Origin of the sequence: Arthrobacter sp. zg-Y916 (genome assembly GCF_020907385.1) — a bacterium.
Taxonomy (GTDB): Bacteria; Actinomycetota; Actinomycetes; order Actinomycetales; family Micrococcaceae; genus Arthrobacter_B; species Arthrobacter_B caoxuetaonis.
Genome location: NZ_JAJJOD010000009.1, coordinates 283663 through 335830, shown reverse-complemented (window position 1 = coordinate 335830; position 52168 = coordinate 283663). Strand labels below are relative to the sequence as shown.

At 66.0% G+C, this 52168-nt stretch carries 56 protein-coding genes and 4 tRNA genes (1 of these 60 cut by a window edge); 27 read left to right on the top strand and 33 right to left on the bottom strand.

Features of this window, described 5'->3' with window-relative positions; genetic code table 11:
- The first annotated feature begins 141 nt into the window (after positions 1–141).
- The 4 genes from LOC59_RS15030 to LOC59_RS15015 all read left to right on the top strand — a co-directional run bounded on the left by LOC59_RS15030 (position 142) and on the right by LOC59_RS15015 (position 2659).
- On the top strand, positions 142–621 hold the full coding sequence (locus tag LOC59_RS15030; RefSeq protein WP_229972836.1) for a hypothetical protein: 480 nt from the start codon (positions 142–144) through the stop codon (positions 619–621).
- Positions 622–632: 11 nt separating this feature from the next.
- A complete protein-coding gene (locus LOC59_RS15025) occupies positions 633–1628 on the top strand; it encodes a DUF2804 domain-containing protein (RefSeq protein ID WP_229972834.1) in 996 nt (331 codons plus the stop codon).
- Between the two features lie 103 nt (positions 1629–1731).
- On the top strand, positions 1732–2094 hold the full coding sequence (locus LOC59_RS15020) for a VOC family protein (RefSeq protein WP_227896585.1): 363 nt from the start codon (positions 1732–1734) through the stop codon (positions 2092–2094).
- A 19-nt stretch (positions 2095–2113) separates the two neighbouring features.
- On the top strand, positions 2114–2659 hold the full coding sequence (locus LOC59_RS15015; RefSeq protein WP_229972833.1) for a GNAT family N-acetyltransferase: 546 nt from the start codon (positions 2114–2116) through the stop codon (positions 2657–2659).
- Between the two features lie 17 nt (positions 2660–2676).
- Here LOC59_RS15015 and LOC59_RS15010 read toward each other — a convergent pair whose 3' ends face one another.
- A complete protein-coding gene (locus LOC59_RS15010) occupies positions 2677–3510 on the bottom strand; it encodes an alpha/beta fold hydrolase (RefSeq protein WP_331460473.1) in 834 nt (277 codons plus the stop codon).
- Positions 3511–3743: 233 nt separating this feature from the next.
- A complete protein-coding gene (locus tag LOC59_RS15005) occupies positions 3744–5033 on the bottom strand; it encodes an adenylosuccinate synthase (RefSeq protein ID WP_227896582.1) in 1290 nt (429 codons plus the stop codon).
- Positions 5034–5229: 196 nt separating this feature from the next.
- Between LOC59_RS15005 and LOC59_RS15000 the strand changes: the two genes are divergently transcribed.
- Entirely contained in the window at positions 5230–5958 is a 729-nt protein-coding gene (locus LOC59_RS15000; protein ID WP_331460469.1) for a hypothetical protein, read from the top strand.
- Entirely contained in the window at positions 5847–6332 is a 486-nt protein-coding gene (locus LOC59_RS14995) for a DUF427 domain-containing protein (RefSeq protein WP_229972825.1), read from the top strand. The genes LOC59_RS15000 and LOC59_RS14995 overlap by 112 nt, the downstream gene beginning before the upstream one ends.
- Positions 6333–6401: 69 nt before the next feature.
- Here the strand turns inward: LOC59_RS14995 and LOC59_RS14990 are convergent, their stop codons facing one another.
- The 3 genes from LOC59_RS14990 to LOC59_RS14980 form a co-directional block, all read right to left on the bottom strand.
- Positions 6402–6824 (bottom strand): DUF3151 domain-containing protein, encoded by a 423-nt coding sequence (locus LOC59_RS14990; protein ID WP_227896580.1) that lies wholly within the window; start codon positions 6822–6824, stop codon positions 6402–6404.
- Positions 6824–7843 (bottom strand): class II fructose-bisphosphate aldolase, encoded by a 1020-nt coding sequence (gene fbaA / locus LOC59_RS14985; RefSeq protein WP_227915787.1) that lies wholly within the window; start codon positions 7841–7843, stop codon positions 6824–6826. Before fbaA ends, LOC59_RS14990 begins: the two co-directional genes overlap by 1 nt.
- Positions 7844–8011: 168 nt before the next feature.
- On the bottom strand, positions 8012–8680 hold the full coding sequence (locus LOC59_RS14980; protein WP_442860595.1) for a TrmH family RNA methyltransferase: 669 nt from the start codon (positions 8678–8680) through the stop codon (positions 8012–8014).
- Between the two features lie 157 nt (positions 8681–8837).
- On the opposite strand from LOC59_RS14980, the gene LOC59_RS14975 reads away from it, so the two are divergent.
- The gene (locus LOC59_RS14975) at positions 8838–9590 is read left to right on the top strand and encodes an HAD-IIA family hydrolase (protein WP_227896594.1); all 753 of its coding nucleotides are present in this window, start codon (positions 8838–8840) and stop codon (positions 9588–9590) included.
- Between the two features lie 9 nt (positions 9591–9599).
- Here LOC59_RS14975 and LOC59_RS14970 read toward each other — a convergent pair whose 3' ends face one another.
- Both LOC59_RS14970 and pyrE read right to left on the bottom strand, forming a co-directional pair.
- Positions 9600–10607 (bottom strand): alpha/beta fold hydrolase, encoded by a 1008-nt coding sequence (locus LOC59_RS14970; RefSeq protein ID WP_229972823.1) that lies wholly within the window; start codon positions 10605–10607, stop codon positions 9600–9602.
- A gap of 25 nt (positions 10608–10632) precedes the next feature.
- Positions 10633–11202 (bottom strand): orotate phosphoribosyltransferase, encoded by a 570-nt coding sequence (gene pyrE, locus LOC59_RS14965; protein WP_227896576.1) that lies wholly within the window; start codon positions 11200–11202, stop codon positions 10633–10635.
- Positions 11203–11315: 113 nt separating this feature from the next.
- Between pyrE and nadE the strand changes: the two genes are divergently transcribed.
- The gene (gene nadE, locus LOC59_RS14960) at positions 11316–12137 is read left to right on the top strand and encodes an ammonia-dependent NAD(+) synthetase (RefSeq protein WP_229972821.1); all 822 of its coding nucleotides are present in this window, start codon (positions 11316–11318) and stop codon (positions 12135–12137) included.
- Positions 12138–12308: 171 nt separating this feature from the next.
- On the opposite strand, the gene LOC59_RS14955 is transcribed toward nadE, so the two are convergent.
- A complete protein-coding gene (locus LOC59_RS14955; RefSeq protein ID WP_331460472.1) occupies positions 12309–12962 on the bottom strand; it encodes a CoA transferase subunit B in 654 nt (217 codons plus the stop codon).
- Between the two features lie 3 nt (positions 12963–12965).
- Positions 12966–13673, bottom strand: coding sequence for a CoA transferase subunit A (locus LOC59_RS14950; protein WP_227896573.1), 708 nt, complete (start codon positions 13671–13673; stop codon positions 12966–12968).
- A gap of 143 nt (positions 13674–13816) precedes the next feature.
- Here LOC59_RS14950 and LOC59_RS14945 point away from each other — a divergent pair, with 143 nt between their 5' ends.
- The 3 genes from LOC59_RS14945 (at position 13817) to LOC59_RS14935 (ending at position 16853) form a co-directional block, all read left to right on the top strand.
- Positions 13817–14602, top strand: coding sequence for an IclR family transcriptional regulator (locus LOC59_RS14945; protein ID WP_229972803.1), 786 nt, complete (start codon positions 13817–13819; stop codon positions 14600–14602).
- 590 nt (positions 14603–15192) lie between these two features.
- Positions 15193–15996: an exodeoxyribonuclease III gene (locus tag LOC59_RS14940; protein WP_227896571.1), complete on the top strand. Its 804-nt coding sequence runs from the start codon at positions 15193–15195 to the stop codon at positions 15994–15996.
- 2 nt (positions 15997–15998) lie between these two features.
- Positions 15999–16853: a hypothetical protein gene (locus LOC59_RS14935; RefSeq protein ID WP_227896570.1), complete on the top strand. Its 855-nt coding sequence runs from the start codon at positions 15999–16001 to the stop codon at positions 16851–16853.
- 52 nt (positions 16854–16905) lie between these two features.
- On the opposite strand, the gene LOC59_RS14930 is transcribed toward LOC59_RS14935, so the two are convergent.
- The 10 genes from LOC59_RS14930 to LOC59_RS14885 all read right to left on the bottom strand — a co-directional run bounded on the left by LOC59_RS14930 (position 16906) and on the right by LOC59_RS14885 (position 22073).
- Positions 16906–17520: a hypothetical protein gene (locus LOC59_RS14930; protein ID WP_227896569.1), complete on the bottom strand. Its 615-nt coding sequence runs from the start codon at positions 17518–17520 to the stop codon at positions 16906–16908.
- A complete protein-coding gene (locus LOC59_RS14925) occupies positions 17517–18140 on the bottom strand; it encodes a DUF6286 domain-containing protein (RefSeq protein WP_229972800.1) in 624 nt (207 codons plus the stop codon). Before LOC59_RS14925 ends, LOC59_RS14930 begins: the two co-directional genes overlap by 4 nt.
- Positions 18137–18517, bottom strand: a complete 381-nt coding sequence (locus LOC59_RS14920; RefSeq protein ID WP_227896593.1) for a hypothetical protein — start codon at positions 18515–18517, stop codon at positions 18137–18139. Before LOC59_RS14920 ends, LOC59_RS14925 begins: the two co-directional genes overlap by 4 nt.
- A gap of 11 nt (positions 18518–18528) precedes the next feature.
- Positions 18529–18720, bottom strand: coding sequence for a DUF2273 domain-containing protein (locus tag LOC59_RS14915; RefSeq protein WP_152224870.1), 192 nt, complete (start codon positions 18718–18720; stop codon positions 18529–18531).
- Between the two features lie 25 nt (positions 18721–18745).
- Positions 18746–19288 carry an Asp23/Gls24 family envelope stress response protein gene (locus LOC59_RS14910; protein WP_423721990.1) on the bottom strand — a complete coding sequence of 181 codons (543 nt, stop codon included), beginning with the start codon at positions 19286–19288 and terminating at the stop codon, positions 18746–18748.
- A gap of 112 nt (positions 19289–19400) precedes the next feature.
- Positions 19401–19844, bottom strand: a complete 444-nt coding sequence (locus tag LOC59_RS14905; protein ID WP_227896567.1) for a pyridoxamine 5'-phosphate oxidase family protein — start codon at positions 19842–19844, stop codon at positions 19401–19403.
- 96 nt (positions 19845–19940) lie between these two features.
- Positions 19941–21530, bottom strand: coding sequence for an MFS transporter (locus LOC59_RS14900; protein ID WP_227896566.1), 1590 nt, complete (start codon positions 21528–21530; stop codon positions 19941–19943).
- Positions 21531–21732: 202 nt separating this feature from the next.
- Positions 21733–21808 (bottom strand) — tRNA-Phe (locus tag LOC59_RS14895).
- A gap of 57 nt (positions 21809–21865) precedes the next feature.
- A tRNA-Asp gene (locus LOC59_RS14890) sits at positions 21866–21939 on the bottom strand.
- A 61-nt stretch (positions 21940–22000) separates the two neighbouring features.
- Positions 22001–22073: transfer RNA gene (locus tag LOC59_RS14885), tRNA-Glu, on the bottom strand.
- Positions 22074–22203: 130 nt separating this feature from the next.
- On the opposite strand from LOC59_RS14885, the gene LOC59_RS14880 reads away from it, so the two are divergent.
- Entirely contained in the window at positions 22204–22623 is a 420-nt protein-coding gene (locus LOC59_RS14880) for a metallopeptidase family protein (protein ID WP_229972798.1), read from the top strand.
- 9 nt (positions 22624–22632) lie between these two features.
- Entirely contained in the window at positions 22633–23562 is a 930-nt protein-coding gene (locus LOC59_RS14875) for a cation diffusion facilitator family transporter (RefSeq protein ID WP_229972796.1), read from the top strand.
- A 9-nt stretch (positions 23563–23571) separates the two neighbouring features.
- On the opposite strand, the gene LOC59_RS14870 is transcribed toward LOC59_RS14875, so the two are convergent.
- Positions 23572–24567 carry a universal stress protein gene (locus tag LOC59_RS14870; protein ID WP_227896563.1) on the bottom strand — a complete coding sequence of 332 codons (996 nt, stop codon included), beginning with the start codon at positions 24565–24567 and terminating at the stop codon, positions 23572–23574.
- A gap of 197 nt (positions 24568–24764) precedes the next feature.
- Here LOC59_RS14870 and LOC59_RS14865 point away from each other — a divergent pair, with 197 nt between their 5' ends.
- Complete coding sequence (locus LOC59_RS14865; RefSeq protein WP_227896562.1) at positions 24765–26198, top strand: NCS2 family permease; 1434 nt, start codon at positions 24765–24767, stop codon at positions 26196–26198.
- A 90-nt stretch (positions 26199–26288) separates the two neighbouring features.
- Here the strand turns inward: LOC59_RS14865 and LOC59_RS14860 are convergent, their stop codons facing one another.
- From LOC59_RS14860 to LOC59_RS14850, 3 genes are all read right to left on the bottom strand, one after another.
- Positions 26289–27167 (bottom strand): spermidine synthase, encoded by an 879-nt coding sequence (locus LOC59_RS14860; protein ID WP_229972794.1) that lies wholly within the window; start codon positions 27165–27167, stop codon positions 26289–26291.
- 84 nt (positions 27168–27251) lie between these two features.
- Complete coding sequence (locus LOC59_RS14855) at positions 27252–27602, bottom strand: thiamine-binding protein (protein WP_227896560.1); 351 nt, start codon at positions 27600–27602, stop codon at positions 27252–27254.
- A 62-nt stretch (positions 27603–27664) separates the two neighbouring features.
- A complete protein-coding gene (locus LOC59_RS14850; protein WP_227915795.1) occupies positions 27665–29188 on the bottom strand; it encodes an amino acid permease in 1524 nt (507 codons plus the stop codon).
- Between the two features lie 183 nt (positions 29189–29371).
- Here LOC59_RS14850 and pta point away from each other — a divergent pair, with 183 nt between their 5' ends.
- From pta to LOC59_RS14830, 4 genes are all read left to right on the top strand, one after another.
- Positions 29372–31444 carry a phosphate acetyltransferase gene (gene pta / locus LOC59_RS14845; protein WP_227896558.1) on the top strand — a complete coding sequence of 691 codons (2073 nt, stop codon included), beginning with the start codon at positions 29372–29374 and terminating at the stop codon, positions 31442–31444.
- Positions 31445–32581 (top strand): acetate/propionate family kinase, encoded by a 1137-nt coding sequence (locus LOC59_RS14840; protein WP_229972792.1) that lies wholly within the window; start codon positions 31445–31447, stop codon positions 32579–32581.
- Positions 32582–32735: 154 nt separating this feature from the next.
- On the top strand, positions 32736–33128 hold the full coding sequence (locus LOC59_RS14835; RefSeq protein ID WP_227896556.1) for a hypothetical protein: 393 nt from the start codon (positions 32736–32738) through the stop codon (positions 33126–33128).
- Between the two features lie 123 nt (positions 33129–33251).
- The gene (locus LOC59_RS14830) at positions 33252–34436 is read left to right on the top strand and encodes a zinc-dependent alcohol dehydrogenase (protein WP_227896555.1); all 1185 of its coding nucleotides are present in this window, start codon (positions 33252–33254) and stop codon (positions 34434–34436) included.
- A gap of 49 nt (positions 34437–34485) precedes the next feature.
- Here the strand turns inward: LOC59_RS14830 and LOC59_RS14825 are convergent, their stop codons facing one another.
- The 3 genes from LOC59_RS14825 to LOC59_RS14815 are packed head-to-tail and all read right to left on the bottom strand — an operon-like array spanning position 34486 to position 37649.
- The gene (locus LOC59_RS14825; protein ID WP_227896554.1) at positions 34486–34884 is read right to left on the bottom strand and encodes a DoxX family protein; all 399 of its coding nucleotides are present in this window, start codon (positions 34882–34884) and stop codon (positions 34486–34488) included.
- Positions 34881–36734, bottom strand: coding sequence for a glycoside hydrolase family 15 protein (locus LOC59_RS14820; RefSeq protein WP_227915803.1), 1854 nt, complete (start codon positions 36732–36734; stop codon positions 34881–34883). Before LOC59_RS14820 ends, LOC59_RS14825 begins: the two co-directional genes overlap by 4 nt.
- Positions 36735–36770: 36 nt before the next feature.
- Positions 36771–37649: a glycerophosphodiester phosphodiesterase gene (locus tag LOC59_RS14815; RefSeq protein WP_227915805.1), complete on the bottom strand. Its 879-nt coding sequence runs from the start codon at positions 37647–37649 to the stop codon at positions 36771–36773.
- Between the two features lie 295 nt (positions 37650–37944).
- Between LOC59_RS14815 and LOC59_RS14810 the strand changes: the two genes are divergently transcribed.
- Positions 37945–39204 carry a DUF445 domain-containing protein gene (locus LOC59_RS14810; protein ID WP_229972788.1) on the top strand — a complete coding sequence of 420 codons (1260 nt, stop codon included), beginning with the start codon at positions 37945–37947 and terminating at the stop codon, positions 39202–39204.
- Here the strand turns inward: LOC59_RS14810 and LOC59_RS14805 are convergent.
- From LOC59_RS14805 to LOC59_RS14795, 3 genes are all read right to left on the bottom strand, one after another.
- Positions 39201–39947, bottom strand: a complete 747-nt coding sequence (locus LOC59_RS14805; protein WP_227896550.1) for a hypothetical protein — start codon at positions 39945–39947, stop codon at positions 39201–39203. The two genes, LOC59_RS14810 and LOC59_RS14805, sit on opposite strands and share 4 nt — an antisense overlap.
- Positions 39948–40076: 129 nt before the next feature.
- A complete protein-coding gene (locus LOC59_RS14800) occupies positions 40077–40343 on the bottom strand; it encodes a GlsB/YeaQ/YmgE family stress response membrane protein (protein WP_229972786.1) in 267 nt (88 codons plus the stop codon).
- A 149-nt stretch (positions 40344–40492) separates the two neighbouring features.
- The gene (locus LOC59_RS14795) at positions 40493–41140 is read right to left on the bottom strand and encodes an alpha/beta hydrolase (RefSeq protein ID WP_229972784.1); all 648 of its coding nucleotides are present in this window, start codon (positions 41138–41140) and stop codon (positions 40493–40495) included.
- A gap of 152 nt (positions 41141–41292) precedes the next feature.
- On the opposite strand from LOC59_RS14795, the gene LOC59_RS14790 reads away from it, so the two are divergent.
- Genes LOC59_RS14790 through LOC59_RS14775 form a run of 4 tightly spaced genes read left to right on the top strand, consistent with a single transcriptional unit; the run spans position 41293 to position 46572 of the window.
- Entirely contained in the window at positions 41293–42354 is a 1062-nt protein-coding gene (locus tag LOC59_RS14790) for a 1-phosphofructokinase family hexose kinase (RefSeq protein ID WP_229972782.1), read from the top strand.
- Entirely contained in the window at positions 42354–44534 is a 2181-nt protein-coding gene (locus LOC59_RS14785) for a PTS fructose transporter subunit IIABC (protein WP_227915813.1), read from the top strand. Before LOC59_RS14790 ends, LOC59_RS14785 begins: the two co-directional genes overlap by 1 nt.
- Before the next feature lie 30 nt (positions 44535–44564).
- The gene (gene ptsP / locus LOC59_RS14780) at positions 44565–46259 is read left to right on the top strand and encodes a phosphoenolpyruvate--protein phosphotransferase (RefSeq protein ID WP_229972780.1); all 1695 of its coding nucleotides are present in this window, start codon (positions 44565–44567) and stop codon (positions 46257–46259) included.
- Positions 46260–46293: 34 nt separating this feature from the next.
- The gene (locus LOC59_RS14775) at positions 46294–46572 is read left to right on the top strand and encodes an HPr family phosphocarrier protein (protein ID WP_227896544.1); all 279 of its coding nucleotides are present in this window, start codon (positions 46294–46296) and stop codon (positions 46570–46572) included.
- Between the two features lie 156 nt (positions 46573–46728).
- On the opposite strand, the gene LOC59_RS14770 is transcribed toward LOC59_RS14775, so the two are convergent.
- From LOC59_RS14770 to LOC59_RS14760, 3 genes are all read right to left on the bottom strand, one after another.
- Entirely contained in the window at positions 46729–47469 is a 741-nt protein-coding gene (locus LOC59_RS14770) for a hypothetical protein (RefSeq protein ID WP_227896543.1), read from the bottom strand.
- Positions 47466–48194 (bottom strand): helix-turn-helix domain-containing protein, encoded by a 729-nt coding sequence (locus LOC59_RS14765; RefSeq protein WP_227915819.1) that lies wholly within the window; start codon positions 48192–48194, stop codon positions 47466–47468. Before LOC59_RS14765 ends, LOC59_RS14770 begins: the two co-directional genes overlap by 4 nt.
- Positions 48195–48366: 172 nt before the next feature.
- Positions 48367–48957 carry a hypothetical protein gene (locus LOC59_RS14760; protein WP_227896541.1) on the bottom strand — a complete coding sequence of 197 codons (591 nt, stop codon included), beginning with the start codon at positions 48955–48957 and terminating at the stop codon, positions 48367–48369.
- A gap of 164 nt (positions 48958–49121) precedes the next feature.
- Here LOC59_RS14760 and LOC59_RS14755 point away from each other — a divergent pair, with 164 nt between their 5' ends.
- Both LOC59_RS14755 and LOC59_RS16800 read left to right on the top strand, forming a co-directional pair.
- Positions 49122–50210 (top strand): iron-containing redox enzyme family protein, encoded by a 1089-nt coding sequence (locus tag LOC59_RS14755; RefSeq protein WP_229972778.1) that lies wholly within the window; start codon positions 49122–49124, stop codon positions 50208–50210.
- Positions 50207–50506 (top strand): CDGSH iron-sulfur domain-containing protein, encoded by a 300-nt coding sequence (locus LOC59_RS16800; protein WP_331460467.1) that lies wholly within the window; start codon positions 50207–50209, stop codon positions 50504–50506. The genes LOC59_RS14755 and LOC59_RS16800 overlap by 4 nt, the downstream gene beginning before the upstream one ends.
- A gap of 77 nt (positions 50507–50583) precedes the next feature.
- Here LOC59_RS16800 and LOC59_RS14745 read toward each other — a convergent pair.
- Positions 50584–50656: transfer RNA gene (locus LOC59_RS14745), tRNA-Lys, on the bottom strand.
- 173 nt (positions 50657–50829) lie between these two features.
- Here LOC59_RS14745 and LOC59_RS14740 point away from each other — a divergent pair.
- The gene (locus LOC59_RS14740; protein ID WP_227896539.1) at positions 50830–51474 is read left to right on the top strand and encodes a hypothetical protein; all 645 of its coding nucleotides are present in this window, start codon (positions 50830–50832) and stop codon (positions 51472–51474) included.
- A 222-nt stretch (positions 51475–51696) separates the two neighbouring features.
- On the top strand, positions 51697–52168 hold the 5' portion of the coding sequence (locus LOC59_RS14735) for a DUF47 domain-containing protein (protein ID WP_227896538.1). Its footprint extends 146 nt past the window's final position; 472 of the gene's 618 nt are visible here — the first part of the coding sequence; the start codon lies at positions 51697–51699; the stop codon falls past the right edge of the window.

Below are 52168 nucleotides of genomic sequence, written 5' to 3'. Positions count from 1 at the left end.
TCGGACGGTTGGTGCAAGGGGGACTCGGGGGCCGCCCCCCCCCCCCCCCGCCCCCCCCCCCCCCCCCCCCCCCGGCTCCTGTCCCTCCCCAGCCGGGTTGCCGGCTCCCCTCCCTCCCCTGTCCTGGACGCGACCTGCTGGTTGAGCGTTCTCTGGGTAGCTGCCGCCCTGCTGGGCCTCGGCTTCTTCTCCGGCGGAACCACGTCTTTGGTCCTGGCAGCGGTGCTGCTTTACGGCACAGGGACCTGCCTGGCTGTCGTGGGCTGGCTGGCCTTTAGAGCGCTGCGGTTACGGGCCGCCCGCCGGGCTGCAGAGAAGCGGGACGCCGCAGCTGCCCGGGATTTCCTCGCCGCGGCGGAGTTCGCCCGGGCTGAGATTCGTGCGGCGCTCTTCCCCGAGGGGGCAACCGGCAGGCCCGCCCGCTCGGCCACAGCCCCGGCCCCGGCCCCGGCAGGTCCCCGGAGTGCCGCGCGGCCATCCACCAAGTCGCCGATCTGCAAAAAGGCCAGACGTAAGTCTGCGCCCAGTAAGTCCACCCCCGGGAACTCCGTCAGGAACACCGCCAGGAACACCCCCGCGAAGACCGCGGCGGTACAGGATGACTTCGCCCAAGCCGCCTAGACTGTGGCGCCATGGACGAAATCAAGGAACCCGTGCAGCTTGCCCTGCCCGGCGGGAAGCTCAACCCCGCGGCGACAGGCTACACACGCAGTCCGCTGCACGCCTTCGGGCACCTGCCGTCCGGCCTGCGGCACGGCTGGCGGAGCAAGCGGTGGGAGTACTGGGGCGTCGTGACCCCGGAGCTGGTCGTCGGCATGACGATCGCGCACCTGGACTACGCCGCAACGCTTCAGCTGTACGTCCTGGAACGCGCCACCGGCAAGGAAATCCGCTGCGACCCGCTGGCCCTGCCTGCCGGCTCGGCGGCCCTCCTGCCGGACACGCTGCCGCCCCTTACAGCCGTGGGCTCCATGGGCGGGCTGCACCTGCGGTTCCATGACGACGCCGGCGGCACGCACCTGCGCGCCGAAGCGGAGCGTGTCGCCGTCGAACTCTTTGCTCCGCTGGGCGGGGACGTGCTTGGCGTGGTGGTGCCGTGGTCGGATACGCGGTACCAGTACACGCTGAAGGACGTGGCTCGGGAGGTCAGCGGGACCGTGACGGTGGACGGGCAGGAGTATTCCGTCGGCGGGCCGGAGTCCTTTGCGGTACTGGACCGCGGCCGCGGCCGCTGGCCGTATTCCAAACGCTGGAACTGGGCTGCCGGGTTCGGGACCGTGGACGGCACGCGGCTGGGCCTGCAGGTCGGCGGCCTGTGGACCGCCGGAACTCCGGCTACCGAAAACGCGCTGATCGTGGACGGGGTGCTCCACCATTACGACGGCGAACTGGAGTTCAGCTACGACCTGGCGGATCCGCTGGCTCCCTGGCAGGTGCGCGGGGACTGGATCGACGCCACGCTGACGCCGTTCCACCGGCGCCTGGCGGCAACGAACGCCGTCCTCGTGGCCGCGAAGACCTGGCAGGCGTTTGGCTCCTGGTCAGGCTGGGCCGTGGCCCCGGACGGAACGCGCCACCGGCTCGACGGCCTCCAGGGCTGGATCGAAGAGGCCCGGAACCGCTGGTAGGTTGCCAGCAGATGCCCCGACCAGTCCCCGCGGCCAGGGGTGTTCCATTGCGTAATCCGCTGCTAGGTTCGTAGCGACCTCGCCCGAGCCGAAGGAGTCTTCCGTGAGCAGCAGATTTTCCTCCCTTGCCCTTGATGCCGTCGACGTGGAGAGCCAGGCCAAGTTCTGGACCCAGGCCCTCGGGTACCGGATTGCCGAAGAATTCGACGGCGGGCTCGGCCTGATGCCCGAAGACGGCGTGCTGGGACCGCCAATCGACATCATTCCCGTTCCGGACGCGAAGACCGCGAAGCTCCGCCTGCACATCGATCTGGTTCCCGAAGGCTGCACCCAGCAAGAGGAAGTGGACCGGATGCTTGCCCTCGGCGCTGTCCGCGCCGACGTCGGGCAGGGCCCGGATGTTCCCTGGGTTGTCCTGGCAGACCCCGAAGGCAACGAGTTCTGCATCCTCTCGGCCAGGGACTAGGACCGCGGATAGCCCTGGCATGGACACAACGGACATCACGATCCGCCAAGCGGTCGGCCAGGATTCCGAGTTCCTCGCCGAGCTCCACGTTGCTGCATGGCGTGCTGCCTACCGGGGAATCATGAGCGATGAATACCTTGACGGAATGGACGTGGCACGCGTGGCTGACGGATGGCGCCGCAACCTCGGAACACCGGATTCGGGCACCACGTACCTGGTCGCCGCTGTTGCCGGCCGCCCGGTAGGTTTCGCCGCTTTCGATCCCGCGCCCGAGGACGACGCCGGCACGGGAGAGCTCCGCGCCATCAACGTCCACCCCGGCTGGTGGAACCGGGGAGCAGGTTCTGCCCTCTTCGCGGAAGCGGAACGCGGCCTGGCCGAACTGGGCTGCTCGCGTGCCTTCCTCTGGGTGGCCAGGGAGAACAGCAGGGCCCGGCTGTTCTATGAGAGACACGGCTGGATGAACGACGGCGGTGTCCTCGAGGACACCCGGTTCACCCCTCCGGTGTTCGAAGTCCGGTACAGCCGGGACTTTCCTGCAGACTGGCCTCACTCCCGTCCGTGAACCTACCGGCGGGGAAATTACCGGCCGGGAGGCTGCAGGGTCTCCCAGAAATCCAGGACCGATTGGGTCAGCTCGTCTGCGGCTACGAATAACGGTGCCACATGTCCACCGCCGGGGAGGGCTTTGAACCCGCCACGGGACATGAGGGAGGCCAGCCGCGCCGCTTCCTGTGCATCGTTCATGGGGTCATCTCGTCCTGCCATCATGAGCGTAGGCACCTGTTGACTCTCCAGGACGGCGCGCAGGTCCGGGCGGCGCAGCATGAGCGAACGCATGGCCCAGTACTTTCCTTGCCTGTCCCCCCTGCGGAATGACTGATCCACGGATTCGGCCGCGGCGATTTCCTCCTCCGTGGCCTTCTCCGACCCCACCAGTGCATTCACCACGAGCGGGCTCAACCGGTCGGGCCCCAGCACCCGGTAAAGAGCCACCAGCAGTGCTGTCTTCCGGCGCTGAGCCGTTGACAGCGGGTAAGCCGGCGTCCCGATCATCGTCAATGTCCGGCACCGGCCGGGCCATCCCTGGGCAACGAGAATTCCCACATGCCCTCCCCAGGCGTTTCCGACCCAGTCCACCGGGGAATCGAGCTGCAACCCGTCCAGAATCTGGATGGCTGCCACCGCGCAATCCTGCAGACTGTAGATTCTTCGCGGCCCGGGACTGCTGCCGTGCCCCGGCCCGTCCACCAGGAACAGGTCACGGTGCCGGCCCAGCTCATCGACCAGGGGGCTGAACGTCTCCGAATCGACAAACATGCTGTGCCACAAAATGGCCGGCGGGCCGGACCCCATCCTCCGAACAGTCAAAGGCCCTACGGTTGTCTCGACCACTGAAGCTGCTGAGTGCTGCATACTCATGCCGGGCCTCCAAGACGCTTGAGTTGTTTCGCTGTCCGAAGCTGCGGGGCACAGAACCGTTTCGACACGGCGACGCTTACAAGACATCGTGAACGCGACCACGGATCCGGGCAAGGGTTGTACGGAACGTGTCCGGGCGGCAGCTGCAGGCACCCGGAACGGCCGTGCCTTCCGGGCAGACGAAAGCCCCGCAGCCAGGGGGCTGCGGGGCCTTCGGAAGAGCGGGACTACTCGTTGATCAGGTCGCGGATCACGATGGTCTGGTCGCGGTCCGGACCGACGCCGATCGCGGAGAACCGGGTGCCGGACATCTTTTCCAGGGCCAGCACGTAGTTCCGGGCGTTCTCCGGCAGGTCCTCCAGGGTCTTGGCCCCGGTGATGTCCTCGGTCCAGCCGTCGAAGTACTCGAAGATCGGCTTGGCGTGGTGGAAGTCGGTCTGCGTCATCGGCATCTCGTCAAAACGCACGCCGTCGACGTCGTAGGCCACGCAGACCGGGATCTTCTCGATGCCGGTGAGCACGTCCAGCTTGGTCACGAAGTAGTCCGTGAAGCCGTTGACGCGGGAAGCGTGGCGCGCCAGGACGGCGTCGTACCAGCCGCAGCGGCGCGGGCGCCCGGTGTTCACACCGAACTCGCCGCCGGTCTTCTGCAGGTACAGGCCCATGTCATCGAAGAGTTCGGTGGGGAACGGACCGGCACCAACACGAGTGGTGTAGGCCTTGATGATGCCCACCGAGCGGGTGATGCGGGTCGGGCCAATACCCGAACCCACAGAGGCGCCGCCGGCGGTGGGGTTGGAGGAGGTCACGAACGGGTAGGTGCCGTGATCGACGTCCAGGAACGTGGCCTGGCCGCCCTCCATCAGGATCACCTTGTCCTCATCGAGGGCGCGGTTCAGCTCATAGGTCGAGTCGATGACCATGGGCCGCAGCCGGTCCGCGTAGGAGAGGAAGTACTGGACCATCTCTTCAATGTCGACGTCGCGGCGGTTGTAAACCTTCAGCAGCAGCTGGTTCTTCTGCCGCAGCGAACCTTCAACCTTCTGGCGCAGGATCGATTCGTCGAAGATGTCCTGGACGCGGATACCCAGGCGGGCGACCTTGTCCATGTAGGCCGGGCCGATGCCGCGGCCGGTGGTGCCGATGGCACGCTTGCCCAGGAAACGTTCGGTAACCTTGTCCATCACCTGGTGGAACGGTGCCACGAGGTGGGCGTTGGCCGAGATGCGCAGTTTCGAGGTGTCCGCGCCGCGGGCTTCGAGTCCGTCGATTTCAGCGAAGAGTGCTTCCAGGTTCACCACGCAGCCGTTGCCGATCACGGGAATCGCGTTGGGGCTCAGGATGCCGGCGGGCAGGAGCTTCAGCTCGTACTTTTCACCGCCGACGACGACGGTGTGGCCGGCATTGTTTCCGCCGTTGGGCTTGACGACGTAGTCGACGCGGCCGCCGAGCAGGTCGGTGGCCTTACCTTTACCTTCGTCGCCCCACTGGGCGCCGACGATGACAATTGCTGGCATGGGATCCTCCCCCATTAGTTACGCTAGGGAGCCGCGCCAGGCGCTGAACCGCTACCGTGCATGAGAACGCCCCTGCACTCATGCGAGGTAGGCCACAAAGGCACCGGCGCAGAGCTGCGGGGCTCTTACCTGTCAAGTTTAGCCGATCTGCGCCGAACCCGGTTTGGAAGGCCTGATCCAGGCGTACGGTTGGACGATGGAGCGCTTCCGCGGCTATATCGCCGGGCTGGGCACTTCCTCGGGAACCCGCCTGGTTGTTGGACACTGGCCGGACTCCCCCTTTGGTCCGTTTACCGACGTCATGGTCGAAAACCGCTTCGGTTCCCGGCTTCTCCTGGCCCCCAGCGAGGCCATAGCCCGGTACGTCTCCTCCACCTACACCTTCGACGCAATCGACGTCGTCCCGGTGAGCGCGTACCTCGCCGACGGACGGCTGACGGTCGACGGCGGCCCCCTGCGGCTGAGTGCGGAACTGGGCGGTGTGACGCTGCTCGGCAGGATGCTGGGATCCGTTCCGGCGCCGCTGGCGGTGCACCCGCTGTGGCTGCAGGCCGTCAATCCGCTGGCCCGGGTGATCGTGCGCGGGGTGCGGACAGCGGGCACTACGGGGGACCGGCTGGAGTTCTACGGGGTCCGCTCCATCCGCCGGATCGCCGCGGCATCGTGCTTCTGGAACGGCCGGGACCTCGGCCCGCTGGCACCGGTCCGCCCGCCGGTGAGGTTCGGTTTCTCCTCAGTCCCGGCCCGCCCCCAAATTCTTGCCGTCACGACTACTATCGCGGCGAGGCCCGCCGCCGGTGAAAGAGGAACCGCATGGAAAACCGCTATCACCCGCAGGCCGAGTCCGTCTGGTCCTACCCCCGTCCGCCGCGCGTCGAACCAAGCAGCGAACTCGTCCAGGTCTGGCTTGGCGGATCCCGGATAGTCGAAACCCGGCAGGCCCTGCGGGTGCTGGAAACCAGCCATCCGCCGGTGTACTACCTGCCGTTGGAGGCATTCGCTCCGGATACCCTGCACCCGGTCTCCGGTGTCACCCACTGCGAGTACAAAGGCACTGCCTCCTATTACGACGTCGTCTCCGGATCATCGCGGGCCGCCCGCGGCGCGTGGACCTACCCGCACCCCGCGCCGGGGTACGAGGCCCTTGCAGCCACCGCCGCACTGTATCCAGGGCTGATGGACTCAGTCCTGGTGGACGGCGAAGAAGTCCAGCCCCAGGAGGGCGACTTCTACGGCGGCTGGATCACCAGCCGTGTGACCGGCCCCTTCAAGGGAGCACCCGGCACCTGGGGCTGGTAGGCCGCCGCCGGACAGCGAAAAGGCGCCGCCCCAGCGGGAGACGCCTTTTCGGATCAATCCGTGTGAGCCCTAGCCGGCTTCGATAGCAGCCTTGGCAGCCGGGTCGGAAGCGTCCAGGAACTTCTCGATGCGGTCGACCTCATCGGCCTCTCCAATAGCGGCGGCCGCACGTCCCAGGGCGTAGAGGGAACGCAGGAAACCGCGGTTCGGTTCGTGCTCCCACGGGATGGGTCCGGTACCGCGCCAGCCGGCCCGGCGCAGCGCGTCCAGGCCGCGGTGGTAACCCACCCGGGCGTAGGCGTAGGACTCCACCGGACGCCCGTCGGCAAAGGCCTCATCAGCCAGTGCCGCCCAGACCTGCGAGGACGTGGGGAACTTGGCGGCCAGGTCCACTGCCTCGTCACCGGCGGCGAGGCGGGCGACGACGTCGGTCTCCTCGGGCAGGTACGTGGGCTCGGGGCCGAGCAGGTTCTTGCGGAATTCGTCTGACATTAGAGGTGCTTTCCTGCTGATCCGAGGGACTGCGCAGCTTCGACCACGCGGGCGGCCATGCCCTTTTCGGCAGAGGCACCCCAGACGCGCGGGTCGTACTGCTTCTTGTTGCCGACTTCGCCGTCCACCTTCAGCACGCCGTCGTAGTTGCGGAACATGTGGTCCGCGACCGGGCGGGTGTAGGCGTACTGGGTGTCTGTGTCGATGTTCATCTTCACCACGCCGTAGGACACGGCGTCGGCAATTTCCTGGGCGGAGGAGCCGGAGCCGCCGTGGAACACCAGGTCGAACGGGCGTTCCTTGCCGATCGAGCCGCCGACGGCGCGCTGGATTTCCTCGAGGATCTCGGGGCGCAGCTTCACGCCGCCGGGCTTGTAGACGCCGTGCACGTTACCGAAGGTCAGGGCAGTGATGTAGCGGCCCTTGCTGCCGTCACCGAGAGCTTCGATGGTGGCCATGCCGTCTTCAACGGTGGTGTACAGCTTTTCGTTGATTTCGTTCTCGACGCCGTCTTCCTCGCCGCCGACAGTGCCGATTTCGACTTCGAGGATCATCTTGGCAGCTGCCGTGCGGGCCAGGAGTTCCTGGGCGATCCGCAGGTTCTCTTCCAGCGTCTCCGCGGAGCCGTCCCACATGTGGGAGTTGAACAGCGGGTCTTCGCCGCGCTTGACCCGCTCCTCGGAGATGGCCAGCAGCGGAAGGACGAAGTCGTCCAGCTTGTCCTTGGGGCAGTGGTCGGTGTGCAGGGCGATGTTCACGTCGTAGCTCTTGGCTACCTCGCGGGCGTACGCGGCGAAAGCCACCGAACCGGTAACCATGTTCTTCACCGATGCGCCGGACCAGTAGGCAGCACCGCCGGTGGAGACCTGGACAATGCCGTCCGAGCCGGCCTCAGCGAAACCTGCGAGCGCAGCGTTGAGGGTCTGTGAAGACGTGACGTTGACAGCCGGGTATGCGAATCCCCCCGCCTTGGCCCGGTCGATCATCTCTGCATAGATCTCGGGGGTTGCAATAGGCATGCTGACTCCTTAGCGAAGATAAAAATGCGGCAGGGCCGGGCCCTCTGTGGCTTCCCCCATCCTAGCCACAAGTCACCGGCGTAGAGCAGGGTGTGCCGGTTCTTGACGTCTCCGGAAGCGTTCACCGGCGGTCCCGGCCGCCGGAGCGGACACCGGAGGCGAAAAGGGTCAGGACACCTTCTGGCCGAACACGTGCCGGCGGACCCAGCCGTGCATGGCGATGGCTGCCGCCGCGGAGGCGTTCATGGACCGCGTGGAGCCGAACTGGGCGATGGACAGCGTTGCCTCGGCGGCTTCGTGCACCTCGGGCGTGAGTCCCGGCCCTTCCTGCCCGAAGACCAGCACACAGTTGCGCGGCAGGTCGTAGGTTTCCAGCGGAACGGAATCCGGGAAGTTGTCGATCCCGATGATGGCCAGCCCCTCGGACCGGGCCCATTCGGTGAAGTCTTCGACGGTGGGATGGTGGCGGACATGCTGGTAGCGGTCGGTGACCATGGCACCGCGCCGGTTCCACCGGCGTCGTCCGATGATGTGCACTTCCTTGGCCATGAACGCGTTGGCGGTCCGGACCACGGAACCGATGTTGAGGTCGTGCTGCCAGTTCTCGATGGCGACGTGGAACTCGTGGCGCTTCGTGTCGAGGTCCGCGACGATCGCATCGTGTTTCCAGTAGCGGTACTCATCCACGACGTTGCGCCGGTCTCCGGCGGCGAGCAGCTCGGGGTCCCAGTGATCACCCTCGGGCCACGGCCCCTCCCACGGTCCGACGCCGACCTCGTGTGCCGGGAGCTCCGGACCGGGCTCCGCTGCGGGCAATGTTTCAGGGCTCTCTATCACCCTTCCAGCCTAAGGTGAAAGACTGGGCCCGCCCGCATCCGGGCCCGGGAGGAGACTGCCGCCGCCCCGGACTGCTGCAGCGGGCTGCCGTGCCGAACCAGACCTGGAAGAGGACACCGTGGGCGAAAACGAAGACATCGAGTGCTGGCTGACGGACATGGACGGGGTGCTGGTCCACGAGAACCAGGCGATCCCGGGAGCGTCGGACCTGATCAACCGCTGGGTGGACACCTCAAAACGGTTCCTGGTCCTGACCAACAACTCGATCTACACACCGCGCGACCTCGCGGCCCGGCTGCACGCCTCGGGCCTTGATGTGCCGGAGGAAAACCTGTGGACCTCGGCCCTGGCCACCGCCGAGTTCCTGAAGGACCAGCTCAAGAATGCTCCCTCCCCCGGCCGCGCCTTCGTCATCGGAGAGGCGGGACTGACGACGGCGCTGCATGAGGCCGGCCTCATCCTCACCGACACAAAACCGGACTACGTTGTCCTGGGCGAAACGCGGACCTACTCCTTCGGCACCATCACCAAGGCCATCCGGCTCATCCTGGACGGCGCACGCTTCATCGCCACCAACCCGGATGTCACCGGCCCCTCCCCGGAAGGGCCGATCCCGGCTACCGGAGCCATCGCGGCACTGATCACCGCGGCGACCAACCGCGAACCGTACATCGTGGGAAAGCCCAACCCCATGATGTTCCGGTCGGCCATGAACAAGATCGATGCCCACTCAGAAACCACCGGGATGATCGGGGACCGGATGGACACCGACATCATCGCCGGCATCGAGGCGGGGCTGACCACCGTGCTGGTGCTGACCGGGATCACCCAGCGCGAGGACATTGCCCGCTATTCCTTCCGACCCACCCAGGTCCTCGACTCAGTCGCAGACCTGATCGGGACCATCTGAGCCCGTGCGCTAGAAGGGCTTCTTCTGCCCGTCGCCGCCCACCGCCGGGAGCGGGGCGTAGGCAGTGAGCACCCGATCCACCACCTCCTGGTAGACCAGCGGATTCCACTGCGGACTGGCATGTGCCGGAAGGGCTCCCCGGGTGATCAGCGAGTTCTCCACCATGTTCGGCCCGAACAGCTCCGTCCAGCGGGCCCGCGCGGTGTAGTAGTTCACTGTCGCGTCGTCCGGGTTGCCTATGTACGCGAGGTCGGCGTTCCCGATGGCACCCGCGTAGGCCGCGGCGTCGTAATGGTAGATATAGGACGATTCCGACTGGATCAGGGTGCTCGACGGCGCGAGCGGGGAGAGCTGCTCCAGCGTCTGGTCCACCACGGTGTTCCAGCTGCGTTCATCCTTGTGCAGGATCCGCTCGCCCAGCTCATAGCCGCCGCGCAAGGCGCTGGGGATGCGGTAGCCGGCCTCGTACAGCAGGACGACGCCTTCGATCATCCGGGCATCCAGGACGTCGAAACGCCCGGAGGGGCTGGAGTCCAGGATGATGAGTTCCACCTGCACTCCGCGGGCCAGCAGCCGCGCGGCCATCTCCACCGCCAGCATGCCGCCGAAGCTGTGGCCGTAGAAGTACACCCGGTTGATCCGCCGGGTGCGGATGTAACGGAACACTTCCGCTTCCATGACATCCACGTCCAGGCCGTTGTTCGAATAACCGACTGCCGCCATCTGGCCGCGGGTGGCCAGCGCGGGGCGCAGCGAATTCAGGACCCAGACTGCCTCTTCCCAGCTCGTTTTGTAGCCCGGAAAGAGGAACCACATGGCCCGCGGAAAGCGCGAGGCCGCCGCGTCGTCGCGCACTGGAATGATCTCCAGCCGCTCACGCTGCTCCTGGATCAGCCGGGTGACAAAAAGGTCGGCCGCCAGCGCCAGGCCTGCGCCGGCCCCGACAAGGAACCGCCGCCGGGAGAAGCGTCCCAGGCTCTCCGCAGTGCGGAGGAGCTTAGCTGGATCGTCGGTCATAGGCTCCCGTTACCGCGTCTAGGAATTAGTCGAGTCCGAGCTCGTCCTTGCCGAAAGCGAACAGGTACGGAATGCCGGCTTCGGCTTCGATGCGCTCCTTGGCGCCCGTGTCGCGGTCCACGATCACGGCCACCGCCACCACGTTGCCTCCGGCGTTGCGCACACCCTCCACGGCGGTCAGCGCGGAGCCACCCGTAGTCGAGGTGTCCTCCAGCACGACGACGTCGCGGCCGGCAACATCCGGACCTTCCACCTGTCGGCCCATCCCGTAGGACTTCTGCGCCTTGCGGACCACAAAGGCGTCGACGGTGCCGCCGGCACGGACGGACGCGTTCATCACGGCGGTGCCCACGGGATCGGCGCCCATGGTGAGTCCACCGGCGCTCTGGAAGGAAATCCCGGCGGTGTTGATCATGTCCAGCATGACTTCGCCAACCAGCTGGGACGCTTCGTGGTGCAGGGTCACCCGGCGCAGGTCAATGTAGTAGTCGGCTTCCTTTCCGCTGGAAAGGATGACCTTTCCCCGGACCACGGCAAGCTCCTTGATCAGTTCCAGGAGGCGGGCACGGGAGGCGGCAGTCTGCGGCGAAGTCATGCCCGTAATCCTATCGGAGCGCCCGGCGGCGGCCCTTGTCCGGGAGCCCGCAGCACGTCACAGAGTGCAGAAGGCCTCCCCCGCAAAAGGCCGACCTGTATAGGCTGAACGCCATGCGCGAACTACAAGCACAGATCATTGCCGAAATGGGCGTGCGTCCCAGCATCGATCCGCAGGCTGAGATCCGCCGCCGGGTGGACTTCCTCAAGGACTACATGCGTGCCTCCCGCACCGAAGGGTTTGTCCTGGGCATCAGCGGCGGGGTGGATTCCACCCTGGCCGGACGCCTGGCGCAGCTCGCCGTTGAGGAACTCAACGCTGAGGGCATCGACGCCGATTTCATCGCCCTGCGCCTGCCCTACCGGGTACAGCACGATGAGGACGACGCGCAGGCCGCACTCGACTTCATCCAGCCCAAGACCCTGCGGACCTTCAACATTGGAGATGCAGTGGACGGCTTCGAGAAGGCCTATTCCGCCATGGGCGGTGAGAGCATCAGCGACTTCAACAAGGGCAACATCAAGGCCCGGGTCCGCATGACGGCGCAGTATGCGCTCGGCGGAGAGCACAACCTCCTGGTGATCGGCACCGACCACGGCGCCGAATCCGTGACCGGCTTCTTCACGAAGTACGGCGACGGCGGCGCGGACGTCCTGCCGCTGTTCACTCTGGATAAGCGGCAGGTGCGGGAAGTGCTCGCGGCCCTGGGTGCTCCGGAGAAGCTGGTCGGCAAGGTGCCCACGGCCGACCTGCTCGACGGCGTTCCCGGCCAGACCGATGAGACCGAGCTCGGCATCACCTACGAAGAGATCGACGACTACCTCGAAGGCCGTGAAGTCGCCGAGGAAACCGCGGAGAAGATCGAGAAGCGGTACCTGGCGACCCGCCACAAGCGGACGACGCCTGTTTCGCTGCTTGACGGTTGGTGGAAGTAGGCGTCTGAGGGGGCAGCTGTCCCCGGAACGGCGGCAACGAAACTCCTCGCTCGCAGAGCTCGCTTGGAGTATTAAAGCCGCCTAACCCGGGGCCAGCTGCCGACTCGGTGGGTGCGCAGGGCGGGTCGCCGCCTAACCCGGGCCGGTCCGGACCCGGTGTCGCTTGAGCGCCTAGGCCGGGCTGAGGGACTCCAGCTGGGTGGTGAAAGTGGCCGCAGTGATGGCTTCGACGTCGGACACTTCCAGGCCGGGCGCGAGGCGGCGGAGGATCAGGGTGCCGTCCTCGACGTCGAAGACGGCGCGGTCGGTGATGATGCGGTCCACGACGCCGACGCCGGTCAGCGGGAGGTCGCACTCCGGGACGATCTTGGAGGACCCGTCCTTGGCCAGATGGTCAGTGATGACGATGACCCGAGGGGTGCCGGCGACCAGGTCCATGGCGCCGCCCATTCCCTTGACGAGCTTGCCGGGAATGGTCCAGTTCGCCAGGTCTCCGGCGGCGGAAACCTGCAGCGCTCCGAGGATAGCCGTTTGCACATGCCCGCCGCGGATCATTCCGAAAGACGTCGCCGAGTCGAAGAAGCTGCCGCCAGGGAGCACCGTGACGGTCTGCTTTCCTGCGTTGATCAGGTCGGCGTCCTCCTCACCCTCATAGGGGAAGGGGCCCATGCCGAGCAGCCCGTTCTCGCTTTGCAGGAAAACGCTGACGCCGGACGGCAAGTGGTTCGCCACGAGGGTGGGAATGCCGATGCCGAGATTGACGTACTGCCCGTCCTGCAGTTCTGCTGCGGCGATGGCCGCCATTTCGTCCCGTGTCCACATGATGATCTAGGCCTCCACCCGGACCCGGACGGTCCGCTGCTCGATGTGCTTATGGGTATCCTCGACGGCCACTACACGCTGCACGTAGATGCCGGGTGTGTGGATCCGGTCGGGCTCAAGATAGTCCCGGCTGATTTCTTCCGCCTCGGCTATGGTGACGCGTCCGGCAGCAGCCACCAGCGGATTAAAGTTCTGCGCCGTCATCCGGTACCGGAGATTCCCCTCTGGATCCGCCCGGTGCGCACGGACCAAGGCCAAGTCCGCCACGATCCCGCGCTCCAGAATCGCCCGCCTGCCGTCGAACTCCATTTCGGGCTTGCCCTCAGCCACCGGCGTGCCGACTCCGGTAGGAGTGTAAAACGCCGGAATGCCGGCCCCTCCGGCACGCAGCCGCTCCGCAAGGGTGCCCTGCGGAACAAACTCCACCTCCAGATCGCCGGAAAGGTACTGCTCCGCGAAGAGCTTGTTCTCCCCCACGTAGGACCCCAGGACCTTTCGGACCTGCCGGTTTTCCAGGAGCAGGCCGAGCCCCTTGCCGTCCACACCCATGTTGTTGGAAACGATGGTCAACCCGGTCGCCCCGCTGTCCCGCAGCGCCGCGATGAGGTTGCCGGGGATGCCGCTCAAACCGAACCCGCCGACGGCGATCGTCATACCGTCACGGACGGTGCCGCCCAGGGCCTCCGCCGTGCTCTCATACACTTTCGACCCCATAGGACATCCTTTCGACCATAATGTGGACCACTGACCGTGGATCCTTGGACGCTAGCCTGACGTGGAAATCAAGGTCAATGGATTAGTGTCTGGGGAGCGAAAGTGCTCAGATGGTGACCACCACCGGGGAGGGTGTTCATAATATGGACAAGACAAACGGCATCCAGGGCGCACAGGTCGTCCGGCGCCTTTCCGAGGTGCTGCGCACGGTGAGTGCGGCCATGCCGCACGGGATCAGTACCAGCGACGTCGCCCGCTCCACCTCCCTGCCGCGGCCGACCGTCCACCGGCTCCTGGCGTCCCTCGCCGAGGAGGGCTTCCTGGATCACGACCATTCAGCCGGCCGCTGGCTTCTGGGTCCGGAACTGTACCTGATGGGGTCTGTGGCAGCCGAGCGCTACGACGTCACCGGCGTCGCCCGTGAACATGTGAAGGCACTGGCTGAAGCGACCGGGGAGAGCGCCTTTTTCTCGGTGCGCCGCGGTGACGAGACTGTTTGCCTGCTGCGCGAGGACGGCGCGTTTCCAATCCGCTCGTTCGTGCTGTTCGAGGGCAAGCGCTTTCCCCTCGGTGTTGCGTCGGCCGGGCTTGCGATCCTGGCGTTCTTACGCGAAGACGCCGTGGAACGCTACCTGTCCACTGCCGATCTCTCCCGGGAGTTCGGCCCGGCCCACGGCAGTGAAGCACTGAGGGACAGGATCGCCGAAACCCGTGCCGCCGGCTACGCAGTGAACCCGGAACTCATCGTCACAGGAAGCTGGGGCATGGGTGCCGCGGTTTTCGATCGTGCAGGCCAGCCAGCCTGGGCCCTGAGCCTCACCGGGATCGGCTCACGCTTCACCGGGCAGCGCCGCCCCGAACTCGGCCGCCTCCTCCTGAAGCACGCCCACGCTCTCACCACGCAGCTCCGTTCCCACGGCGCTCCCTGAGATGCCGAGACAACCGGGGGGGGTCGGGCCACCCGGGGGGGGTCGGGCCACCCGGGCGATGCCTTGGCGCAAGCCGGTCATCCATTGGGGAGATAACGCTCTTTAGAGGGGTCCTCCGTCATCCTTTGGGGAGATAACGCTCTTATTCGGCCCCCTAAGGGACGTTATCTCCCCAATGGTTTTGCGGACCCCTCCCCATCCAGCGTTATCTCCCCAAAGGATGCGCAACCAGAGGATGACTGCCACCCGGCATGCAACCTACAGCTAGCGGACCAATCGCCGACCGACCCCTCCGGCGGACCGTTCGGGTTTCCACAAGTGGGCACCCACTTGGCCCGTCACGCACCCAAGCAGTCCGGCGGACGGGCCGGGTTAGGCGGCTTTAATATTCCTTGAGAGCCCTGCGAGCACAGGAATTTCGTTGCCGCCGTTCCGGTCCGCCCGCCGGGCGGCGCCCGGGCGGCACCCGGGCGGCACCCGGGTGCCGCACGAAGCACCTACCAGGGCAGCTACCAGCACCACCCACAAGGGGTAAACGACACATGCACTCCCGTAGGACCCCCTTGCCCTGATTGGGTAACGTAGCAAGGGTGAAGATTGCTACCTGGAACGTGAACTCCATCCGCGCCCGTGCCGACCGCGTTGAAGCCTGGCTGCAGCGCTCCGACGTCGATGTCCTGGCCATCCAGGAGACGAAGGCGAAGGATGAGAACTTCCCGTGGGAGGTCTTCGAGTTCAACGGCTACGAAGTGGCCCATTTCGGCCTGAACCAGTGGAACGGCGTCGCCATCGCTTCCCGGGTGGGACTCGAGGACGTCGAGCGGACCTTCCCGGGCCAGCCGCACTTCGGCAAGACCGAAGAAACCACTGTGGCCGAAGCCCGGGCCATTGGCGCCACGTGCGGCGGAGTGCGGGTCTGGAGCCTGTATGTTCCCAACGGCCGCGCTGTCGGCGATCCGCACATGCCCTACAAGCTGGAATGGCTGAAGATCCTCAAGGACCAGGCTGCCTCATGGATCAAGGACGATCCGGAGCTGAACCTGGCGCTGATGGGCGATTGGAACATCGCTCCGCGGGATGAGGACGTCTGGGACATTGACTGGTTCCGCGCCCAGAACGCCACGCACGTGACCGAACCGGAACGTGCTGCTTTCCAGTCGTTCCTGGATGCCGGCTTCCACGACCTGGCCCGCCCGTACACCGAGGGTCCCGGCGTCTACACCTACTGGGATTACACCCAGCTGCGCTTCCCGAAGAAGGAAGGCATGCGCATCGACTTCGTGCTGGGCTCCCCCGCGCTGGCGGCCCGGGTCACGGGCGCCAGCATCGACCGCGAGGAACGCAAGGGCAAAGGCGCTTCCGACCATGCACCCGTGATCGTGGAACTGGACTAGCGATGGCAGGGGCGCCGGAGGCTACCGTGTGGCGTACCTTCCCGTACGTGTCCTATCTGCGCGTCTACGAACCGTTGGATGCGTTCGACGACGCCCAGCAGCTGCGCATCCTTGACCAGCGTTCCCGCGCCAGGCATGAGACCGAAGTCCTGGAGCGCAGCGACGCCGTACGCCGGCTCGTCCGCCCGGTGTCGGATCCTTTTCCCCACACCTCCGGTGACCTGGTGCGGGTGCTGCACCATCCGCGGCCGGACGGCAGCACCACGCGCCTGTACTGCCCCAACCAGCTGGCCGTACGGACCTCGCTGGCTGCGGAGTCCCTGGGCGAGACGGTCAACGGCCCCCTGGTGGATGTCCTGCTGCCCGAAGTGGCCCGGGAAGCCCACGCCGCGCGCATCGACCCCGACTCGTTCGCTGATTCGCTGGCCAAGCTGCACACTCGGTCAGCGACCTGGGGAGTGCCGTTCGGCTGGTTCATTTTGATCCACGAGGACGACGCAACCGATGTCGTGGAGGACGACGGCAGGGTGCTCACGGTGCGGATGTCCGCGCCGATCCCGCAGTGCATTGACCGGGCACGGCACGCTGCGGCCGCCCTGGCGCTGGCAGCACCCGAACTGGACCTGCTGGATGAACTGACGGACCTGGTCACCTGGCTGGAAGTCTTTTCGCCGGATGCCGTTCTGGAGCTGGACTACGGGCCCGTTGCCGAGCTGGTCTATCCGGACGATTCACCGTCCGATGTGCGGCTGGGCATCGAATCACTGGCCGACGGCGACATGACAGGTGCCGCTGCAGCCTACCGCCGGCTGGCCGGCCGCTGGATTCCCATCCGCCAGCTCGCCCGCGCCTCCTAGCCTTCTAGCCTCCACAACCGCACAACCCGAAGCGGGCCCCGCGGACCAGCCCCTAGCGGACCCGCTCCTCGCGGCCGAGGCGGTAGCGCCGTCCTGCATCCAGGCTGATCAGTACGGTGGAACTTCGGCCGAGGGCGCTGTCCAGTGCGTCGACGAGGTTCGTTGCGTCGGCGGCAATCAGGTGCGGCGCGGCCCCCTGCCGCGGAGTGATCCGTACGCGAAGCCCGTTGCCGCCGCGGCCCAGGGACCAGGTACTGACGGCCACCGAGGTGACGTCCGGATCCTGCAGCAGGGCAGCCCTCAGCGCCTGCTCCGGGACCGCACCGCTGATGGCGATCCGGCCCGGGGCGCCGTCGTCGTCGTACTCTTCCACCAGCGTGTCCACCCGTCCCCTGCCCTGGGCGGAGATCCACAGCACCAGCAGGACCACGGATACAGCCATGGCCAGCGCCAGGAGCGGCCAAAGCCAGCTCTGGGACTGACCGGGCATGGCCGTGTCTGCAAGGACCCGGCCGCCGTCGGCCATCAGGGCAGGACCGGTGTTCCACCACCAGCGGGCCGCTGCCGGATCGGTGCTCAGGAGAATCAGGCCGGTGCCGAGCGCAAGCAGGACCAGCCCGGCGAGGCCCAGCAGGGCACGGTTCAGGGTGCGGGGTGTGCGGTTCACTGCCCGATCGCCCCCATAGTCGAGACCTGGACCTGGACGCTGGGCTGCGGGTCCAAACCTGTCAGCGCGAGTTCGTCCTCTACAGCGGAGCGCACGGTGTCAGCATCAACCGGAATACCGGAGGTCGGCCGGATGCGCACTTCGACCCGGGTGCGGCCCACCGTCACCAGCACCTGGCCGGCGGCGACGCCCGCAGCCAGACGGCTGCGGCGTGCCAGCGAGGCCGCGAGCACCTCGGCATCCACCACGACGGCGGCACGGGGATTGGGAATGGAGTACCGGGCACGGTGTCCGGGCATCACTGCCATCAGGAAGAACCAGAGTCCGCAGAGGAAGATCAGGGCGCCAGACAGGCCGAGGATGAGCGGATCGGAGTCCCGCGGCAGGCCCGCCAGCCAATGGGCGAACGTGGGCGGATCGATCAGCCATTCTTCCTGGCCGAGTGACTGGAGCACCGATTCCAGGAGCACGTACAGGCATAACAGGATGCCGAGGACGGCTGCAATGACTGCAGGCACGGTGCGGGCGGCATGGGTTTCGCGGCGAACGATCCGCTTGGCAGCAGCATCGGAGGGAGCGTTGGAGAGAGTGTTGGGACCGGCGTCCGCCAAGTGGCTCATCGAACCCGGCTCCCTTCCTGAACGCGGACACCCGTGACCCGGATATCGACCAGGGAAAGAATCGAACCGGTGAGGTAGGTAATCCGCTGCAGCAGGACCGGTTTGGCGCCGTGCACGCGATCCCAGACGGACCCGCCGGTGCGTGCCACGAGGGATGGATCCTTAACCACTGCTTCGAGCGGCGGCATGGTGACGGGCAGGCTCAGGGACAGGGCAAGCAGGCCCTCGTCGTCACTCCATGTGACGCGCACCAGGGACGCCGGGACGCCGAAGTGCTCTGCAGCAACTGCCTGGGCCGTGCTGGTGAGGGCCTGGGTGCTGATCCGGTTGTGCCCGGCCAGCCCCCGCGCCGTGCGCTGTGCTGCCCGCGGCGTCATGACGGAAGCGCTCACGAGGAGGAACGGCGTCCGGTCAGGGCGTCCCGTACGCTGCGGAAGTCAACCTTGCCTTCGGCGGCGCGCCCGAAAAAGGCCCCCACAGCGATGAACAGGGCCATGAGCAGGAAGCCCCAGAAGTCGAACAACAGGGCAGTGAAGGCCAGCACGGCGCCTACGGCCATGCCCACCACAGTCGGTTTCATTGTTCCTGCCTTACTTCGTTCGTCGTTATTCAGCACTGGGGGAACCGGCGGGACGCTTGGTTCCGCGGTTTTCCAGGGATTCGGGCAGGTGCACGTCGGCAATGGAGACGTTAACCTCCACCACGTTCAGCCCCACGAGGTCCTCTACCGCTGCGTACACCGCGGTCCGCACCGCGTCGGCGATCCCGGTCAGCGGCTGGCCGTAATCCGCAACGAGGGTCACGTCGACGGCGGCTTCCGTCTCCCCAACCTCAACGTGCACGCCGGCGGTAGCGCTGCTGTCAGAACCGGCGACGGCGTCACGCACGGCACCGAGGGTCCGCGCACCGCCTGTGCCAAGGGCGTGAACGCCCGGCACGGAGCGCGCGGCTATGGCGGCGACCTTAGCCACGGCCTGCTCGGCGATGGCCGTTCTGCCGCCGCCTGGGGAGGCCACCTCCGTGGCACCCGTTCCCGTGCCCTGGGCGGCAGGGACCGCGGAGGCGGGTTCCTGCCGCTTGGGCCCGGGGCCAGGCGGCGGAGCGGATACGCCGGACCCTGGGTGCGCACCCGACGGCGCGGGCGGCATCGGCACAGCGGGGATTCCTGCCGGATCGGCGGGACCGGACCCGGGATTCTTCTGGGCATCATCCATAAGAGCCAAGCCTAGCCCCTCACCTGCTTCGTTGGGCAGGGAGGGGTCAGCCCATCCGCACCCGGCGGCCGGTCAGCACGGACGGCTCAATGCCAACGAACATGTTGCGCGCGCCTCCGCCGTAGGGTGCCTGCGCACGGAGCCCCCACAAAGTCGTGAGCAGCGTTTCGTCCTGCACGCGGTTGGCCGGCCCGCTCACCAGCACCGACCAGCCCTCCATACGGCCGACGTCGTGCGAATCGGTTTGGAAAGATGTGTTCAGGTCCCCCGGAAGCAGAGCCAGTCCGCTGTCGGCACTGGTGCGGAAATACACGCACTGGTCATGCACAAGGTAGCTCACCGGGAAAACCATCAGCCGGCCGTCCTGCAGGAACGCCACACGTCCGGTGTCCGCTCCCGCGAGCAGTGACCAGCACTCGGCTTCGCTGAGTTCCAGGTTTTCGGGCGGGCCCACGGAATCCCATTCGTATCTTTCGGTGCTTGGAAACATCTTTGTCCTCCAATTGATCGGACCTACCAGTGAACCGGGGACGGCACGCGAAGGAAAGGGCTCCGCCGGATACTCCCCCGCAGCGGACCGCTTTCCTCAGTCCTGGACGGTTCCGCCGCCTTTGGGCCCGGGGTCCCGGAGCCGCTGCATCCGGAAAGACGTAAGCAGACCCAGGGTGCCGGCGAGTATCGGGATGGACAGCGCGATCTGCAGGGCAAGGGGCCTGGCCTCCGTGTTGATACGGAGGATTTCCTCCCGGATCTGCTCCGGCTGGCCGGTGAGGAGCTCCTGGAGCTGGGTGTCATTGAGGAGCTGCGCGTCGTCTTCGAGCACCCGGGCCACCTGCTGCTGTTCAGCGGCCGGGAGTACCGTGCTGGACTCCGCCAGGCCGGTGAAGATGATGGACAGAGCCGCCAGCATGATGCCGCCGGCAAACGCGAGCCCGAAGGACAGGCCAAAGGAACCGGCGGCGGAGTTCACGCTGGCCGCCTCGCTGACCCGTTCGTCGGAGATCGGAGACAGGGTGTAGTTGTTCAGCTGGGAGACCAGCAGCCCCAGCCCGGCTCCGGCGATGAGCAGCGGGAGAAGGAGCCACCACCCGGAGTCCGCACGCGGTATCACCGGAAGGAGCAGCACGAGTCCGGCAACCAGGAGGAGGAAACCCCATCTGATCAGGCTGGCAGGGCGCCGCTTCGCCGCCCGTTTTCCAGCAAGCAGTGCGACGGCGAACATGGTCAGTGAGAGCGGGGCAATGGACAGCCCCGATTCCATGGCGTTGTAGCCGAGCACCATCTGCAGATAGATGGGCAGCACAATCATGGTGCCGCCCAGGGCAATCTGCTGCTGCATTTGCCCGGTGGCGCCAAACCGGAAGCCTTTCGACCGGAAAAGGCCGGGGTCCAGCAGGGTGGGCCTGCCCCGCCGCTTGCGCCGGACCAGCCAGTAGACGAGCGAGCCCAGCCCGACGACGCCGGCGGCCAGCAGCGCCCCTACCGCTTCACCGCCCTCCTGCCAGACGAGGATGCCCAGCACGATACCGCCCATCCCCAGGATGGACAGCAGCGATCCAACGGCATCCAGGGTCCGCGGCCCCTCATAGGGAACATCGTGAACGAGCTTGATGCCGGCCAGCACGACGGCGATGACGAGGGCTTCGAGCAGGAAGGCCACACGCCAGGACAGGAACGTGGTGATGAAGCCGCCCAGCAGCGGCCCGACCGCTGCGGCGATCGCCGCCGAGGCGCCAACCAGGGCGTAGACCCGCTGCTGCGCGGCTCCCTCGAAGTTGCCGTGGATGAGGGACTGAATGGAGGGCAGCAGCAGCGACGCCCCCAGTCCGCCGATCACGGCCCAGAAGATAATGATCGGCAGCAGGCTCTGGGCCAGGGTCATCGCCACGGCTCCGACCGCGTAGCAGACCAGTCCAATGAGGTAGGCCCGCTTGCGCCCGAACAGGTCGCCGATCTTGCCGCCGATCAGGATGAACGCAGCAGACACCAGCGCTTCAAGGGCGATGGTCGACTGCAGCCCGCTGACCGTGGCGCCGACGTCGTGCACCACCGCCGAGATGGAGACGTTCATGATTGAGGTGTCGACCACGAGCACGAACATTGCCATGGCCAGCAGCAGTGCAAGCCGCCCGTTAAACGGTGCCTCCTGTGCGCCGTCGCCGTGCGCCGGTTTCATGGCTGGAACTTTTCCGGGCCCGGTGTGCCGGGGGCCGCCTGCAAACCGGGCATTTCGCCTCCTCTGGCGGCCCTGTCAGGCCCGCCGGCGGTTTGATTCCCCCTTCGCATAAAACCACAGCCGCCAACGCGAAGGAAGAAGAATCCAGGACTCGTCCCGGGCAAAGAAAAACCCCGCACTCACTGAGTACGGGGTTTTTAGCTGGTGGCTCCGACCGGCGTCGATCCGGTGACCTTTCGATTTTCAGTCGAACGCTCTACCAACTGAGCTACAGAGCCGGGCATCATCGAAAAGATGATCACCGAGATCTTCCAAATCGCTTCAGAAAATCTGAGCGACCCTGACGGGACTTGAACCCGCGACCTCCGCCGTGACAGGGCGGCGCGCTAACCAACTGCGCTACAGGGCCTTGCATTTCACGAGTGTCAACTCTACCAGCTTTTCGGCCGGTGATTTACCACTTCCGTGAGTACCCCCAACGGGATTCGAACCCGTGCCGCCGCCGTGAAAGGGCGGTGTCCTAGGCCGCTAGACGATGGGGGCTCAGAACACGCAGCGTTCAACTTGGCTGGCTCCGAGGCTTCTCGGTACCAGTCGCATTTCCCGGCTGCGGACCTATAAAACTATAGGGCCTACTTCGGCGATTTCCAAAATCGTGTTCCGGCAGCGCCGAATGACGGTGCACAGACCCGGGCCGCCCAGCGCAGACTACAGTGGAAAAGTGCCGATTGAGATGAGCCTTGATGACTTCGAAGCCGCGGTCGACGACGCCCTGGAATCCATTCCTGAGGACCTCGCCAAGGCGATGAACAACGTCGCGGTCTTCATTGAGGACGAGTACGTTCCTGGCCCGCACGAAGACCCGGGTACGGAACTGCTGGGGCTCTATGACGGCACGCCCCTGACCGAACGGGATTCCTGGTGGGGTGCGGGTTCCCTTCCGGACCGGATCGTCATCTTCAGCGGCCCGCTGACCCGCATGTGTGAAACGCGGGATGAGCTTGTGGATGAAATCCGTATCACCGTCATTCACGAGGTAGCCCACCACTTCGGGATCGACGACGCACGGCTGCACGAACTCGGCTGGGGCTAGCCTGTAAGTATGGGCGATCATTCCGGCCACAGCCACGGCCTGCCTTCCGGCACGGCAACCGGCAGGCACCGCCGCCGGCTCCTTGCCGTCTTCCTGATCACGATATCGGTGGTGCTGATCCAGACCGCCGGAGCCCTTGCCTCCGGCTCCCTGGCCCTGCTGGCGGATGCTGGGCACATGCTTTCCGACGCCGCGGGCGTCTCCATTGCGCTGCTGGCTGCCTGGATCGCGGGCCGGCCCGCAACTGACAGGCGGACCTACGGTTATCAGCGTGCCGAAGTGCTGGCCGCCCTGGCCAATGCAGTGCTGCTGATTGTCATTGCCGTCGTGATCTTCACCGAGGCGGTCCGCCGGATCGGGGACGCACCCGAGGTCCAGACCGGGATCATGCTCTTTGCGGCGATCGTCGGCGGGCTGGCCAACCTGGTTTCGCTGTTCATCCTCCAGGGCGGGCGGAAGGAGAGCCTCAACGTACGCGGCGCCTACCTGGAGGTCCTGGGCGACCTGCTGGGCTCGGCCGCTGTGGTGGTCTCCGCCGTCGTGATTATGCTCACGGGCTACCAGCAGGCAGATGTCTGGGCTTCGTTCCTCATCGCGCTGATGATCCTGCCGCGAGCCTGGTCACTGCTGCGGGAGGTTATCGACGTCCTGCTGGAGGCGACACCGCAGGGGGTGGATGTCGCGATGATCCGGGAGCACATTGTCCGGGTTGACGGCGTGAGCGATGCCCACGACATCCATATCTGGACCATCACCTCCGGCGTCCCGGTGTTCTCCGCGCACGTGGTGGTGGACGAGGCGTATCTGACCCCCGGCGGGATGGATACGATCCTGGACCGGCTGGGCAGTTGCCTGGCCAGCCATTTCGATACCGAGCACTGCACCTTCCAGCTGGAGCCGGAGCGGCATGCCGTCCACGAAGGTGAACGGCACGCCTGAGGACTTCGGCTACTCCTCGGCCATCGGGCCGAACGTCTCCCGGTCCGCCAGGCGGGAATCATCCCGGTCCGGAACCACCATGACCGGCCCCTTGGCGTGGTGCAGCACGCTTTGGCTGGTCGAGCCGAGCAGCATGCCCGTGAAGCCGCCGCGGCCCCGGGTACCCAGCACCACCAGTTCGACGTTGGCCGTCCGGGCCACCATCACCTCGGCCGGCGGTCCGTCGACCAGTTCCACGCTCATTTCCACGTCCGGGAAATGGCTCTGCAGCCAGTTCCGCCCCGCGGAGAGCTGTTCCATCACTTCCGCGTGAAGTGCGTCAAGATCCAGTGGGGCGGGAACCCACGCCAGCGAGCCGCTGAACGGCGGGAGGGCGCACACGATCCGCAGCGGCAACCCGGTGCTCCTGGCCTGTTCCGCCGCAACCAGTGAGGCGGCGCGGCCCTGCTCCGATCCGTCGACGCCCACCACGACCGCCTGGTGGACATCATCGGCCACCGGACTGCCTGCGGGGGCCTGGACACCGGATTCGGGCAGCCTTCCGGCAGTGCGGAGCGGGACGACGACGGTGGGGCACTTGGCGTGTGCGGGCAGGGCACTCGAGACGGAGCCCAGCAGGCGGCCCACAAAACCGCCGCGGCCGCGGGAACCGACCACCATCAGGTCCGCGTCCTCCGAGAGTTCCAGCAGCACGGCCGAGGCATCACCGCTTTCAACCCGCGGCACGATTTCCAGGCCGTCCCGTGAAATGCGGGCCAGCGCCTTCTCCTGGACCGAGCGTGCACCGTCACGGATCACGGCGTCGTCCACGGCGGTGTAGCCGGCGTCCATCGAGGAGGCGGCAAAAATGGGAACTGTGTACGCGGTGACAACGTGCAGGGGAACGCTGCGGCGCCGGGCTTCGCGCGCTGCCCAGGTCAACGCGCAGATGCTTTGGTCCGACCCGTCAACTCCCACGACGATCCCAGCCCGGGCCGAGGCCGCTTCCCATTCAGAATCGGACATACCGGCTCCCTTCGGATGCACGTGCCCAGCCTCCGTCGGCTGCGCTCCTAGTGCCAGACTACTCGTCCGACGCGCTCGGTTGCTGCAGATTTCTTTCACGCGCCCAGCCGGTTAAAGCCCAAGCCCCCAGCAGGACTACTATCGAAAATGCAGGATTCTCCCGTCCCAACCAGAACATATTCAGAGGGAAAGCCGTCATGCTCAAACAAGGTTCCAGGCTGGACCGGTATTTCGAGATCTCCAAGCGGGGTTCCACGGTAGCTACCGAGGTCCGCGGCGGTCTGGCCACGTTCTTCGCGATGAGCTACATCGTGGTGCTGAACCCGCTTATCCTCGGCGGCGAGGACGGTTCCGGCCGTGCCCTTGGCGGGCCGGCGATTGCCGCGGCCACCGCACTCGTGGCAGGTGTCCTGACCATCGTCATGGGCGCCTGGGCCAAGCACCCCTTTGCCATGGCCACAGGCCTCGGCGTCAACGCCTTCGTAGCCGCTACCGTTGCCACCAACGAGAACCTCACCTGGCCGGATGTGATGGGCCTGGTGGTCCTCGCCGGCATCACCATGTTCATCCTGGTGCTGACAGGGTTCCGGACGGCGGTGTTCAAGGCAGTCCCCGCGAGCCTCAAGACTGCCATCGTGGCGGGCATCGGCCTGTTCATCGCCCTGCTCGGGTTCGTGAACGCCGGCTTCGTCCGCCGCATCCCCGACGTCGCCGGGACCACCGTTCCGGTCGAACTTGGTGCAGGCGGAGTGCTGCTTGGCTGGCCCACGTTCGTCTTCGTCTTCGGACTGGTCCTGACCATCGTGCTGATGGCCCGCAGGACACGCGGCGCCATTCTCATCGGCATCCTGGCCTCCACGGTCCTGGCCGTCATCATCGAAGCCGTCGCGCCTCCCGGAAACCAGGGCGCAGGCGTTGCCACCGGCTGGTCCCTGGTCACCCCCAGCATGCCCGAATGGGCTGCTCCGGACCTGTCCCTGATCGGCAACTTCAACCTGTTCGGATCGTTCGAGACGCTTGGCGTCATCGGCGCCTCCCTGCTGGCCTTCGTCATCCTGCTCAGCATCTTCTTCGATGCCATGGGCACCATGGTCGGACTCTCCACCGAGGCCGGCAGCATCGACAAGGACGGCAACATCCCGAACACCGAGCGGGTGCTGCTCGTGGACGCAGCCGGCGCCATCGTCGGCGGCGGTGCCAGCGTGTCCTCCAACCAGTTGTTCGTTGAGTCAGGCGCCGGCATCGGTGAAGGTGCACGAACCGGGCTGGCCTCGATCGTCACGGGCCTGCTGTTCCTCGCAGCAATGTTCCTGACGCCGCTGATCTACCTGGTGCCGTTCGAAGCCGTGGCACCGGCGCTCGTAGTCGTCGGTTACCTCATGGTCTCCCAGGTGGCCAAGATTGACTGGACCGACATTGGCCTGGCGCTGCCGTCCTTCCTGACGATCGTGCTCATGCCGTTCACCTACTCGATCGCCAACGGGCTGGGCGCCGGATTCGTCTCCTACGTGCTGATCCGCATCTTCCAGGGCCGCGCCAAGGAGATCCACCCGGTGATGTGGGTTGTCTCCGCTGCCTTCGTGCTGTTCTTCTGCGTCGGACCGATCGAAGCCGCACTCGGCATCATCTAGTCCCTGCCGGACACAAAGCGCAGACAAAGCGCACAAAAAACGGGTGCCCCGGCCAATGCGGCCGGGGCACCCGTTTTTGCAGGCAGGGAGCTACGCCGGCCGCACCGTGCGCGGGGCCTCGGCGTCGTGGATCACCTTGGAGCTGCCGGCGAAGGACCGGACCAGCTTGTCGTCCCAGAGCTGCGCAGGCAGGGCGCCGCCCAGCAGGCGCCGCGGCAGTGACGCGTCCTGGGCGAAGGGGACATCCGAGCCGGCGATGATGATGTTTCCGTAGCGGCGGCCCTTCAGCATCGCCGGATCAGCGACGATAGCCGTGTGGCTGAAGGCGGCGGCAATGGTCGCGGCTTCGCGGCGGGCCATCCGCAGGTCCGGGGAGTCACCGCAGTTGACCACGTACAGGCCGTCCGCTGCCAGCACCTTTTTGGCATGGACCAGGAATTCGGCTGAGGTCAGCGGCAGCGGGGTCTTGTCCCCTGCGAAGACGTCCCGGATCAGCACATCCCGGCTGTCTTCGCTGAGTGATTCAGTGACTTCGCGGGCCTCTCCCACGCGCAGCCGCATCAGCGGAGCCCTGGGCAGGTCGAACCACCCGCGCACCAGTTCAGCCAGCTTGCCGTCCAGTTCGACGACGACCTGCCGGGCTTCCGGATAGACGGCGGCGAAGTAGCGCGCCAGGGAACAGGCTCCGCCGCCCAGGTGCAGGGCCCGCAGCCGGATCTCTTCGGGGAAGCGGGACTCCACCACCGCCGCAATCCAGCGCATGTACTCAAAGTCCAGTTCGCGCGGGTTCGCCAGGTCGATGTGCGAGGAATGCACGCCGTTGATCTTCAGCAGCCAGCCTGTGGCGGAATACTGGTCAGGCAGCAGCTCGCAGGTCCCGGTATCGATTTCGTGGCGGCCGGGCACCGGCCCGGTGCCGGCATCCGGCACCTCATTCGGTGCCGCCTTGCCGGGACGTTTCCTGCCCATTCAGTTCTCCGCCGGCCGGACGCGCATAAAGCTCATGTATCCAGCTTAGGCTTCGGGAGAGCCCGTTGTTTCCGGTCCGGCGGGCTAGGAGTGCCCCCGGTATTCGTCCTCCTCGGCGAGGACCTGTTCCAGCCGCTCCACCTTGCCGGTCAGTTCCCCGGTGTGCCCCGGCCGGATGTCCGCCTTCAGGACCAGGGAAACGCGGCTGCCGTACCGGCCCACCGCTTCCGTGGCGCGGCGGATCACATCCATGACCTCGTCCCACTCACCTTCGATGGTGGTGAACATGGCGTCCGTGCGGTTCGGCAGGCCGGACTGGCGGACGATTTTCACGGCCGCGGCAACGGCGTCGTGGACCGAAGCGTCGGCCGAAGGACCGCCCGGGCCGGTTTCCGGGCCGGTGCCGGAGGGAGCAACTGAGAAGGCTACTAGCATGCGCCCAGTCTGCCACTGACGGCGGAAAACCAGAACATCGCAGGCTCCGGGCGCAGACCTCCCTAGTCCGTGATCTGCTCCCCGGGCTTTCCATCGGCAGCCGCTGCGGGGACCTGGTTCTTCGGGTTCAGGCGTGAACGGCGGCGGCCGTAGACAAAGTAGAGGGCAAAGCCGGCCGCCAGCCAGAACATGAAGTAGATCCAGGTTTCCACGGACAGGTTCGTCATCAGGTACAGGCACAGCAGCGTCGACAGGACGGGAAGCACGGGCCCGAAAGGTACCCGGAAGGCGGGCTTCAGGTCCGGACGCTTGCGGCGCAGCACCAGGACACCGGCGCTGACCACAACGAACGCGGACAAGGTGCCGATGTTGATCATTTCCTCGAGCAGGTCCACCTGGGTGAATCCGGCTACAAGGGCCACCAGGACGCCGCAGAGGATCTGCAGCCGGGCCGGGGTGGCGTGCTTGGAACTGGTCTTGGACAGCGCGCGCGGCAGCAGGCCGTCGCGCGACATGGCCAGGACCACCCGGGCCAGGCCCATGAGCAGCACCATGATGACGGTGGTGAGGCCGATCAGCGAGCCGATCGCGATGATCTGGGCTGCGCCGGTATTGCCGACCAGAGCGAATGCCGTGGCCAGGTTCGGGGCCTCCACGGACGCGAGTTCCTTGTAGGACACCATGCCGGTCAGCGCCAGCGAGACGCCGATGTACAGCAGGGTCACGACGGCAAGGCCGGCGAAGATGCCGCGCGGAAGCGTGCGTCCCGGATCCTTGACCTCTTCAGCGGACGTAGCAACGACGTCGAACCCGATGAACGCGAAAAAGACGACTGCGGCTCCGGCGAACACACCGAGCATGCCGTACTGCGCTGGCGCGGCCCCGGTGAAGAAGGAGAACAGCGACTGCGCCATCACGCCTTCGGAACCGGCGGCCTCAGTGGAAACGGAGTCCGGGATGAACGGGGTGTAGTTCGCAAAGTCGATGTAGAAGAAACCGGCGACGATCACGAAGAGCACGACGCCGATCTTGATCAGGGTGAAGACGTTGCCGACCCGGGCGGAAAGCTTGGTTCCCATGACCAGCAGGACGGTGAACAGCGCCACGATCAGGAACGGGCCCCACGTCATGTCTACCGGGCCAAGGGAAATCGTGGCCGGGATGTTCCAGCCGATCAGCGCGAAGACTTCACTGAGGTAGATGCCCCAGTACTTGGCGATGACTGCCCCGGCCGTGAACAGTTCCAGGATCAGGTTCCAGCCGATGATCCAGGCGATCAGCTCACCCATCGTGGCGTAGGTGAACACGTAAGCAGAACCGGCCACGGGGATGGCCGTGGCGAACTCGGCGTAGCACATGATGGCCAGCGCGCAGGTGATCGCGGCCAGGATGAAGGACAGCGTCACTGCCGGTCCGGAGAACTGTGCGGCTGCCTTGGCGCCGACCGAAAAGATGCCTGCGCCCACCGCGACGGCTACGCCCATGATCATCAGGTCCCAGGTGGTCAGGGACCGTTTGAGCCGGCGGCCTTCCTCATCGGCGTCGGCAAGCGATTGCTCAATGGGTTTGGTGCGGAACAGACTCACTGCGTTTCGTCCTTGCTGTGTTGCTTAGCGGTTGCTTGGGAGCGGCTCGCGGGCCGCAAGAAGTGCGGACGATACAAGTGTAGGCGGAAGGCCGGTAGCGAAGTGCACTTCGCTTTGGGAGGATGGGGACAGCCCGTGCAGAAGTCCCCGGTGCGGGTGCCGTCCTAGAGATCGGACAGTTCCATGGCCCGAGGTATCTATGTAAGCGCCATGACTCCCGGATCCGGCAAGTCTTTGATCAGCCTGGGCCTGGCCGACATGCTGCACCGGCACGCAGACCGGGTGGGATTCTTCCGCCCGATCGTTGAGGGAACGGACCGCGACGACGATCCGGTGGTCCGCCTGATGCAGCGCCGCTTCAACCTCAGCACTTCCAACTGCCGCGGCGGGCTGACCCGCCCGGAACTCCGCGCCCTCCTGGTAGCCGGTGAACGCGGCGAAGTGGACGCGCGGTGCATGGCAATTTACAGCGAAATCGCAGCGAATTGCGACGTCGTCATCGTCGAAGGGACGGACCTCTCGGGGCACGACGTCGCCCTGGAGTTTGACCTCAATGCCCGTCTCGCCAACAACCTTGGGGCAGTGGTCATCGCCGTCGTCAACGGCCTGGACGTAGGCATCGAAGAAGTAGCGGACGCGGTGGACGTGGCACGGCGCGAGCTGACTGCCGCGAAATGCGACATCCTGGCGATGATGGTCAACCGGGCCGCGGAGTCCGCCGTCGATGAAATCCGGGCACATGTCCGGCCCGGGGCGTCACACCGCCCGGTCTACGTGCTGCCCGAGCTGAACGAGATCTCGCAGCCATCCGTCTCTGAGGTCTCCAAGGCATTGAATGCCCGGCAGGTTGCCGGCAGCACGTCGCTGGAGCGGGACGTGACCGGCGTCAAAGTCGCAGCCATGACCGTGGGGAATTTCATCACCCAGCTAGCGGACGGTTCGCTCGTGATCGCCCCGGGCGACCGTGCGGACGTCATGGTGGCCGCCCTCGCGTCCTCCTTCTCCTCCGAGTTCCCTGTTCCCAGCGGCATGATCCTCACCGGCGGGCTTCCCGTGGATCCCGGCATCCTGGCCCTGCTGGCGCAGGCACCCTTCCCGGTGTTCGCTGTGGACAGCGACACCTATGCGGCGGCCCGCGACGTGAGCCAGGTACGCGGGGAGATCGCCACCGGGCAGCGGCGGAAGGTTGCTGCCGCACTCGGCGTCTGGTCGCGCTACGTGGATGAGAAGGAACTCCTGGAGCGGCTGGAGCTTCCCCGCCCGGAGAAGACCACTCCTCTGCGTTTCCTGAACGAGCTCATTGTCCGCGCCCGGACAAACCGGCAGCATATAGTCCTGCCAGAGGGCCTGGACCTGAGGATCCTCCGCGCCGCGGAGATCCTGCGCCGGCGCGATGTCTGCGCGCTGACCATCCTTGGCCCGGAGATGCAGGTCCGGGAATTGGCTGCCAGCGAAGGCATCGACCTGAGCGGAATAACCTTCATCAATCCGGCAACCAGCGGACTGCGGGACGACTTCGCCCGGGAGTACCAGCAGCTGCGCGCCAATAAAGGCGTCACGCTGGAGGACGCCCACGAACGTATGCTCCAGGGGGCATACTTCGGAACCATGATGGTGAAGCTGGGCCGCGTCGACGGAATGGTGTCCGGTGCGGCGCACACAACGGCCAACACCATCCGCCCGGCGCTGGAGTTCATCCGCACCAAGGACGGAGTGAAGATTGTTTCCTCCGTCTTCCTGATGCTGCTGCAGGACCGGGTCCTGGTCTACGGCGACTGCGCAGTGAATCCGGAGCCTGATGCCGAACAGCTTGCTGACATCGCCCTGGCTTCCGCTGCGACCGCGGCACAGTTCGGCATTACCCCGCGGGTAGCCATGCTTTCCTACTCCACCGGGTCCTCGGGGAAGGGCGGCGCTGTGGAAAAGGTCCGGCAGGCAACCGAAATTGTCCGCACGCAGCGCCCGGACCTGCCGGTGGAGGGTCCAATCCAGTACGACGCCGCGGTGGACGCGTCCGTGGCGGCGTCGAAAGCACCGGGATCGACCGTCGCGGGCCAGGCGACGGTGTTTATCTTCCCGGACCTGAATACCGGCAACAACACGTACAAGGCGGTGCAGCAGTCGGCCGGCGCAGTCGCCGTCGGACCGATCCTGCAGGGCCTGCGCAAACCGGTCAATGATCTCTCCCGCGGCTGCACGGTTGAAGACATCGTGAACACCGTGGCTATTACAGCCGTACAGGCACAGGAGGACTAAATGCTGATTCTGGTGGTCAATTCAGGTTCATCTTCACTCAAGTACCAGGTCCGCGACACGGACACCCGTGAAGTCCTGGCCAAGGGCCTCATTGCCCGGATCGGCGAAGGGGACGTTCCGGACCACCACACGGCAATGCTGCTGTTGAGCGAGCAGGTGCGCGATGCCATGGGTGACAAACGGATCGATGCGGTAGGGCACCGCGTGGTGCACGGCGGCGAGCGCTTCAGCCAGCCGGTACTGGTAGACAACGAAATCACCCGCGCAATCGAGCGCCTCAGCCCCCTGGCGCCGCTGCACAACCCGGCGAGCGCCATGGGAATCCGTGCAGTCGCCGAACAGTACCCGGGTGTCCCCCAGGTCGCCGTCTTTGATACGGCGTTCCACCGGACACTTCCGGAGCGCGCGTGGCGTTACGCCATTCCGCAGGCCCTCTACCGCCGGTACGGCATCCGGCGCTACGGCTTCCACGGCACCAGCTGCGCGTACGTCAGTGAAATCGCGGCGGGATTCCTCGGCATACCGGTAGACCGGTTCGACGGCATCGTGGCGCACCTGGGCAACGGCGCGTCCGTTACCGCCTTGAAGGAGGGGCGCAGCATCGACACCTCCATGGGCTTCACCCCGCTGGCCGGACTTGTGATGGGAACCCGCAGTGGGGACATCGACCCCTCGGTCCTGGTGTTCCTGGAACGAGAGGGGTACACGGCCGAAGAGCTGGATGACCTGCTCAACCGCGAGTCGGGGCTCCTGGCCCTGGGCGGGGCGGCGGATATGCGGGAACTTACGGCTGAGGCTGACGGAGGAAACGGGCAGGCTGAGCTAGCGCTGGAAATCTCTGCGTACCGGCTGGCCAAGTACATCGGCGCCTACCACGTGGCCGTGGACGGCGCCAAGGCGATCGTCTTCACCGCCGGAATCGGCGAGAACGACGACCCCTACCGGGCCAGGGTCCTAAAGCATCTTGGTGCGCTCGGCGTGCGGCTGGATGAAGAGGCGAACGCCTCGCCCTCCAAGGACACCCGGCGCATCAGCACAGCGGACTCGGCCATTGAGGTACTGGTGGTCCCCACCGATGAGGAGGAAGCCATTGCCGAGGCAACAGCGGAGACAGTCCTAGCAGCGGGCCGGGAATAAGAACCACGCTTTGACCAGCGGATCAAACCTACCGGCGGGTACTTAGGCAAAGACTCCCGAAGGCCTCCCGGGGGGCGACAGGTGACCATAAGCATTGCTATATTTCAGGACAGGTTAAGCAGAAGCCGCGGAATCCCTCGTGCGTGGAGTTGGCATGGAGCACAGCCTGCGGGTACTGGTAAGAATCGACACTAAGAGCTCAACAGCGTGCGTCGAAGTGCGCGGTTGCCTGGCCGCGGAGACGTGCCTGGACCTGTTCGACATCCTCCGGAACACCGCCTCGCTGGGTGCCCATGTGACCGTCAACCTGTCCAAGGCGCACCATTTGGACGCGTCCGCACTGGATGAACTGCTTGTCCTAGCGGATAAAATCCCCTCAGTACCCCTGGGCACCGGACACACCACCGTCTCGATCCAATTGCCTGCCCGCCTGCCCGCCTGCGGGCATGCCGCCTCCCCCGAGCAGGGCCCGCCGCTCACCAACGACCAGGCCTTCGACATGGCCTTCCTGCAGCGCGATCCGAAAGCGTTCCGCCGACTGAGCTAAGGGCGCAGCCTGCCTTCTGCAGTCCCCCCGGGTTTCCGCACGCCACGCCGCCTAATTGTCAGCAGCCTTATAAATTTGGCAGGATGGGGCAACGTATCCCGCAGCAAACGAGCAGGAGGCAGCATGAAGGCAGTCACATGGCAGGGCAAGCGCAAGGTCAGCGTCGAAGAAGTACCGGATCCGGTGATCGAACAGCCGACGGACGCCATCATCCGCATCACCTCTACCGCACTCTGCGGTTCGGACCTTCACCTGTATGAAGTCCTGGGCCCGTACATGAACGCCGGGGACATCGTGGGCCACGAGCCCATGGGCATTGTCGAAGAGGTCGGCAGCGCCGTCACCAACCTCAAGCCCGGCGACCGCGTGGTCATCCCCTTCCAGATCGCCTGCGGCCAGTGCTTTATGTGCCGCCAGGGCCTCCAGACCCAGTGCGAGGTCACCCAGGTCCGCGAAAAGGGTTCCGGCGCGGCGCTTTTCGGCTACTCCGAACTCTACGGTTCCGTTCCGGGCGGGCAGGCCGAGTACCTGCGCGTCCCGCACGCCGACTACGGCCCCATCAAGGTCAGCTCCGAAGGCCCGGACGACAAGTACCTTTTCCTTTCGGACATTCTTCCCACCGCCTGGCAGGGCGTGCAGTACGCCAACGTGCCCGACGGCGGCACCCTTGCCGTTTACGGGCTGGGCCCGGTGGGCCAGTTCGCGGCGCGGATCGGCACACATCTGGGCTACCGGGTCATCGGCATCGAACCCGAGGCGGAGCGGCGGGAACTGGCAGCACGCCACGGCGTTGAAGTGCTGGACTTCTCCAAGGACCTTGGCGATGAGCTGAGGGAGATGACGCAGGGCCGCGGCCCGGATTCCGTGGTGGACGCCGTGGGCATGGAAGCACACGGCTCCCACGTGGGCGCTTTCGCCCAGGCAGCCGTGGGCCTGCTCCCTGATGCGCTGGCCCAGAAAGCCATGGAGACTGCGGGAATGGACCGCCTCTCCGTTGTGCACAGTGCCATCGACGCCGTGCGCCGCGGCGGCACGATCTCGCTAAGCGGCGTCTACGGCGGCACGGCAAGCCCCATGCCGCTGATGACCATGTTCGACAAGCAGCTCAACTTCCGCATGGGCCAGGCCAATGTGAAGCGCTGGGTGGATGACCTGCTGCCGCTGGTCGAGGACCCCGCCGATCCGCTGGGGGTACTGGACCTGGTGACCCACCGGGCAGGGCTGGAGGCAGCCCCTGAGCTGTATGAGAAGTTCCAGAAGAAGGAAGACGGCTGCATCAAGGTGGTCTTCCAGCCGGGGCTGAACTAGCTCCCCACCGCGTTTCCCGCCCGTCCCTTCCAGGGGCGGGCGGGAGCATTTAAGCCTTCCTGAGGCTCCAGGCCCAGCGGATAAGCGGAAGCTGGAGGGGCAACCGCAGGCTGTGGATGACCCGCTCTCGGTCCGAGCCCCGCTCCCCAAAGGCACGCTCAAGCGCACTGACGTGGCCGGCAATAAACGCGGCGAACATCAGTGCCGTGCCTGTGGCCGCGGCCCGGCGGGTGGCCGGAACCAGCAAACCCGCTGCGGCGGCAATCTCTGCCGCACCGCTGGTGCTGATCCACTGGCTCCGCGTCAGGACACCAAACCGGCCCTGCTTGTCCCGGCAGAGGCTCCGCGGCACCACCTGCGCGTAGAACCCCGGGCTGCGGAAGTGGTTGACGGCGCTGACGCTGAGCAGCGCGGCCAGGGCAGCGGCTGAGGCGGACTGCTTGTTCATAAGCTTCTTTCCATCGGTGGAACCGGCTGGTGGCTCGGCTGCTGAGCGGCGGCCGGCGCCGACTGGATCGCGTCGGCAGCGCGCACCAGGGCCAGATGGGAAAACGCCTGAGGAAAGTTCCCCGCCATGCGGTCACCGCTGGTGTCATATTCCTCGCTGAGCAGCCCTACCTCGTTCGCATACCCTACAAGCTGGTCCATCAGGGCCCCGGCATCGGCGCTCCGGCCAGTCCGGGCATACTGCTCCACCAGCCAGAAACTGCAGGCCAGGAAGGGGTTTTCGCCCGGCTCCAGACCGTCGACGCCGGACTCGCTGCGGTAGCGAAGCAGCAGCCCGGCAGGATTGAGAAGTTCCTGTTCCAGGAATTCCACGGTCCCGAGCATCCGTGGATCGTCATAGTCCAGGAACCCCACCTGCGGCAGCTGGAGCAGGGCGGCGTCCGGCAGCGAGCTCCCGTAAGACTGCACGAAGGTATTGCGGCCGGCGTCGTAGCCCTTGTCCATGATCTCCGCCCGCAGTCCGTCCCGCAGGGCTTCCCAGATTTCCACCGGCCCGGACAGCCCGTCCTGGCTGGCAGCGCGTGCAGCCCGGTCGAAGGCAGCCCACATCATCACCCGCGAATGGGTGAAGAAGCGCGGCTCCCCCCTAACCTCCCAGATCCCGTGGTCCGGGTCCTCCAAATGGCGTTCCAGGAACCCGAGCAGGGCCCGCTGCAGCGGCCAGGAGAAACCGTCTTCCTGGATCCCGCGGTCCCGCAGGCGGGCGAGGGCCACCATGACGGTGCCGACGACGTCGGCCTGGTACTGGTCAACTGCTCCGTTTCCGATCCGCACGGGGACGGCACCGGCATGGCCCGTGAACTGCGTCAGGATGCGCTCGGGGAGGTCCCGGCCGCCGTCCACCGCGTACATGATCTGCAGGTCATCCGGATCCCCCGCCACCGCCCGCAGCAGCCAGTTGCGCCAGTGCAGGGCTTCCTCCGAGTACCCGTGGGTCATCATTGCTTCGAGGGTGAGGGCCGCATCCCGCAGCCAGCAGTAGCGGTAGTCCCAGTTCCGCGTACCGCCAAACTCCTCCGGCAGTGACGTGGTGGGAGCAGCGACTATGCCGCCGGTGTCCTCATGGGTCAGCGCCCGGAGCACCAGCAGTGAGCGCAGCACCGGTTCCTGGTAGCGGGCGCTGTCAACGCAGAGCCCCGACCAGTTCCGCCAGTAGGCAGTTGTGGAGGCCAGGCAGGCGTCAATGTCGTTGCGCTTGGGGGCGGGCCGGTGGGAGGGATACCACACCAGCTCCAGGTCCACCTGCTCCTTTTCTCCGACGATGAAGCTTCCTGTGTGGTGATGGTCGCTGCCGTGCGGAATGTTGCCTCCGTGGAGCACCATGGCACCGGGCCCGGCAATGGCCAGCAGCCGCTCGGCACCGCCCTGCCTGTCGCGGCGCATCCACGGGACGGTGGTGCCGTAATTGAAGCGGACCTCGAGCTCCTGGCGCATCTCTACGCGGCCGCTCAGGCCCTCGATCCGCCGCACCACGGAGGCCCTGCGGTCCTTGACCGGCATGAAGTCCGTGACGAGGACTTCCCCGGAGTCCGTCCGCCAGTGGGTCTGCAGGATGAAGGTGGAATCCAGGTAGGCCCGGTGCAGCACCCGTGCGCCCGGAGCGGAGGGGGCCACCAGCCACCGGCCGTGGTCCTTGCTGCCGAGCAGGGCACCGAAGACGGAGGGCGAATCGAACCGCGGAAGGCAGAGCCAGTCAATGCTTCCGTTCCGCGACACCAGGGCGCCGGTGTGGAGGTCCGAAAGCAGGGCGTAGTCCTCGATTGGAGTGGCCATTGCACCACTCAACCACACGCTCCCGGCAGCCGCCTATGGGTCCGGTGCGCAGCCTTAGTGTGCCTGCACGGCGGCGTCGAGCCTGGAAAGAACCTCCCGCAGGCGTGCCGGATAGTTCGTCGTGAACTCGCGGACTCCCAGCGCGAAGGCGGCGGTGGCATCGGCTTCGGTGTCCACGGTCCAGGCCCGTACGGTCCGGCCGGCGTCCGCCCAGGCCGCTACCCGCTCGGGGTGGGCCCGCAGGTACTCCACGCCCGGCCCGGCGATGCCGGCACTGCCGTCCGTGAGCAGCTGCTCGCCGGCGGCCAGCGCGCCGTGCAGCACGCCGGCAGCATCCGATCCTGCGGGAAGCAGCGCCGCGGCCTCGGCAACAGCGGCGTCGTCGACGTCGGACAGCAGCTGGCATACGAACCCTGCGGGAACAATTCCCAGCAGATACTGGACGGATTCGGGACTGAAGCTCATGAAACTCACAGTGACCGATCCCAGCCGCGAGGTTTCAGGGTCCCAGCCGCGTGAGCGGAGCAACGCCAGGACGGTGTCCTCCAGTTCCAGGCCAAACGGACCCGGCTGCTTGAACTCGATGGCCAGCCCGATTTCCCGCTCGACGCCGGAGAGCAGGTCCAGCAGATCGGACAGGGACAGCAGCTGCTCTGCTGCCGTTCCGAACCCTTCCGGCAGGACAACGCCCTTCCAGGCGCTGAAGTCCAGCAGCCGCAGCTGGTCAAGGGTGATACCCGCGACGGCGCCGGAGCCGGACGAGGTCCGGTCCACTGTGGAGTCATGGATGAGCACGGCCTGCCGGTCACTGCTGAGGTGGACGTCGCACTCCAGCCCGTCAGCGCCGTCGGCCAGGGCCTGCAGGTACGCGGCGCGGGTGTGCTCGGCGTACTCGCCGCTGGAACCCCGGTGGGCATAGATGAGGGATCGCATGCAGGACCTTCCGGTGCGCTGTTCGGGAACTGGATCCAGCCTACGCGAGATCACCGACAGTCCCCGGGCGGTCCGCACCCCGGCGCGATGCGTGGCGCGCAGGGACCCGGGGCTGGTTAGATGGCAGTGCCGGTCCACACAGGCACCGCGGGAAAAACCCCGGTGCCTGGACTTCGCAGGACCGCACCTAAGTTTTGGGAGTTGCCTGAATGTCCGCTTGCCTGACGTCCTTGAACCCTACTGCCCGGCGTGTTCTCCCGCCCCTGCGGTGCCGGTTTGTTCCGGAGGTGCGCCCATGAGCACGCCGCTGCTGGAAAAGGACGCCGTCAAAGCCGCTGCCCTGCGGCGGATGAAGCTGGTGGCCACCGGCCTGCTGGTGATCCTGGGCATCATTTTCGTTTTCGCATTCGCCCTCCAGGACCAGTACCCCTGGCTGCAGTACGTGCGTGCCGCCGCCGAGGGCGGCATGGTGGGTGCCCTGGCGGACTGGTTCGCCGTCACTGCACTGTTCAAGCATCCCCTGGGCCTGAAAATCCCGCACACGGCCATCATTCCCCGCAACAAGGACCAGATCGGTGCCACGCTGGGCGACTTCGTGGAGGACAACTTCCTCTCGGACGAGGTCGTCGAAGCGAAACTGGCCTCGATCGGAGTTGCCGAACGGGCCGGAGCCTGGCTTTCCCGGCCGGAGAGCGCCGCGCGGGTGGCCGCTGAAGGCGCGGCGGCGATCCGCGGGCTCCTGCGGGTGCTCGACGACGAGGCAGTCCGGGAAGTCCTTGAGTCCATCTTCCGCAGGCACGTGGTTGACGTCCCGTGGGGGCCTCCGGTGGGACGGATGGCTGAGAAGGTACTCGATGAAGGGCACCACCACAAACTGGTCGATCTGCTCGTGGACAGCCTCACCGAATGGGTTGAACAGAATCCCCACGTAGTTTCGCGGCTGGTGTCGGAACGCTCGCCCTCATGGGTTCCCGGCTTCCTGGACGACCTGGTCGGTGAGCGTGTCCAGGTAGAGCTCACCCGCTTCCTCGAAGCTGTGCAGGACGATCCGAACCACCAGGTACGGCGGGCGCTCGATGACTACCTGCGCGGCTTGGCCAACGACCTGCAGCATGATCCGGAAGCCATGGCCAAGGCCGAGCGCATCAAGGAACAGGTGCTGGATGATCCGCGGGTAAAGGAACTGGTCACCCAGACATGGAGCACCATCAAGAACGCCCTGGCCGAGGCCGTTGACGATCCGGCCAGCGAACTGACCACCAACTTCAAGTCAGCCGTGCAGGACTTTGGCACGCGGCTGGTCAGCGATCCGGAGCTGGCCGCCAAGGTCAACGCCTGGGTGGCTGATGCCGCGGGTTACCTGGTCCGGACCTACCGCAAGGACATTGCCGGCGTCATCACGGAAACGGTGGAACGCTGGGATGCCGAGGAGACCTCGGAAAAGATTGAACTGCAGGTCGGCAAGGACCTGCAGTTCATCCGCATCAACGGCACAGTGGTCGGCTCACTCGCCGGCCTGGCCATCTTTACCGTCGCGCACGCGGTTTTCGGCTAGGCCGGCCGCTTGTCAGGGAGCGCCTGGATTTCCTCGGCAAGCTCTCCCGGAATGGACTCGGGTGCCTCACCGAACGCGCGGTGGGCTGCCTTGATGACGGACCGGCCCATCGTGTAGTTGCCGGCCCCGCCAATAACGGCGCCAACCCCCAGTGGCAGCGCCCGCCCAATGATGACGGATCCCTGGCGGGCAAGCATCTTCTTCATGAACTGGCGCCGGATGGTCGCACCGAGGCTGCCCAGCATCCCGGAGGAGGCGCCGCCGAGGGCGTTGCCCCACGGCTGGCCCTTGCCGAGCTGCTGCATCATGGCAGTGCCCTCTTCACCGAGCATGATGGCCATGACCACGGTCCGCGAGCGCTCGGGGTCCTGGAGCCTAACGCCGTGGATCTCAGCGACAGACTGGGCATACAGGGCCGTGGCTTCGAGGAAGCCAACGGTCGCGGCTGCGGAGAGGCCCAGCGCGGCAGCAGTACCAACCGCCGGGATTACAGCCGTCGCACCCACTGCCGCTCCGCCTCCGGCGACGGCTGCGAGGTAGTGGTGTTCCAGGATTTTCACGAGTTCCGCGGCGGACGCGTCGGGGTGCCTGCGCTGCAGCCTGCGGATGTTGGCAAGGACCAGTGGCCGCTGGACTTCCACGGCCCGTTCGATGCCCCGGGCAATGTGTGATTTGGGCCTGCCGTCACGGTCGAAGACGGCACCGCCTGCAAGCCGCAGTGCACTGTTGGTCTTGAAGCCCATGAACGCTCCTTACAATCGCCGATGTCCGCCCATCAGCCTACGCGAGCGGACTTAAAAGAGAACGGGCCCACGGAAGCAAATCCGTGGGCCCGTTTCCTGGCTGCGGGCAGAACCCGCAGCCGTGCCTTACTAGGCCCGAGCACCGCGCTTGGTGATCATGCCGTAAACCAGCAGGACGATCACGGAGCCGAGGATGGCTACGAGCCACGTCTGGATCGAGAAGAATTCCTCAAGACCAATGCCGAAGATCGCGTTACCGATGAAACCGCCCAGCAGGGCGCCAACGACGCCGAGGACCATGGTGATGATCCATCCGCCGCCCTGGCGTCCCGGAAGCAGAGCCTTCGCAATGGCGCCTGCAATAAGTCCCAGAATAAGGAAAGCAATGATACCCATGTGAATACTCCTTGCTGTGTGAGTGACTAGTGAAAGTCCGCGCTGCCTGTGGGCAACGCTTTCCCTAAGCCTACTTCATAAGTAACCTTACGCGAACTCGAATAGCCCCAAAATAACCGCCGTTAGGAACATCGTGCCTAGTCAGAGGCTTAATCAGGGAGCTTATATTTTTTTGTGTTCCGCACGAATCTGTTCAGGAAAACACCTATGTCGCGCACTTCGTCCGCACCTATCCGGTGCCCCATGCCGGGGTAGGTGCGCGCAGTCAGGAAGGTGTTGGCAGCCAGCCAGGATTCGGCCGCAAGCACGGCGTCGGGATGGATGACCCAGTCCTCGCGGTCCCTTCCCCAGAAGAAGGGCACGGGGTCCGCCAGGGGTTCCGCCATGGCGAGCAGTTCACTGGGAACCACAAACCCGGACAGGCCGACAACGCAGGTAAACGCCGCAGGCCTCAACCGCAAGGCTGTCACGGCCATGGCCATCCCCTGTGAGAAGCCCAGCAGCGAGACGCCGGTGAACGTTCCCTGCTGCTGCAGCTCCGTGATGGTCGCCAGCAGTGCGGATCCGGCCGCCAGCACCTCAGCCGGTTCCGACGCCAGCAGCGGATCCAGCAGGAACCAGCCGAAGCGCCCGCCGACGTCGAACGGCCCGCGGAGCGCAGCACAGGTAAATCCGGCGGGCAGCCGGCCAAAGAGCCCGGCCATGGCAGCCTCGTCAGAGCCGTACCCGTGCAGCATGACCAGCAGGTGGGTGCCCGTGCGCTCGTTTTCGGGAGCGGACCAGAGAACGTGGTGCATGACTCCAGACTAGGGGGCGCCAGTGCTCGCCGCGGCGTTTGGGGACGCAGCGGACCGGCCTTCCGGGAAGCCATTGCAAATGGGTTGGACAGGAATCTACCGTTGCAGGACAGCGCATACCCGTGCGCCGCGGCCACTGATTACGGGGGCACATGTACGCAGCAATGAACCGGGGCGCCATAGTGACGCTCACCGCCAACCCGAGCCTCGACAGGACGATTGAACTCGCCGGCACCCTGATGCGCGGGGCTGTCCAACGGGCCGCTGGCAGCCACGAGGAATCCGGCGGCAAGGGCGTAAACGTCTGCCGGGCGCTGAAAGCCTCCGGCACTGACTGCATTGCAGTCCTGCCCGGTGACGACTCGGATCCCGTCATGGCCGGGCTCCGTGCGGCGGACATTGATTACCGCAACCTCCCCATCGGTACTGCCCTCCGGGCTAACCTGACGCTGACCGAGCCGGACGGCACCACCACGAAGGTCAACCTTCCCGGACCGGCGCTGGACACGTCCCTGCTGGAGAGCCTTGTGGCCCTCACAGTGGATGCCTGCGCCGGCCCCGGGGATTCCATGCCGGCAAGCTGGCTGGTGCTGGCCGGCTCGCTGCCGCCGGGTCTTCCGGCGGACTTCTACGCGGTCGCCGCCCGCGCCGTCCGCGAACGGTTCGGTGCAGCGGCACCACTGCTTGCCATCGATTCATCCGGCGTTCCCCTGCTGGGAGCGCTGCTCCATGATGCCGCCCCGGACCTGCTCAAACCCAACGGCGAGGAACTTTCCGAGGTCACAGGCATCGCCTCCGGCGAGGAACTCGAAGCGAACCCTCCCTTGGCGGCGAGCGCCGCCATGACACTGATCGAGCGCGGAGTCGGCGCTGTCCTGGCCACGCTGGGTGCAAAGGGCGCCCTGCTGGTAACTCGCGACGGCGCCTGGCTGGCTACCCGTCCGCCCGTGGCTGCGCGGTCCACGGTCGGTGCGGGTGACTCTTCGCTGGCCGGGTACCTCCTGGCGGCGACGGCGGGACAGGCTCCTCCTGACTGCCTGCGCCAAGCTGTCGCCCACGGCGCGGCAGCTGCGTCCCTTCCTGGCTCCACCGTGCCTTCGATGGAGCAAACCGAACCGGGGGCGGTGACGGTCAGTCCACTCGAACTGCATCCGGTTCCGCCCGTAATTCCCCGGGGCGGTCCTGCATCAACCATGCCTAAGGAGCAAGACTGATGTCAGATTTGATCATTCCAGACCTGGTAACCCTCGACCAGGACCTGGGCACAACGCGTGAGCAGGTCATCCGCCACCTTGCCGAAAAGGTCGTGGCCACCGGCCGGGCCACCAGTTTTGACGAGCTCTTCGGGGATGCGATGGCCCGTGAGCAGAAAACCGCCACGGGCGTACCGGGCGGGATAGCCATTCCACACTGTCGATCCGCCGCCGTCACCCAGGCGAGCCTGGCCATGGCACGGCTGAAACCTCCGGTGGACTGGGGCGCCAAGGACGGCCCGGCTGACATCGTGTTCTTCATCGCCGCTCCTGAAGGCGCCGACCAGGAACACCTGCAGCTGCTGGCAAAACTTGCGCGGTCACTGATCAAGAAGGACTTCACATCAGCCCTTCGCAACGCAGCAACGCCCCAGGCGGTCGTGGAACTCGTGGACGGTGCACTGGGGCTGGGACCGGCACCCCGGACAACCCCGGCTCCCGCCACCGGCTCCACGGACGCCGGATCCGGTGCATCCGCCGCAGACCATCCAGGCGGAGCATCTGCAGCGGCTGCCGGAGGTGCCGCAGCAGGCGCCACCCCCGCAGGCGCCGGAGCAGGCTCGGAAAACTCCGCGGGGACCGTGAGCGGCGGCGGCGGAACCGCAACAGCAGGAGACGAACCGGCGTCGGCGTCCGGTCCCAGGCCGGAGAGCCTCGTGGCAGTCACAGCCTGTCCCACAGGAATTGCCCATACCTACATGGCCGCGGATTCGCTCGCTGCAGCCGCAGCTGAACGCGGCATAGACCTGCAGGTCGAGACCCAGGGATCGGCAGGTTCCACCCCGCTGGACCCCGAGGTGATCAAGAACGCCTCGGCGGTGATTTTCGCCGTTGACGTGGATGTCCGGGACAAGGGCCGCTTCGGCGGAAAGCCTGTGGTCAGCGGCCCCGTCAAGCGAGGCATCGACGAGCCCGGCGTGATGATCGACGAAGCCCTGGCAGCCGCCAAGGACCCCAATTCCCGGAAGGTTTCCGGAGGCGGAGGCGGCGGCGAGGAGCGGGCATCTTCGGGCGGAGAGAACTTCGGCGGGCAGCTCAAACGGGCCCTGCTCACCGGCGTCAGCTACATGATCCCCTTCGTCGCCGGCGGCGGCCTGCTGATCGCCCTCGGCTTCCTGCTCGGCGGCTATGAGCTCTCGCTCTCCGACGACGCCGGGGTTGCCAACGGCGATAACATGCTTGACGGAACTGGGCTCTTCAACCTTCCGCCCGAGGGGCTGGTGGCCTATCTGGGAGCGGTTTTCTGGAAGATCGGCAACATCTCCCTGGCTTTCCTTGTCCCGGCCCTGGCCGGCTACATCGCCTACGCCCTGGCGGACCGCCCGGGCATCGCACCCGGGTTCACGGCAGGCGCCGTGGCCGTGTACATGGATGCAGGCTTCCTCGGCGGCATCGCCGGCGGCTTGTTGGCCGGTTACGTAGCCATGTGGGTGGGGCATTGGAAGGTCCCAAGCTGGCTTCGCGGACTTATGCCGGTGGTTATCATTCCGCTCCTCGCCTCCCTCATAGCGTCCGGTTTGCTGCTACTGGTCCTTGGCGGACCCATCGCCGCGCTGACACTGGCCCTGAACGACTGGCTGTCCGGCCTGACCGGCGTCGCCGCTGTGGGGCTGGGCGTGATCCTGGGCCTGATGATGGGCGCCGACCTCGGCGGACCGATCAACAAGGTGGCCTACGCCTTTGCCGTAGCCGGGCTGAGCGAGGGCGCCTTCGACAACCAGGCACCCTGGCAGATCATGGCCGCGGTCATGGCCGCAGGCATGGTTCCGCCGCTGGGCATGGCACTGGCGACCGTGCTGGACAAGAGCCAGTTCAGCATGGCCCTCCGGGAGAACGGCAAGGCCGCCTGGCTGCTGGGCGCGGCATTCATTTCGGAAGGCGCGATTCCCTTCGCAGCCTCCGATCCGCTGCGGGTTATCCCCTCCACCATGCTGGGCGGAGCTACTGCCGGTGCAATCTGCATGGCCGCGGGAGTAACGTCGCAGGCACCCCACGGCGGGATCTTCGTCTTCTTTGCAATCGGGAACATCCTGATGTTCATCGTCGCAATCCTCGCCGGCATGGTCGTCAGCGCGCTTGTCCTGGTCGGCCTGAAACGGGCAACATCGCCAAAGAACACGACGGAACCCATTGTTGCCTAGGAACCGCGGGACCCACAGAGAGGTACTTTAATGCGCACCATCAAGGGAATCGGAGTCAGCCCGGGCCGGGTGCTGGGCCCGTCTCTGCGGATGCCGCCGCCCGTTCCGGAACCGGATGCCGGCCTCAAGTTCGGGCCCGGCAGTTCCGTGGACGGGGAAAAGGCACGCCTGAAGGACGCCGCGGAAAACGTGCGCGAAGACCTCAAGCGCCGGTCTGCAGCGGCTTCAGGCGATGCCAAGGCCGTCCTTGATGCGACCGCGATGATGGCAACGGACCCCATGCTCCTCAAGGCAGCCGGGAAGCACATCAACAACGGGATGGCAGCCGACCGGGCCATCTGGGAAGCAGGCCTGGAGGTCGCTTCCATGCTTCAGAGCCTGGGCGGGTACATGGCAGAGCGGACCCAGGACGTGCTGGACGTGCGTGCCCGCATCGTCGCCGAGCTGGACGGCCTGCCGGCGCCCGGCATACCGGCGTCGGACGTTCCCTTCATCCTGACCGCAGAGGAACTGGCACCGGCGGACACTGCGACACTCGACCCGGCACTGGTGATCGGACTCGTCACCAGCGGCGGCGGCCCGCAGTCGCATACCGCCATCCTGGCCCGGTCCCTCGGCCTGCCCGCCGTCGTGGGAGCAGCGAGCGCTGATTCGATCGTTGACGGTGCAGAAATCTACCTGGACGGCGCCACAGGGACAGTCGTCGTGAACCCCGGAGTTGCCGAACGCGAGGCAGCACAGAAGTACGCCTCACGGGGCTCCCTTCCAGCCTTCAACGGAGTGGGTACGACGTCGGACGGCCACCGCGTCCCCCTGCTCGCCAACGTGGGTTCGGGCAAGGATGCCGTAGCGGCAGCCGCGGCCGGGGCGGAAGGCGTGGGACTGCTGCGGACGGAGTTCTGTTTCCTTGGCCGCGACACCGAACCAAGCATTGAGGAGCAGGTCGCCGCCTACGGCGCAGTGTTTGAGGCCTTTCCGGGCCGCAAGGTGGTGATCCGGACACTGGACGCCGGGGCGGACAAGCCGCTGCCGTTCCTGACGGACGCCACCGAACCCAATCCGGCACTTGGGGTCCGCGGGTTCCGTACGGACCGGCCCTCCCCCGGAGTCCTCACAAGGCAGCTGGAGGCGATTGCCGCGGCGGCCGGTTCCCATGAATCGGATGTATGGGTGATGGCACCGATGATTTCCACCGCCGATGAAGCGGCCGACTTCGCGGTGATGTGCGGCGCCGCAGGGCTGGCAACGCCGGGCGTCATGATCGAAGTGCCTGCCGCTGCGATCATGTCCAGGGCAGTCTTGTCGCGGGTTAAGTTTGCGTCCCTGGGCACCAACGACCTGACGCAGTACACCATGGCGGCCGACCGGCAGCTCGGAACACTGGCGTCCCTTAACGACCCCTGGCAGCCGGCTGTCCTGCAGCTCATTGCCGCAACCGTGGCCGGCGGTGCCGCAGCGGGGGACGTGGACGGAACTGTGCGCAGTGTGGGTGTCTGCGGGGAAGCAGCGGCAGACCCGGCCCTCGCCGTCGTGCTGACCGGGCTGGGCGTGAACACGTTGTCCATGACTCCCCGGGCTCTTTCTACCGTGGGTGCGGTCCTGGCCTCCGTGACCCTCCCCCAGGCCCAGGAGCTGGCGGCACTGGCCCTGGCCGCCGAAACCGCAGCCGAGGGGCGTACCCAGGTGAGGCGCAAGCTACCCATCCTGGAGCAGCTCGGCCTGTAAAGCATTCCTGATGACCTAATGGAAGGACATACCAATGGCTGAACGCCAAGCAACCATCGCCAGCAGGGTGGGACTGCATGCCCGCCCCGCCTCACTTTTTGCGGAAGCAGCCGCGGCCCAGCCGGTGGAGGTAACGATCGCCATGGAAGGCGATTCTGCGGAAGAGGCAATGGATGCCTCGTCCATGCTTTCCCTCATGAGCCTGGGCGCGTCACACGGAGACGTGGTTGTCCTGCGGGCGGAAGGCGATGGCGCAGACGCTGCGCTGGACGAGCTGGTCAAGATCCTGGAAACGGACCTGGACGCCCAATAGCCTGCGCGTTCCAACAGGATGGAAAAGGTGAAGCCAGCGGCCTGTTGGGCCGCTGGCTTCATTAGCAACTTCACGCTGACCCCCCACAGGCAGCGGACGTTACATATTCATTAGTCTGGCACACCAGCATGAATATGTGAACAAAATCTGTGAAATTCAACTCACGTTTCTGTAACTTTCGGCTAGCGGACTCGGCCGGGGCCGGATCATTTGCCGGCGGTGTGACGCCCACATGATGGCAAGACCCACCGTGACGAGGATGACCGCAGAAAATGGCAGGAGCAGCATGAAGGCCCCGAGATCGGCGACGAGGGCGAGCGCCGTGAAGACCACGACGATGGCGAGTCCGATACCCATGAGTCCGGCCCCGATTCGGTGCGGCAGGCGGTAGCAGGTATTGCGGGATGCGGCGAGCGCCGGAGCGCACACGCAAGCCGCGACATAGGCAGGGTAGAGCCGCCCCAGCATGGCGTAGACCTGGACGGAAACCTGGTCGTCATAGGCGTACAGGCTGGTAGACGTGGCAGGCAGGTCACTGGCGACGAAGAATCCGACGGTCAGCGCAACGATGATGCCCAGGACCACCAGCCCGACCGGCCCAATGATCAGCTTCTTCGCCCAGTCGGCACCAAAAGCCGCTGCGCCGCGCACGCCGAGGATGACGAAGACACCGTACAGCGCCATCCTTAGGAAAAGGTTGGCAATGTTCACGCCTCCCACCAGCGGGTCAACAGCGGTATAGATTGCGGGCAGACTCAAACCCACGGACACGGATATCAGCACCATGCACGCGAACATCATGCGGTTGCGCCCCCGGATTGCGTCCGGCAGGCGGAAAAGTGCGAAGAGGGAACTGATCCCAAAAGCCGTCATCTGGACGGCAACTCCTGCGGTCATCCCAAGTTCTCCAAAAGTGCGTGGTCATATTTTTCGTCGTGTTCGCGTTTCCGCAAAACTTTGGCAAGTGCATCCAGCCGGTCCCGCGCAAGGGTGACCAGTTCAACGTCGGACAAACCTGCGACAGCTTGTTCCCTGGCCCCCGGAGGCCAGCCGCCTTCTTCAGGCTGCAGCACGCCGGTGACAACCAGTCCGCTGGTAAGGGAAACGCCTGACAGGCGCGCCGCCTGGACTGCGACGTCAGGCGCCAGCCGTTCCGCGCTTAGCTGGGCAGAAATATTCTGCGGGGCGATCCCCGTGGCGGCCGAGAGCCGCTGGCGCAGGTCCCCTGCATCGATGGCTTCGAACCACAGACGCACGGAACCGGCATACGGAAAAACGCACTGTTCCAGCTGGAGGCCGGATTCTGGCTCTGATGCGGCCCTTGACAGGAGGGTGCGCAGAATGCAGGGATAGGACACCTGGCTGATGAGCTCTGCATCAGTGGGCGCACGGCGGCCCTCAGCCAGTCCCTCGAATTCGGGAAAAGCAGACAGGGCGATGACCGGATCCTCGTCGAAGGCGCGGGCCACGCGGACCACGGTGTCTACCGACACTGTTCCGCGCACCAGCTGCTGTGCGAGGGTCGAGCGCTTGATTCCGGTCTTCCGGCAGAGGTCGCTCGTAGATTCCCCTGGCGCCACAGAGGTGCGCCAAGTCTGGAATGCCTTGGCGGCAATCCCCATTGCTTCCCCCTGATTGGATTCTTCGAACAGGCATCAGTATACTGTGATGACTGGCTCCCCTCTCTGCGTTCCCCCCATATGCAGAGGCGGGAGCCAGCTCCAATTAACCCCAATTAACTCCGGTTAACCGGTGCTGCGATCCGAATTCCTGCGTTGAACAGCCGGCCCGACGCTACCCGGCCCGCCGGCGTGCGGCAGCGCGTGCCTCTTCCCAGGCTTCCTCGAGCTGATCCACGGCCGAGGCACAGAGCTGCACTGCTTCGTCGCTCCCGGGCTCTGACTCCGCCGCCGCCTGCGCAGCCTCTGCCGCGGCGGCTGCCCGGGCAAGCCTGCTGGTCTCAACTTCCCGCACATCCGAGATCCCCGGATACTCACTGCCCTTCCAGGGATCGAGTTCGTAGGAACTCCAGTCCAGCAGCACAGCCTGGCGCCGCTGCGCCAGCGCTTGGATCCGGGTTTTCCGCAGTTTCCTGCGGCGGGCAGCCAGCCTTCGCACGTGCCTGCGCCGCAGCCATAATCCTCCGGCTGCTGAACCCGCCATCACGGCCAGCCCGGTGACGGCAGCAGCACCCGGACCTGAGACCCCTGCCCACGCCACGGCGGCGACGGCAGTGAGCACACCCGTGAGGCCAATCCAGAAGAGCCGTTCGCCGTCGCCCCTCCGAAGTGCCGAATCCATCGCAGGAACACCAAGGAGGACAGCCGCGGCAGCCAGCAGGAGGGCGGGGAAGGCGGCCAGGAAGCCGTTATCCATGCCTGGCATAGGCGGAGTGCTCCCTTCACGGTGCTGACTGAGCGGGCTGAGCGGGCTGCGAACTGTGCGGCGGACAGTGCCGCAAAATACCAAGTATGCTGATGGACGACGTTTTCGGAAGTCTTCTTCGTAAAAATCAAGCATCGCATGACGCCTCACACCTAAGGAACTACATGTTGGTACCTGCTCCGCGGGGAGAGCTCACCTCCGCACTCTTGGATGTCCTTCAGTCTGGCCCGGAGGCTTCTCCGGACACGTACCGGAGGCTGGAGGCGACCGCCCGTGGCGTCCTCGACGCGGCCGGGGACATCCTTCGGCACGATGATGTGCAGCTGGCGCTGTTCTGCTTGTTTGAGCTCCACTACAGCGGCCTGGACGGGGTGGATCCCGACATGGAATGGCAGCCGGAGCTGATCAAGGTCCGGCGCTTGCTCGAAGCGGCCTTCGAGGCGGCCCTGCGGGAGGAAGTGCACGTACCCGCCCTGCCCGCCCCCGAGGCAGAGCAGGTGGCCCAGGCCCTGTTCGCCATGGCCGCGGATGACGACGGACCGAGCGTTTCCCGGTTCATCGCCCGGCACGCGACCGAGGACCAGCTGCGGGAGTTCCTGGTTTTGCGTTCTGTCTATCAACTGCGCGAAGCGGATCCCCACAGCTGGGCGATTCCCCGCCTGGCGGTTGGGCGGGCCAAGGCTGCGCTGGTAGAAATCCAGGCCGATGAATACGGCGGCGGGCGGCCGGAGCGGATGCATTCCCTGCTGTTCGCCCGCACCATGGAGGGGCTGGGACTGGATACGCGCTACGGCTACTACCTGGACCGTGTTTCCGCCCTGGTCCTGGCCTCATCGAACGCCATGTCCCTCTTCGGCCTGAACCGGCGCCTGCGCGGTTCGATCGCCGGGCACCTGGCTGCGTTTGAGATGACCTCCTCGATTCCCAACTCGTTCTACGCCAGGGGATTCAAACGCGCGGGCTACGGGGAGGACGTCACGTTCTACTTCGATGAGCACGTCGAGGCAGATGCGGTCCATGAGCAGATTGCTGCCCGGGACCTGGCCGGAGGGCTTGCCGAAGCGGAGCCGGAACTCCTGGCGGACATTCTGTTTGGCGCCTCGACCGTGCTGACGCTGGACGCCCTCCAGGGCGAGGAGCAGCTTGCCGCCTGGACGGAAGGCTGCTCGGCCCTCCGCGAGCTCCCGGGGCAGGGTTCCGGTGCCGCGGCCGCCCTCGCGGCCGATGCCGCCGCCGTCGGGGTCCCGGCATGAGTGCCGCGCCGTCCGGCCCGGCTGCGACCATCCCGGCTGCGACCATCAAGAGCACTGGAATCAGGGTCGTGGCAGCAGGGGACAGCGCGGACCATGACGCCGTGAGCCTGACGTCCTGCCCCGGAGGGCCGCTGCTGGTCCGTGGAGACTTCGAGGTGCAGGCCGACGACGGAACGGTGATTCCGAAGAACCGGGAAACCGTGGCCTTGTGCCGCTGCACCGGATCCAAGATCAAGCCGTGGTGCGACGGCACCCATAAGCTCCTCAAGCGCCCGGCGGCAGAGGCTGAGGAATAACGCCCCGCAGGTGGACAAAAGCAAGAAGCACCCCGGTTCAGATGAACCGGGGTGCTTCTTCGCCGTTCGGCGCAGGGTGGGCCCTGTGGGGCTCGAACCCACGACCCACGGATTAAAAGTCCGATGCTCTACCAACTGAGCTAAAGGCCCCCCGCCAACTGGCCGCGGAATACTCCGGGCGTGTCGACTTTTCCACTTTATCGCACGGCTTACGAATCGTGGAAACCCCTCGCAGGCCGTGCTGGGCCAAGGCGCGGCTGGCAGCGTTTCCGCCTGCCGGAAGCCGCCTCGATTCCCGGTTCCGGCGGGAGTATTCTCAAAATATGACTGAGTCGAATGCATCGGTTCCCCGTCACCACAAGCCAAAGCTCTACGCGCCCATGGACTTCGCCAACCACCCCGGCGGCGCAGACCCGGCCCGCGTCTCGGAAGCTGCCCATCTGGCCGCCCAGGCACTGGTCCACCATGGCAGGCAGAGCGATGATCCGGAGGTTACACGGCGCCTGGTCGAGCTTGCTGACCAGCAGGGCCTGGAAGCCATTGCCGAGATCTGGGCCACCAGTCCGGCACGGTCACTTCCGGGCGCGCTCTGGCGCCTGTACGCACTGCGGGCCGCGGTCCAGCAGAATCCTGAGCGGGTCGCGTCCTACTATGCGGCCGGCAAGGAAGCCGCGCAGGTGTCCAAGGTCGTGGCAGGAGTCGCCGAGCCCCTTGGCGCTGACGAAGTGCGGGCCATGGCCGACACGATTCTCTCCGGTGCCTTCGAGGGAGATTTCGACGTCGCCCTGGAACGCTTCGCCGCTTTCTGCCGCGTGGTGGCCCTCGGTGAAACGCATCACGCGGACTCCACTGAGACGGCCAACAGCGAGCGTGCCACCGAGCTGACCCGCAACGCCCGGCAGCTGGTTTTGACCGCTGAAGACCTGGAACATTCGGCTGAAGCGTGGCGCCGCGGCGAGCTGGACTGACCATCGACCCGCTGCTCCGGGCCTGTGGACAGCGCAGTTGACATCGGAGACGGGGAGTAGAAAACTGAAACTGGTGTCGGACCGCGGAACCCCCGGGCTTCAACTTAGAGCCGCTTCGAGCGGCCTTCCGCCGAGAGGCGCTCCCGGTTCGGCACCGTTACTCTTTCCTCCATCGGATATTCTTACCGGTGTGACGACCCCCCAGCAGCCCAGGTCCATCCGATGAAGCTCCGCCTTTTCCCGCAGGAGAATGCCGGCCTGGACCTGCTGTCCCGGATGGCGTCGCAGGCCGTGCGCGGTACGGCCACCCTTTCCGAGGCCCTTGGTGCCGAGCCGGCGGAGTTTCCCCGGCTGGCCGAGGAACTCCACGCGCTGGAAGCGGAGACAACGGAGCTCCATTTCGCGCTGATGACGCAGATGCGGACCAGCTTCATCAACCCGCTCCCCCGCGAAGACCTGTACGACCTCTCCCTCATTCTGCTGGCGGCAATGGAGCGCCTCGACAGTGCGGCGGAGATCATTTCCCTCTACAAACTGACGAACGTCTCCCGCAGGGCGGCCGAACAGCTCGAAGTCGTTGGCCGGCAGTCCGAGCTCACGGTTGCCGCCATGCGGACCCTCGCCTCTCTGGAGGACCTCGAGGACTACTGGATTGAGATGCTGCGCCTGAGCAAACGCGTGGAACGGACCCACC

What these genes read in the sequence shown, in the direction of transcription:
- LOC59_RS14900 (WP_227896566.1), bottom strand. Translation starts at nt 21,530, where the DNA reads ATGAAACCGGCGCACGGCGACGGCGCACAGGAGGCACCGTTTAACGGG.
- LOC59_RS14970 (WP_229972823.1), bottom strand. Translation starts at nt 10,607, where the DNA reads ATGACCGACGATCCAGCTAAGCTCCTCCGCACTGCGGAGAGCCTGGGA.
- LOC59_RS14810 (WP_229972788.1), top strand. Translation starts at nt 37,945, where the DNA reads ATGAGCACGCCGCTGCTGGAAAAGGACGCCGTCAAAGCCGCTGCCCTG.
- LOC59_RS14840 (WP_229972792.1), top strand. Translation starts at nt 31,445, where the DNA reads ATGCTGATTCTGGTGGTCAATTCAGGTTCATCTTCACTCAAGTACCAG.
- LOC59_RS14790 (WP_229972782.1), top strand. Translation starts at nt 41,293, where the DNA reads ATGTACGCAGCAATGAACCGGGGCGCCATAGTGACGCTCACCGCCAAC.
- LOC59_RS14905 (WP_227896567.1), bottom strand. Translation starts at nt 19,844, where the DNA reads ATGTTTCCAAGCACCGAAAGATACGAATGGGATTCCGTGGGCCCGCCC.
- LOC59_RS14805 (WP_227896550.1), bottom strand. Translation starts at nt 39,947, where the DNA reads ATGGGCTTCAAGACCAACAGTGCACTGCGGCTTGCAGGCGGTGCCGTC.
- LOC59_RS14825 (WP_227896554.1), bottom strand. Translation starts at nt 34,884, where the DNA reads ATGAACAAGCAGTCCGCCTCAGCCGCTGCCCTGGCCGCGCTGCTCAGC.
- LOC59_RS14875 (WP_229972796.1), top strand. Translation starts at nt 22,633, where the DNA reads ATGGGCGATCATTCCGGCCACAGCCACGGCCTGCCTTCCGGCACGGCA.
- LOC59_RS15015 (WP_229972833.1), top strand. Translation starts at nt 2,114, where the DNA reads ATGGACACAACGGACATCACGATCCGCCAAGCGGTCGGCCAGGATTCC.
- LOC59_RS15010 (WP_331460473.1), bottom strand. Translation starts at nt 3,510, where the DNA reads ATGCAGCACTCAGCAGCTTCAGTGGTCGAGACAACCGTAGGGCCTTTG.
- LOC59_RS14815 (WP_227915805.1), bottom strand. Translation starts at nt 37,649, where the DNA reads ATGCGATCCCTCATCTATGCCCACCGGGGTTCCAGCGGCGAGTACGCC.
- LOC59_RS14950 (WP_227896573.1), bottom strand. Translation starts at nt 13,673, where the DNA reads ATGGGGTCGAAAGTGTATGAGAGCACGGCGGAGGCCCTGGGCGGCACC.
- pyrE (WP_227896576.1), bottom strand. Translation starts at nt 11,202, where the DNA reads ATGACTTCGCCGCAGACTGCCGCCTCCCGTGCCCGCCTCCTGGAACTG.
- LOC59_RS14925 (WP_229972800.1), bottom strand. Translation starts at nt 18,140, where the DNA reads ATGAGCCACTTGGCGGACGCCGGTCCCAACACTCTCTCCAACGCTCCC.
- LOC59_RS14860 (WP_229972794.1), bottom strand. Translation starts at nt 27,167, where the DNA reads ATGGGCAGGAAACGTCCCGGCAAGGCGGCACCGAATGAGGTGCCGGAT.
- LOC59_RS14755 (WP_229972778.1), top strand. Translation starts at nt 49,122, where the DNA reads ATGTTGGTACCTGCTCCGCGGGGAGAGCTCACCTCCGCACTCTTGGAT.
- LOC59_RS14785 (WP_227915813.1), top strand. Translation starts at nt 42,354, where the DNA reads ATGTCAGATTTGATCATTCCAGACCTGGTAACCCTCGACCAGGACCTG.
- nadE (WP_229972821.1), top strand. Translation starts at nt 11,316, where the DNA reads ATGCGCGAACTACAAGCACAGATCATTGCCGAAATGGGCGTGCGTCCC.
- LOC59_RS14800 (WP_229972786.1), bottom strand. Translation starts at nt 40,343, where the DNA reads ATGGGTATCATTGCTTTCCTTATTCTGGGACTTATTGCAGGCGCCATT.
- pta (WP_227896558.1), top strand. Translation starts at nt 29,372, where the DNA reads ATGGCCCGAGGTATCTATGTAAGCGCCATGACTCCCGGATCCGGCAAG.
- LOC59_RS14740 (WP_227896539.1), top strand. Translation starts at nt 50,830, where the DNA reads ATGACTGAGTCGAATGCATCGGTTCCCCGTCACCACAAGCCAAAGCTC.
- LOC59_RS14915 (WP_152224870.1), bottom strand. Translation starts at nt 18,720, where the DNA reads ATGAAACCGACTGTGGTGGGCATGGCCGTAGGCGCCGTGCTGGCCTTC.
- fbaA (WP_227915787.1), bottom strand. Translation starts at nt 7,843, where the DNA reads ATGCCTATTGCAACCCCCGAGATCTATGCAGAGATGATCGACCGGGCC.
- LOC59_RS14910 (WP_423721990.1), bottom strand. Translation starts at nt 19,288, where the DNA reads ATGCCGCCCGCGCCGTCGGGTGCGCACCCAGGGTCCGGCGTATCCGCT.
- LOC59_RS15025 (WP_229972834.1), top strand. Translation starts at nt 633, where the DNA reads ATGGACGAAATCAAGGAACCCGTGCAGCTTGCCCTGCCCGGCGGGAAG.
- LOC59_RS14870 (WP_227896563.1), bottom strand. Translation starts at nt 24,567, where the DNA reads ATGTCCGATTCTGAATGGGAAGCGGCCTCGGCCCGGGCTGGGATCGTC.
- ptsP (WP_229972780.1), top strand. Translation starts at nt 44,565, where the DNA reads ATGCGCACCATCAAGGGAATCGGAGTCAGCCCGGGCCGGGTGCTGGGC.
- LOC59_RS14865 (WP_227896562.1), top strand. Translation starts at nt 24,765, where the DNA reads ATGCTCAAACAAGGTTCCAGGCTGGACCGGTATTTCGAGATCTCCAAG.
- LOC59_RS14990 (WP_227896580.1), bottom strand. Translation starts at nt 6,824, where the DNA reads ATGTCAGACGAATTCCGCAAGAACCTGCTCGGCCCCGAGCCCACGTAC.
- LOC59_RS14830 (WP_227896555.1), top strand. Translation starts at nt 33,252, where the DNA reads ATGAAGGCAGTCACATGGCAGGGCAAGCGCAAGGTCAGCGTCGAAGAA.
- LOC59_RS14765 (WP_227915819.1), bottom strand. Translation starts at nt 48,194, where the DNA reads ATGGGGATTGCCGCCAAGGCATTCCAGACTTGGCGCACCTCTGTGGCG.
- LOC59_RS14855 (WP_227896560.1), bottom strand. Translation starts at nt 27,602, where the DNA reads ATGCTAGTAGCCTTCTCAGTTGCTCCCTCCGGCACCGGCCCGGAAACC.
- LOC59_RS16800 (WP_331460467.1), top strand. Translation starts at nt 50,207, where the DNA reads ATGAGTGCCGCGCCGTCCGGCCCGGCTGCGACCATCCCGGCTGCGACC.
- LOC59_RS14935 (WP_227896570.1), top strand. Translation starts at nt 15,999, where the DNA reads ATGGCAGGGGCGCCGGAGGCTACCGTGTGGCGTACCTTCCCGTACGTG.
- LOC59_RS14975 (WP_227896594.1), top strand. Translation starts at nt 8,838, where the DNA reads ATGGACGGGGTGCTGGTCCACGAGAACCAGGCGATCCCGGGAGCGTCG.
- LOC59_RS15000 (WP_331460469.1), top strand. Translation starts at nt 5,230, where the DNA reads ATGGAGCGCTTCCGCGGCTATATCGCCGGGCTGGGCACTTCCTCGGGA.
- LOC59_RS14880 (WP_229972798.1), top strand. Translation starts at nt 22,204, where the DNA reads ATGACGGTGCACAGACCCGGGCCGCCCAGCGCAGACTACAGTGGAAAA.
- LOC59_RS14995 (WP_229972825.1), top strand. Translation starts at nt 5,847, where the DNA reads ATGGAAAACCGCTATCACCCGCAGGCCGAGTCCGTCTGGTCCTACCCC.
- LOC59_RS14770 (WP_227896543.1), bottom strand. Translation starts at nt 47,469, where the DNA reads ATGACCGCAGGAGTTGCCGTCCAGATGACGGCTTTTGGGATCAGTTCC.
- LOC59_RS15005 (WP_227896582.1), bottom strand. Translation starts at nt 5,033, where the DNA reads ATGCCAGCAATTGTCATCGTCGGCGCCCAGTGGGGCGACGAAGGTAAA.
- LOC59_RS14945 (WP_229972803.1), top strand. Translation starts at nt 13,817, where the DNA reads ATGGACAAGACAAACGGCATCCAGGGCGCACAGGTCGTCCGGCGCCTT.
- LOC59_RS14760 (WP_227896541.1), bottom strand. Translation starts at nt 48,957, where the DNA reads ATGCCAGGCATGGATAACGGCTTCCTGGCCGCCTTCCCCGCCCTCCTG.
- LOC59_RS14775 (WP_227896544.1), top strand. Translation starts at nt 46,294, where the DNA reads ATGGCTGAACGCCAAGCAACCATCGCCAGCAGGGTGGGACTGCATGCC.
- LOC59_RS14835 (WP_227896556.1), top strand. Translation starts at nt 32,736, where the DNA reads ATGGAGCACAGCCTGCGGGTACTGGTAAGAATCGACACTAAGAGCTCA.
- LOC59_RS14795 (WP_229972784.1), bottom strand. Translation starts at nt 41,140, where the DNA reads ATGCACCACGTTCTCTGGTCCGCTCCCGAAAACGAGCGCACGGGCACC.
- LOC59_RS14920 (WP_227896593.1), bottom strand. Translation starts at nt 18,517, where the DNA reads ATGACGCCGCGGGCAGCACAGCGCACGGCGCGGGGGCTGGCCGGGCAC.